Origin of the sequence: Rhizobium sp. GN54 (assembly GCF_021026345.1) — a bacterium.
GTDB lineage: Bacteria > Pseudomonadota > Alphaproteobacteria > Rhizobiales > Rhizobiaceae > Mycoplana.
This window is the reverse complement of record NZ_JAJNCZ010000005.1, coordinates 225169-282839: the sequence shown is the minus strand read 5'-3', so window position 1 is coordinate 282839 and position 57671 is coordinate 225169. Positions and strand designations below refer to the sequence as shown.

At 60.3% G+C, this 57671-nt stretch carries 50 protein-coding genes, 1 tRNA gene and 1 riboswitch (2 of these 52 only partly in view); of the genes, 28 read left to right on the top strand and 23 right to left on the bottom strand.

What is annotated here, in order from left to right:
• Positions 1-547: the 3' portion of a proline racemase family protein gene (locus tag LQK81_RS16215; RefSeq protein WP_230807398.1), read on the top strand. The gene continues 488 nt to the left of window position 1, outside the view; only the last 547 of its 1035 coding nucleotides appear in the window; its start codon lies off the left edge, out of view; it ends in the stop codon at positions 545-547.
• Between the two features lie 56 nt (positions 548-603).
• Here LQK81_RS16215 and LQK81_RS16210 read toward each other — a convergent pair whose 3' ends face one another.
• Together LQK81_RS16210 and LQK81_RS16205 are read right to left on the bottom strand one after the other, a co-directional pair.
• Positions 604-1200: a sel1 repeat family protein gene (locus LQK81_RS16210; RefSeq protein WP_230807397.1), complete on the bottom strand. Its 597-nt coding sequence runs from the start codon at positions 1198-1200 to the stop codon at positions 604-606.
• A 217-nt stretch (positions 1201-1417) separates the two neighbouring features.
• Complete coding sequence (locus tag LQK81_RS16205; protein ID WP_230807396.1) at positions 1418-2125, bottom strand: Crp/Fnr family transcriptional regulator; 708 nt, start codon at positions 2123-2125, stop codon at positions 1418-1420.
• 255 nt (positions 2126-2380) lie between these two features.
• Between LQK81_RS16205 and LQK81_RS16200 the strand changes: the two genes are divergently transcribed.
• The 3 genes from LQK81_RS16200 to LQK81_RS16190 all read left to right on the top strand — a co-directional run bounded on the left by LQK81_RS16200 (position 2381) and on the right by LQK81_RS16190 (position 4670).
• Positions 2381-2821, top strand: a complete 441-nt coding sequence (locus LQK81_RS16200) for a DoxX family protein (RefSeq protein ID WP_230807395.1) — start codon at positions 2381-2383, stop codon at positions 2819-2821.
• Positions 2822-2962: 141 nt separating this feature from the next.
• The gene (locus LQK81_RS16195; protein ID WP_230807394.1) at positions 2963-3661 is read left to right on the top strand and encodes an orotate phosphoribosyltransferase; all 699 of its coding nucleotides are present in this window, start codon (positions 2963-2965) and stop codon (positions 3659-3661) included.
• 82 nt (positions 3662-3743) lie between these two features.
• Positions 3744-4670 (top strand): carbohydrate kinase family protein, encoded by a 927-nt coding sequence (locus tag LQK81_RS16190; RefSeq protein WP_230807393.1) that lies wholly within the window; start codon positions 3744-3746, stop codon positions 4668-4670.
• Positions 4671-4836: 166 nt separating this feature from the next.
• Here the strand turns inward: LQK81_RS16190 and pgi are convergent, their stop codons facing one another.
• Together pgi and LQK81_RS16180 are read right to left on the bottom strand one after the other, a co-directional pair.
• On the bottom strand, positions 4837-6462 hold the full coding sequence (pgi, locus tag LQK81_RS16185) for a glucose-6-phosphate isomerase (protein WP_230807392.1): 1626 nt from the start codon (positions 6460-6462) through the stop codon (positions 4837-4839).
• A gap of 143 nt (positions 6463-6605) precedes the next feature.
• The gene (locus LQK81_RS16180; RefSeq protein ID WP_230807391.1) at positions 6606-8306 is read right to left on the bottom strand and encodes a long-chain-fatty-acid--CoA ligase; all 1701 of its coding nucleotides are present in this window, start codon (positions 8304-8306) and stop codon (positions 6606-6608) included.
• Between the two features lie 240 nt (positions 8307-8546).
• Between LQK81_RS16180 and LQK81_RS16175 the strand changes: the two genes are divergently transcribed.
• The 5 genes from LQK81_RS16175 to LQK81_RS16155 all read left to right on the top strand — a co-directional run bounded on the left by LQK81_RS16175 (position 8547) and on the right by LQK81_RS16155 (position 13429).
• A complete protein-coding gene (locus LQK81_RS16175; protein ID WP_230807390.1) occupies positions 8547-8972 on the top strand; it encodes a BA14K family protein in 426 nt (141 codons plus the stop codon).
• 224 nt (positions 8973-9196) lie between these two features.
• A complete protein-coding gene (locus LQK81_RS16170) occupies positions 9197-10366 on the top strand; it encodes an AI-2E family transporter (protein ID WP_442967146.1) in 1170 nt (389 codons plus the stop codon).
• Positions 10367-10748: 382 nt separating this feature from the next.
• Positions 10749-11447 carry a hypothetical protein gene (locus tag LQK81_RS16165; RefSeq protein ID WP_230807389.1) on the top strand — a complete coding sequence of 233 codons (699 nt, stop codon included), beginning with the start codon at positions 10749-10751 and terminating at the stop codon, positions 11445-11447.
• A gap of 89 nt (positions 11448-11536) precedes the next feature.
• Positions 11537-11953, top strand: coding sequence for a hypothetical protein (locus LQK81_RS16160; RefSeq protein WP_230807388.1), 417 nt, complete (start codon positions 11537-11539; stop codon positions 11951-11953).
• Positions 11954-12796: 843 nt separating this feature from the next.
• Positions 12797-13429, top strand: a complete 633-nt coding sequence (locus LQK81_RS16155) for a recombinase family protein (protein WP_230807387.1) — start codon at positions 12797-12799, stop codon at positions 13427-13429.
• Between the two features lie 191 nt (positions 13430-13620).
• On the opposite strand, the gene LQK81_RS16150 is transcribed toward LQK81_RS16155, so the two are convergent.
• The 4 genes from LQK81_RS16150 to LQK81_RS16135 form a co-directional block, all read right to left on the bottom strand.
• Positions 13621-14520 carry a hypothetical protein gene (locus LQK81_RS16150; protein ID WP_230807386.1) on the bottom strand — a complete coding sequence of 300 codons (900 nt, stop codon included), beginning with the start codon at positions 14518-14520 and terminating at the stop codon, positions 13621-13623.
• 58 nt (positions 14521-14578) lie between these two features.
• Complete coding sequence (locus LQK81_RS16145; RefSeq protein ID WP_230807385.1) at positions 14579-16201, bottom strand: tyrosine-type recombinase/integrase; 1623 nt, start codon at positions 16199-16201, stop codon at positions 14579-14581.
• Positions 16202-16266: 65 nt separating this feature from the next.
• Positions 16267-16342, bottom strand: a tRNA-Thr gene (locus LQK81_RS16140).
• A 124-nt stretch (positions 16343-16466) separates the two neighbouring features.
• Positions 16467-17429: an NAD(P)H-dependent flavin oxidoreductase gene (locus tag LQK81_RS16135; protein WP_230807384.1), complete on the bottom strand. Its 963-nt coding sequence runs from the start codon at positions 17427-17429 to the stop codon at positions 16467-16469.
• A 286-nt stretch (positions 17430-17715) separates the two neighbouring features.
• On the opposite strand from LQK81_RS16135, the gene LQK81_RS16130 reads away from it, so the two are divergent.
• Positions 17716-18882, top strand: coding sequence for a biotin transporter BioY (locus LQK81_RS16130; protein ID WP_230807383.1), 1167 nt, complete (start codon positions 17716-17718; stop codon positions 18880-18882).
• Positions 18883-18900: 18 nt separating this feature from the next.
• Here the strand turns inward: LQK81_RS16130 and ppk2 are convergent, their stop codons facing one another.
• The gene (gene ppk2, locus LQK81_RS16125; RefSeq protein WP_230807382.1) at positions 18901-19782 is read right to left on the bottom strand and encodes a polyphosphate kinase 2; all 882 of its coding nucleotides are present in this window, start codon (positions 19780-19782) and stop codon (positions 18901-18903) included.
• A gap of 131 nt (positions 19783-19913) precedes the next feature.
• Between ppk2 and phoR the strand changes: the two genes are divergently transcribed.
• The 7 genes from phoR to phoB all read left to right on the top strand — a co-directional run bounded on the left by phoR (position 19914) and on the right by phoB (position 27701).
• Positions 19914-21200, top strand: a complete 1287-nt coding sequence (gene phoR / locus LQK81_RS16120) for a phosphate regulon sensor histidine kinase PhoR (RefSeq protein ID WP_230807381.1) — start codon at positions 19914-19916, stop codon at positions 21198-21200.
• 191 nt (positions 21201-21391) lie between these two features.
• Positions 21392-22426, top strand: a complete 1035-nt coding sequence (locus tag LQK81_RS16115; RefSeq protein ID WP_230807380.1) for a substrate-binding domain-containing protein — start codon at positions 21392-21394, stop codon at positions 22424-22426.
• A gap of 82 nt (positions 22427-22508) precedes the next feature.
• Positions 22509-23990 carry a phosphate ABC transporter permease subunit PstC gene (gene pstC / locus LQK81_RS16110; protein WP_230807379.1) on the top strand — a complete coding sequence of 494 codons (1482 nt, stop codon included), beginning with the start codon at positions 22509-22511 and terminating at the stop codon, positions 23988-23990.
• Entirely contained in the window at positions 23987-25309 is a 1323-nt protein-coding gene (gene pstA / locus LQK81_RS16105; protein ID WP_230807378.1) for a phosphate ABC transporter permease PstA, read from the top strand. Before pstC ends, pstA begins: the two co-directional genes overlap by 4 nt.
• Before the next feature lie 13 nt (positions 25310-25322).
• Entirely contained in the window at positions 25323-26138 is an 816-nt protein-coding gene (gene pstB / locus LQK81_RS16100; RefSeq protein ID WP_230807377.1) for a phosphate ABC transporter ATP-binding protein PstB, read from the top strand.
• Positions 26139-26195: 57 nt separating this feature from the next.
• Positions 26196-26909, top strand: coding sequence for a phosphate signaling complex protein PhoU (gene phoU / locus LQK81_RS16095; RefSeq protein ID WP_230807376.1), 714 nt, complete (start codon positions 26196-26198; stop codon positions 26907-26909).
• A gap of 108 nt (positions 26910-27017) precedes the next feature.
• The gene (gene phoB, locus LQK81_RS16090) at positions 27018-27701 is read left to right on the top strand and encodes a phosphate regulon transcriptional regulator PhoB (protein WP_230807375.1); all 684 of its coding nucleotides are present in this window, start codon (positions 27018-27020) and stop codon (positions 27699-27701) included.
• 100 nt (positions 27702-27801) lie between these two features.
• Here phoB and LQK81_RS16085 read toward each other — a convergent pair whose 3' ends face one another.
• The gene (locus LQK81_RS16085; RefSeq protein ID WP_230807374.1) at positions 27802-28320 is read right to left on the bottom strand and encodes a GcrA family cell cycle regulator; all 519 of its coding nucleotides are present in this window, start codon (positions 28318-28320) and stop codon (positions 27802-27804) included.
• Positions 28321-28743: 423 nt separating this feature from the next.
• On the opposite strand from LQK81_RS16085, the gene LQK81_RS16080 reads away from it, so the two are divergent.
• From LQK81_RS16080 to LQK81_RS16070, 3 genes are all read left to right on the top strand, one after another.
• Positions 28744-29937, top strand: coding sequence for an aspartate aminotransferase family protein (locus LQK81_RS16080; protein ID WP_230807373.1), 1194 nt, complete (start codon positions 28744-28746; stop codon positions 29935-29937).
• Positions 29938-30000: 63 nt separating this feature from the next.
• Positions 30001-30918: an ornithine carbamoyltransferase gene (gene argF / locus LQK81_RS16075; protein ID WP_230807372.1), complete on the top strand. Its 918-nt coding sequence runs from the start codon at positions 30001-30003 to the stop codon at positions 30916-30918.
• 246 nt (positions 30919-31164) lie between these two features.
• A complete protein-coding gene (locus tag LQK81_RS16070) occupies positions 31165-32154 on the top strand; it encodes an Hsp33 family molecular chaperone (RefSeq protein WP_230807371.1) in 990 nt (329 codons plus the stop codon).
• A 58-nt stretch (positions 32155-32212) separates the two neighbouring features.
• Here the strand turns inward: LQK81_RS16070 and apaG are convergent, their stop codons facing one another.
• Positions 32213-32605: a Co2+/Mg2+ efflux protein ApaG gene (apaG, locus tag LQK81_RS16065; protein WP_230807370.1), complete on the bottom strand. Its 393-nt coding sequence runs from the start codon at positions 32603-32605 to the stop codon at positions 32213-32215.
• A gap of 217 nt (positions 32606-32822) precedes the next feature.
• On the bottom strand, positions 32823-34007 hold the full coding sequence (locus LQK81_RS16060; RefSeq protein WP_230807369.1) for an O-succinylhomoserine sulfhydrylase: 1185 nt from the start codon (positions 34005-34007) through the stop codon (positions 32823-32825).
• Between the two features lie 42 nt (positions 34008-34049).
• Positions 34050-34128, bottom strand: a riboswitch (SAM riboswitch).
• A 73-nt stretch (positions 34129-34201) separates the two neighbouring features.
• Here LQK81_RS16060 and LQK81_RS16055 point away from each other — a divergent pair.
• The gene (locus LQK81_RS16055; RefSeq protein WP_230807368.1) at positions 34202-35299 is read left to right on the top strand and encodes a 2'-deoxycytidine 5'-triphosphate deaminase; all 1098 of its coding nucleotides are present in this window, start codon (positions 34202-34204) and stop codon (positions 35297-35299) included.
• Between the two features lie 78 nt (positions 35300-35377).
• Here the strand turns inward: LQK81_RS16055 and LQK81_RS16050 are convergent, their stop codons facing one another.
• From LQK81_RS16050 to LQK81_RS26360, 6 genes are all read right to left on the bottom strand, one after another.
• On the bottom strand, positions 35378-36259 hold the full coding sequence (locus LQK81_RS16050; protein WP_230807367.1) for a hypothetical protein: 882 nt from the start codon (positions 36257-36259) through the stop codon (positions 35378-35380).
• Between the two features lie 11 nt (positions 36260-36270).
• The gene (locus tag LQK81_RS16045) at positions 36271-37407 is read right to left on the bottom strand and encodes a Gfo/Idh/MocA family protein (RefSeq protein WP_269065000.1); all 1137 of its coding nucleotides are present in this window, start codon (positions 37405-37407) and stop codon (positions 36271-36273) included.
• 5 nt (positions 37408-37412) lie between these two features.
• Entirely contained in the window at positions 37413-37868 is a 456-nt protein-coding gene (locus tag LQK81_RS16040; RefSeq protein ID WP_230807472.1) for a glycosyltransferase, read from the bottom strand.
• A 50-nt stretch (positions 37869-37918) separates the two neighbouring features.
• Positions 37919-38371 (bottom strand): UDP-N-acetylglucosamine--LPS N-acetylglucosamine transferase, encoded by a 453-nt coding sequence (locus tag LQK81_RS16035; RefSeq protein WP_230807365.1) that lies wholly within the window; start codon positions 38369-38371, stop codon positions 37919-37921.
• 435 nt (positions 38372-38806) lie between these two features.
• Entirely contained in the window at positions 38807-39340 is a 534-nt protein-coding gene (locus tag LQK81_RS16030; RefSeq protein ID WP_230807364.1) for an FkbM family methyltransferase, read from the bottom strand.
• A gap of 234 nt (positions 39341-39574) precedes the next feature.
• Positions 39575-40168, bottom strand: a complete 594-nt coding sequence (locus tag LQK81_RS26360) for a CatB-related O-acetyltransferase (RefSeq protein ID WP_330166555.1) — start codon at positions 40166-40168, stop codon at positions 39575-39577.
• A gap of 325 nt (positions 40169-40493) precedes the next feature.
• On the opposite strand from LQK81_RS26360, the gene LQK81_RS16020 reads away from it, so the two are divergent.
• The gene (locus tag LQK81_RS16020; RefSeq protein ID WP_230807363.1) at positions 40494-41336 is read left to right on the top strand and encodes a class I SAM-dependent methyltransferase; all 843 of its coding nucleotides are present in this window, start codon (positions 40494-40496) and stop codon (positions 41334-41336) included.
• Positions 41337-41531: 195 nt separating this feature from the next.
• Positions 41532-42578, top strand: coding sequence for a glycosyltransferase family 10 domain-containing protein (locus LQK81_RS16015; protein WP_230807362.1), 1047 nt, complete (start codon positions 41532-41534; stop codon positions 42576-42578).
• 52 nt (positions 42579-42630) lie between these two features.
• On the opposite strand, the gene LQK81_RS16005 is transcribed toward LQK81_RS16015, so the two are convergent.
• From LQK81_RS16005 to LQK81_RS15990, 4 genes are read right to left on the bottom strand one after another with little or no spacing between them, the layout of a single operon-like run.
• Entirely contained in the window at positions 42631-46416 is a 3786-nt protein-coding gene (locus tag LQK81_RS16005) for a glycosyltransferase (protein WP_330166554.1), read from the bottom strand.
• A 55-nt stretch (positions 46417-46471) separates the two neighbouring features.
• Positions 46472-47419, bottom strand: coding sequence for a sulfotransferase (locus LQK81_RS16000; RefSeq protein WP_230807361.1), 948 nt, complete (start codon positions 47417-47419; stop codon positions 46472-46474).
• Complete coding sequence (locus LQK81_RS15995) at positions 47416-48453, bottom strand: FkbM family methyltransferase (protein WP_230807360.1); 1038 nt, start codon at positions 48451-48453, stop codon at positions 47416-47418. Before LQK81_RS15995 ends, LQK81_RS16000 begins: the two co-directional genes overlap by 4 nt.
• The gene (locus LQK81_RS15990; protein WP_230807359.1) at positions 48446-49465 is read right to left on the bottom strand and encodes a hypothetical protein; all 1020 of its coding nucleotides are present in this window, start codon (positions 49463-49465) and stop codon (positions 48446-48448) included. The genes LQK81_RS15995 and LQK81_RS15990 overlap by 8 nt, the downstream gene beginning before the upstream one ends.
• Before the next feature lie 460 nt (positions 49466-49925).
• On the opposite strand from LQK81_RS15990, the gene gmd reads away from it, so the two are divergent.
• The 5 genes from gmd (at position 49926) to LQK81_RS15965 (ending at position 56745) form a co-directional block, all read left to right on the top strand.
• Complete coding sequence (gene gmd, locus LQK81_RS15985; protein WP_230807358.1) at positions 49926-51050, top strand: GDP-mannose 4,6-dehydratase; 1125 nt, start codon at positions 49926-49928, stop codon at positions 51048-51050.
• A gap of 1 nt (position 51051) precedes the next feature.
• A complete protein-coding gene (fcl, locus tag LQK81_RS15980; protein ID WP_230807357.1) occupies positions 51052-52008 on the top strand; it encodes a GDP-L-fucose synthase in 957 nt (318 codons plus the stop codon).
• A gap of 602 nt (positions 52009-52610) precedes the next feature.
• Positions 52611-53345: a hypothetical protein gene (locus tag LQK81_RS15975; protein WP_230807356.1), complete on the top strand. Its 735-nt coding sequence runs from the start codon at positions 52611-52613 to the stop codon at positions 53343-53345.
• Positions 53345-55855, top strand: a complete 2511-nt coding sequence (locus LQK81_RS15970; protein ID WP_230807355.1) for a glycosyltransferase family A protein — start codon at positions 53345-53347, stop codon at positions 55853-55855. The genes LQK81_RS15975 and LQK81_RS15970 overlap by 1 nt, the downstream gene beginning before the upstream one ends.
• The gene (locus LQK81_RS15965; protein ID WP_230807354.1) at positions 55852-56745 is read left to right on the top strand and encodes a hypothetical protein; all 894 of its coding nucleotides are present in this window, start codon (positions 55852-55854) and stop codon (positions 56743-56745) included. Before LQK81_RS15970 ends, LQK81_RS15965 begins: the two co-directional genes overlap by 4 nt.
• A gap of 141 nt (positions 56746-56886) precedes the next feature.
• Here LQK81_RS15965 and LQK81_RS15960 read toward each other — a convergent pair whose 3' ends face one another.
• On the bottom strand, positions 56887-57671 hold the 3' end of the coding sequence (locus LQK81_RS15960; protein ID WP_230807353.1) for a calcium-binding protein. Its footprint extends 1285 nt past the window's final position; the window shows 785 of its 2070 coding nt (coding positions 1286-2070); its start codon lies beyond the right edge, outside the window; its stop codon occupies positions 56887-56889.

The following is a 57671-nucleotide window of genomic DNA, read 5'->3' as shown; positions in this document are numbered from 1 at the left end:
GATCCGCTTCGACATCAGCTATGGCGGCATCTTCTATGCGCTGGTCGACGTCGAGCAGATCGGCACGACGATCGAGAAGGCCAATGCGCGCAAGCTGGTCGATGCCGGCATGGCGCTGAAGGACCTGATCAACAAGGCCATGCCGGTCGTCCATCCTGAGATCCCGGAGATCAGCGGCATCGCCTATGTGATGTTCCGCGAGCGCGAGGCGGATGGGACGATCCGCACGGCGACCACGATGTGGCCCGGCCGAATCGACCGTTCCCCCTGCGGCACCGGCAATTCCGCCAATCTCGCAACGCTGCACGCGCGCGGGAAGGTCAAGGTGGGCGACACCTTCCGCTCCCGCTCCATCATCGGCTCGCAGTTCGAGGTGGGCCTGGAGGCGGAGACAGAGGTGGCCGGCCGCAAGGCCATCATCCCGACGATCACCGGCCGCGGCTGGACGTTCGGGCTGCATCAGGTGGCGCTGGACCCCACAGACCCGCTGGCGAACGGTTTCGCCATGACCGACACCTGGGGCCCGCAGGCCGGCGAGATCGGCTGACGCCGGGCGAGGGCCGCCGCCGCATGGGGGTCAACGTCCCCGTGTCACTGGCCCTTTCAATGTGCGCCGTCGGCCGGCGCGTCCGCTTGCGGGAAATCGGCGACGAGGGCGGCGATCTCGTAGCCGCCGGCGGCGGCCGCGTCGAGCCACTGGGCAGCCTTGCCCGCATCCACAGCCGTGCCGATCCCGTCGCGATAGGACATCCCCAGCGCATAGGCACCGAGCCGGTCGCCGGCCTCCGCCGATCGCCGGTAGAGTGCATGGGCTGCGGCAAGTTCGCCCTTCTTCTGCAGAAGCTGCCCGTAGCGCACCATGGCGACCGTGTGGCCGCCTTCGGCCGCTTCGCGGTAGAGGTTCTCCGCCGCAAGCCCCTGGCCGCCCTGCTCCAGTGCGCGGGCGAGCTGGAAGGCGATGCGGGTGCCGCCGCCGGCATTGTAGGCTTCGCGGCAGGCCGAGAGCGCCACGCCGATTGCGATCTGGCCGTCCTCGACCGTCGGGAAGGCCGGATTGCGGCTGCTGTCGTGCCGGCTCGCGGCGGCGGCATCGCATTGGTCTTCGATCGAGAGCCCGGATGCACCGGCAGGTACCGTCGCGATCAACGTTGTCGCGATGAAGAAAACAATCCCGGCCGTTCTCGTTCTGGTGCTACGCAAGATCCGTCTCCCTTACCTGTGCGCAGGATAAACGTCGCTTAAGCGCGAGTTTGTTCCCGAGGGGACAGGCCCATATCCTTGTCACAGGGCGAAGAGGTTCATCATGCAGGAAGTCAGGTCGGCCGGGTCGCAGTTGCTGCCGAAGATGAAATCGAGCGCTACCGCGGCCGCGCGAGCAGGGCGTCGCCGACAGATCGCGGGCCCAGGGGCGCCGCCGCTACTCGTCTTCCGGCTCGGCCACCGAAAGCAGCCTGCCGGTATGGCAGAAGATGATGCCGTCCGTGTTGCGGCGGATGGCGCCGACGTCCTCCAGCGTGAGGATCGAGCGGTTGATCTTGGGCCTGCTCGCGCCGACGATGCTGGCGATATCCGTCTGGCTGAGCGCGAGCTGGAGATTGGCGCTTTCCGGCAGCTCGTTGCCGTGGATGTTGCGCAGCATGGCGAGGAAGAAGCGCGCCACGCGCGAATCCAGGTCGTAGAGCGCGATCGTTTCCAGTTGCTCGGTCGTCTCGCGCAGCTTGGTGCAGAGATAGTGGATGATCGACTGGTAGGATTGCGCGTTGCGGGTCAGCACTTCGAGGAAATCGCGCTTGCTGATCACGTATCCCTCGGTCGCGATCATGGCCGTGGCGTCCGCCGAACGCGGCTGCCCATCGAGGATCGCCAGTTCGCCGAAGATCGAGCCGGCCTCCAGATGCCTGAGCGTCAGTTCCTTGCCCTGCGGCGTCAGAAGCGAGATCTTGATGCGGCCGGAGATGACCACGATCAGGTAGGTTCCCTCGTCGCCGCGCTGGAACAGCACGGTCCCCGCCTTCCACTTGCGATAGTTCGCAATCGTGGCGAGGTCGGCGATCGTTTCCTTGTTGAAACCTTCGAAGATCGGAAACGAACGCCAGAATGCAGTGCTTCTCGTGACCTCGTTCATGTGCGACGTCCCCGGTTGCCGGGCGAAATCCCGGTGGTCCCCCTACATTGGCGCGCAATTCTTCCCGCACTCGGCTGCTGCTTGCAACAGAAAACTCCGCAAGACAAGTCGGGTGCGGCGATCTATGGTTTCTCGCGAGCCGCGCGCCGAGTCGTTCTGAAATGTTGAACGATGTGTCCACGTTGTGGCGGTCTAGTGTAAACGCAATGATCTGGTAAGAATTCCTGCAACGAAACCCAACTGCCGGAGCCTGCCATGCCTCAGAACGTCGTCGTCCTCGTCGGACGCATTCTCCTTTCCGCCATGTTCATCCTCGCCGGTTATCCCAAGCTGCTCGACCCGTCGGGCACCGCCGGGATGATCGCCGGTGCCGGCCTGCCCGCCGCGACGGCGCTCGCCTACCTCACCGGCCTGTTCGAACTCGTTGCCGGCCTGTTCATCCTCGTCGGCTTCCAGACGAAGATCGCCGCCTATCTCCTCGCCCTCTTCTGCGTGTTCACCGCACTGGTCTTCCATAGCGGCCCGATCAATGTTCCTGATTTCCCGGAAGGCGCAAATGGCCTGCTGACCATGTTCAACGGCCTGATGATGATGAAGAACCTGACGATTGCCGGCGGTTTCCTCGTCCTCGCAGCCTTCGGCCCCGGCTCGATCTCGGTCGACGCCCGCCGCGGTGCGGCCCCCCTCGTCGCCTGAGCATCCCGGCTTTCCTGAACGAGCCTCCCCGGTCCCGCCGGGGAGGCTTTTTTGCGCCCTTCGGCGCGGTCGCCTGCCGGTTCGTCTGGCATCGCGGGCCACTAGCTGCTATGCGCTCAAAAACGCCGAAGGAGAGGTTCCATGTTTTCCAACTCGTTTCCGGATCGCGACACCATGGCGGAACTGCTGGCCCGCATGCTGTGGGAAATCAAGGCAGTCCATTTCCGGCCCGAAGAGCCCTACAAGCTGGCATCCGGCATGGCGAGCCCGGTCTATATCGATTGCCGCAAGCTCTTGTCCTACCCCCGGATCCGCTCGGCCGTGATGGACTTCGCCGCTGCAACGCTCCTGCGTGACGCCGGCTTCGAGCAGTTCGACATGATCGCCGGCGGCGAGACGGCCGGGATCCCGTTCGCAGCCCTTCTGGCCGACCGGCTCGGGCTGCCGATGATCTATGTCCGCAAGAAGCCGAAGGGCCACGGCCGCAATGCGCAGATCGAGGGCGTGATGCCCGAGGGCGCGCGCGTGCTCGTCATCGAGGACCTGACCACCGCCGGCGGTTCGATGTTCACCTTCATCGACGCCGTCCGCGAGGCCGGCGGCGTCGTCGATCACGGCATGGCGCTGTTCTACTACGGCATCTTCACCGAGGCGGAGGCGCGTTTCGCCAACGGCAAGGTCAGGCTTCACCACGTCTCGACCTGGCGCAGCGTGCTCGCCGTCGCCCGCGCGCAGAAACTCTTCGACGAGGCGACGCTCGCCTCCGTCGAGGCCTTCCTCAATGCGCCGCTCCTGTGGTCGGCCGACCACGGCGGGGTGAGCGCGCTGCCGACGTCCTGAGCCGGGCCTTCAGGACAAAAGCTGCTGGCGTTTTTCGGCGCCGTCCATTAAATCGATTGAAAAATCGTTGGAGGATGAGTTCATGATCCTGTGTTGTGGCGAAGCGCTGATCGACATGCTGCCGCGCACCTCGACGCTCGGCGAGGATGCCTACGCGCCCTATGCGGGCGGGGCGATCTTCAACACGGCGATCGCGCTCGGCCGTCTCGGCGTGCCGTCCGCCTTCTTCACCGGCCTGTCGGATGACATGCTCGGCGACGTGCTGCGCCAGGCGCTTGCCGCAAGCCATGTCGACGACAGCCCCTGTGCCATTCTCTCCCGCCCGACCACGGTCGCCTTCGTCAAGCTGGTCGATGGTCAGGCGACCTATGCCTTCTACGACGAGAACACGGCGGGGCGCATGATCGGCACGGAAAACCTGCCGGTTCTCGGCGACGATTGCGAGGCGCTGCACTTCGGCGCGATCAGCCTGATCCCCGAGCCCTGCGGCTCGACCTACGAGGCGCTGCTCATGCGCGAGCACGAAAAGCGCGTCATCTCGCTCGATCCCAACATCCGCCCCGGCTTCATCAAGGACGGGCCGGCCCACCGGGCGCGCATCGAGCGCATGGCCGCCCGCTCCGACATCATCAAGTTCTCCGACGAGGACCTGGAATGGTTCGGCATGCACGGCAGCCATGACGAACTCGCCGCGCAATGGCTGGAGCGCGGCCCCAAGGTCGTGGTCATCACCAAGGGCGCCGACGGCGCCGACGGCTATACGAAGGACTTCAAGGTTTCCGTTACAGGCGAAAGGGTCGCCGTCGTGGATACGATCGGCGCCGGCGACACCTTCGACGCCGGCGTGCTGGCGTCGCTGAAGCGCAACGATCTCCTGACGAAGGAGAAGGTCGCCTCGCTCGGTGAGGCTGGCCTGCGCGACGCCCTGACCCTGGCCGCAAAGGCGGCCGCCGTCACCGTCTCCCGCGCCGGCGCCAACCCGCCCTGGGCCCGCGAAATCGGCCTGTAATCACCAGGTTTGCGCTCGTTTCCTGCCATGCAAATGGCCCCTCACCCTCACCCTCTCCCCGCAAGCGGGGCGACGGGACTGAGACGCTGCGGCAACCACCTTCTCCCCGCTTGCGGGGAGAAGGTGCCGGCAGGCGGATGAGGGGCAGCTCTTACGCAAGCGCGGCTTACTTCGCCGCCTTCAGTAGCGCTGCGACCAGCCCGGCGGTGGACGAATCGTGACCGGCCGCACTCTCCTTGCCTTCCACTACCGGCAGCAGCCCCGTCGCCAGTTCCTTGCCGAGCTCCACGCCCCACTGGTCGAACGAGTTGATGTTGAACAGCGCCCCCTCGACGAAGACGCGGTGTTCGTAGAGGGCGATCAGGCGGCCGAGCGAAAACGGGGTGAGTTCGTCATAGACCATCGTGATCGACGGCCGGTTGCCCGAGAAGACACGGTGCGGTGCAATCCTGTCGGCCTTTACCGCGTCCATGCCCTTGGAGGTCAGCTGCGCCTTGGCTTCGTCGAGCGTGCGTCCCTTCATCAGCGCCTCCGACTGCGCCAGGCAGTTGGCGATCAGCAGTTCGTGCTGGTGGCGCAGGTTCTTCTCGTGGCCGTTGGCGGCGATCATGAACTCGGCCGGGATGACGTCCGTGCCCTGGTGGATCAGCTGGTAGAAGGCGTGCTGGCCATTGGTGCCGGGTTCGCCCCAGACCACCGGCCCGGTCTTGCCTTCGACCGGCGCGCTGTCCATCGTCACCGACTTGCCGTTCGATTCCATGTCGAGCTGCTGCAGGTAGGCCGGGAAGCGCGACAGCCGCTGGTCGTAGGGCAGGATCGCCCGCGAGGGATAGCCGAGGACGTTGCGGTTGTAGTAGCCGATCAGGCCGAGCAGCATCGGGATGTTCTGGCGGAACGGCGCCGCGCGGAAGTGGTTGTCGATCGCATGTCCGCCGGCGAGGAACTCGCCGAACTTCTCCTTGCCGATGGCGATCATCAGCGGCAGGCCGATGGCCGACCAGAGCGAATAGCGCCCGCCGACCCAGTCCCAGAAGCCGAACACCCGTTCCGCGGCGATGCCGAAGGCGGCCACCTTGTCGAGCGCGGTGGAGACGGCACAGAAGTGGTGGCCGACGGCGGCCTCGCCGAGCTTGCCGGCGATGAAGGCGCGCGCGGTTGCGGCATTGGTCATGGTCTCGATCGTGGTGAAGGTCTTCGAGGCGACGATGAAGAGCGTCGTCTCCGCCTCCAGCAGCTTCAGCGTATCGGCGATATGCGCGCCGTCGATGTTGGAGACGAAATGCAGGCGCGGCCCGTCGTGGTAGGGGGCAAGCGCCAGCGTCGCCATCACCGGTCCGAGATCGGAGCCGCCGATGCCGATATTGACGACGTCGGTGATCTTCTTGCCGGTAGCACCCGCAAGCCTGCCCGAGCGGATGCCGTCGGAAAAGGCGCCCATGGCGTCGAGCACGCCGTTCACGTCCGCCATCACGTCGCGTCCATCCACCAGCACCGGCGTGTTCGAGCGGTTGCGAAGGGCGGTGTGCAGCACCGCGCGCTCTTCCGTGATGTTGATCTTTTCGCCGGCGAACATGGCGTCGCGCTTCTTCTCCACGCCCGCTTCGTTCGCCAGCGCCTCGAGCCCGTCGAGCACGCGGGCGTTGACCGCGCATTTGGAAAAGTCGAACAGGAAGTCGTCCAGCGTCACGCTGAAACGGGCGAAGCGTTGCGGATCTGCGGCGAAGGCGGCACGGATGTCCGTGGCGTTGGTGTCCTTCGCGGTGGCTTTCAGCGTTTCGACGAGCGCGTTCATGACAGTCTCCCTGCATCGCAACATGGCTGGTGCGATACCTAGGCGGTTTGCATGACCCGAATCAAGGGCGCCAAGTCGCTTTCAGGCGAAAGCGACCGCATTTCAGGCTGGTTTTTAAATCGATTTATGTGCCGTCATCTCTGTCAGCTGCGCAGCTCGCGCCGCAGGATCTTGCCGACATTGGATTTCGGCAGTTCGTTGCGGAATTCGATGAAACGCGGGCGCTTGTAGTTGGTCAGGTTGCCGGCACAGTATGCCTTCACCGCCGCCTCGGTGAGGTCGGGGTCCCTGCGCACGACGAAGAGCTTGACCGCCTCGCCGGAATGTTCGTCCGGGATGCCGATCGCGGCGCATTCGAGGACGCCGGGCATGGTCATCGCCACCTCCTCCACCTCGTTGGGGAAGACGTTGAAGCCGGAGACGAGGATCATGTCCTTCTTGCGGTCGACGATCTTGATCAGCCCCCGCTCGTCCATGAAGCCGATGTCGCCCGTGCGGAAGAAGCCATCGGCGGTCATCACGCGGGCGGTCTCGTCGGGGCGCTGCCAGTAGCCGGCCATCACCTGCGGGCCGCGGATGCAGATCTCGCCGACGTCGCCGACCGGCAGCGAACGATCGTCGTCGTCGCGGATATCCACGTCGGTGGAGGGGATCGGCATGCCGATCGTGCCGGTGAATTCGCTCGCGTCCAGCCGGTTCGCCGTCGCCACCGGCGAGGTCTCCGAGAGGCCGTATCCTTCCGCGATCGGGCAGCCGGTCATCTTGTGCCAGCGCTCCGCCACGGGGCGCTGCACGGACATGCCGCCGCCGAAGGTCAGCGCCAGGTTCGAAAAGTCGATCTTCTGGAATTCCGGATTGTTCATCAACGCGTTGAACAGCGTGTTGAGGCCGGGAAAGACGTTGACGCGATAGGTCGCCATGTCCTTGACGAGAGCGGGGATGTCGCGCGGATTTGCGATCAGGATGTTGGTGGCGCCGGTGAGAAGCCCTGCGAGCGAATTCACCGTCAGGGCGAAGATGTGGTAGAGCGGCAGGGCGCAGAGGAAGACCAGCCGCTCCGGTCTCTGCTTGCCGAGGAAGGCGGTCTCCAGCCAGAGGCCCATCTGCTCCATGTTGGAAAGCAGGTTCGCATGCGTCAGCATCGCACCCTTGGAAACGCCCGTGGTGCCGCCGGTATATTGCAGGAAGGCGATGTCGGTGCGTGCGACCTTCGCCGCGCCGAGGGGCAGGCCGGCCGCCTTGGCCATCACCGACGAGAACGGGTGGTGACCCGGCAGCGACCAGGCCGGCACGAGCTTCTTCACCTTGCGCACGATCAGGTTGACCACGAGGCCCTTGAGGCCGAGCATGTCGCCCATGCTGCAGACGACGACGTCCTTCACCCCGGTCCTGCCGATCGCCTGCTGGACGGTGTGGGCGAAATTCTCCAGCACGAACAGCACCTTCGCGCCGGAATCGTTGAGCTGGTGCTCCAGTTCGCGCGGCGTATAGAGCGGATTGACGTTCACGACGGTGAACCCGGCGCGCAGGATGCCGTAGACCGTGACCGGATTCTGCAGGATGTTGGGCATCATCACCGCAACGCGGCCGCCCTTGGCCAGGCCGCGCGACTGCAGCCAGGCGCCGATCCGCGCCGATTGTGCCTCCAGTTCCCGGAAGCTCAGGGCCTTGCCCATGCTGATGAAGGCCGGGCGATCGGCATATAGGCGGCAATAGTGGACGAGTGCGTCGCCGATCGATTCATAAGCCAGCGGCGGGATCTCGGCAGGAGTACCGGGCGGATAGGAGGCGAGCCAGATCCTGTCCGAAGAGGGTCCGGTCCGATCCTGAACGGTTGCTGCCATGTATGCCGATCCTCCCTCGTATATCCGGTCGCGTTGCTGCCGTATAAGCGCAACCGGCAGGTCCTCCAACCTCTCGGTGCGGCAGCATGATGCCTTTGTTCCACGGCTTCAAGCACAATCGCTATATAACCTTGACGTAAACGTCAATAAGCAAACGGCCCGTCTCCGCCGCCTGCTGGCAAGCCGGTCGGTTCCGTGGGAGAATGCCGGAAAAGCCGGATGCCGGAAGGAGGCGACAGGATGGCCAGACATACCGGCCGGATGGTTTCGACGCTTCTGCTGGCCTTCCTGGCTGCCGCGCCCGCGCCTGCCATCGATGCCCTGCGCCCTCGCCACGGCCCGGTCGTGGTTGGCCAGGACCCGGTGGATGCGCTCGGGCTTCGCCGTGATCCCGTCGATCGTTTGCGCGGCGCTCCGACCTACCGTGGCCTTCGCGGCGCCTCGACCTACCGCGACGGCTACTATCGCCATCGCAACGGCTACTGGTATCCGCGATGGGCCTTCGGCACCGGCGAGATGCTCGGCGACGTCACCGTCGGGCCCGGCGCGCCGGTCTATGGGATGACCCCGCAGCAATGGTGCGCCAACCGCTACCGGAGCTACCGGGGTTCGGACAACAGCTACCAGCCCCTGAGCGGGCCGCGCCGACCCTGCCTGCCGCGCTAGATCGCGTCGCGATCTTTCAGATTTTAGTCCTTTGATTTTACGCATGTCGTCGTCGCAAAACCGCTGCACACTTTGCCCGACATGCTTTGGATCGCGGCGGGGGCAAAAAAATGTCGCACCGTCAAGGTTTTCTTTGCCGTGACATCAGACACTGGTATCACCATATGAGGCAAAGCGCCCCGAATTGCGTCACGTGCGGAGCCGCATCGAACAGGAGGAATACGGTGCACCAGCCCGAACTGCGCAACACCCGCCATGAACCGCGCCTGCTGGGAGCCGCGCGGACGAGTGGCGTCGCCCTGATCTCCTCGATCTCCGCCGCGCGGTGGCTGCTGTTCCTCGTCATCGTCGCCGGCGTCTATTTCTTCCACGGTTTCGTCGTGCCGGTCCTTGCCGCGCTGGTGATCGCCACGGCAAGCTGGCCGCTGTTCTGTCGGCTGCGGCGGGCGCTCAACGGCCAGCGCACGCTCGCGGCCGCGATCGCGATCCTGCTGATCCTCGCCTTCATCATCGTGCCGATCATGTTCGCCGTCACCTACGCTTTCCAGGAGGTGCGCGAGTGGATCGGCTGGGCCGTGGCGACCAATAAGACCGGCGCCCCGGTGCCGGAATGGATCCGCGCGCTGCCGATCGTCGGCGAATGGATGGCCAATCGCTGGACCCAGCTTCTCGACCATCCCGGCGCGATCGGCGAAGTGACGCAGATCATCAGCGGCGCCAATATCGCCAACATCTATCGCGTCGCTCTGGCTGCCGGCGGCGCCGCCTTCCATCTGCTCCTGACGATGCTGTTCATGCTGATCGCGCTCTTCTTCATCTATCGCGACGGCGAGACCTTCCTGTCGCAGGTGGACAGCATCGGCGAGCGCATCCTGCCGATGCGCTGGGAGCGGATCTCGCGCATCGTCCCCGCCACGATCAGCTCCACCGTCACCGGCATGACGCTGATCGCGATCGGCGAGGGCATCGTGCTGGGCATCGCCTACTGGGTCGCCGGTGTTCCCTCCGCCGTCACCCTCGGCGTGCTGACGGGACTGATGGCGCTCTTTCCGGGCGGTGCGCCGCTCGCCTTCACGCTGGTGTCGATATACCTCGTCGCCAGCGGATCGGCCGTCGCCGGCATCGCCCTCTTCCTCTGGGGCTCGATCGAGCTCTTCATCGTCGACAAGACGCTGCGCCCGAAGCTGGTCGGCGGGCCGATCAAGCTGCCGTTCCTGCCCACCTTCTTCGGCCTCATCGGCGGGGTGAAGACCATGGGCTTCCTCGGCCTGTTCATCGGTCCGGTGCTGATGGCGCTCCTCGTCGCCATCTGGCGCGAATGGGTCCGCGAGGTCGAGATGACCGAGGAGCCGCCGGTCATCGAGGAGGCGGCCGAGAAGACCGCGGCGGAGTAACCTGCCGGGCAGGGGGCACCTCGTGGCCGGGGCGGGCCGGAACCGTCTCATCGCGCTCCGCGCCGATGGCGCGTGCAAGAATTCTGGAATTGGGAAAAATGGTGCCGCTTACGTGAGCGCTGACCACTCATCTAAGGATTTGATTTCGCTTGCGCCGAGGTATGGGGGAGGGACGTTATGTCCCCCTTGTCTGTACTAAGTCTCATAGAGCGCTGGTCAGTACAATAGGGAATTGCCGTATAGGTATGGTGAGAGCAGGGCCAGCGGCCTGCGCTTGTGGGAACGAATAAAGAACGGGATATCGTGGGATTGGCGATTGTATGCCGCTAAACCAATTACTATTTTGGTTGCATAGTCTGCCAACCCTACAAGGAAAGAAATTGTGCCCGATTTCGAGAACTTGCCAGACGACGATGAAATAGCGTTGCTTCAGTACATCGAGGAATTCACCGAGCAGTATCAGGATGAGCTGAAAAGCTACGGGGACAACGAGGATACGCGGCAAGTCGGTATCGAGTTCATGAACAATGTTCTCTCTGCCGCCAGTGCGCTTGGAATTGTAGAGTTCAGCAATTGGAGCATCCCTGAATGGAATGACGCCTACAAAGAGATCAGCGATTTTAAGCTCTTCACTAAGGCCTACGTAATACGAGCTCAAGTCAAGCGAGCACGCACGGCCAAGGTTTACACCGTACTACTGGATGCACCAACGAAAGAACGCATCCACGGCCTCATCACCGCCATCCGTCGGGTGATTCAACAGGCCGACATTGAAGAGCGCAAGCGCAATTCGCTCTATGCCAAGCTCAATGTGTTTGAGGCTGATGTAGACCGTAGCCGCACCCGCTTTGACAATGCGATGGCTTTCATCATCGACGCAGCGGACGCCGCAAAAAAGGTAGGGGAAAGCCTCAATCCTCTCAGCGAACTCGTCAAGCGGATCAATGAGTTGCTCGGCCACGCAAAAGACCTTGAAGGCGACATCAAATTGCCCCCTCCAATCGAGCGCAAGCGCATTGAGGGCCCGAAGAAGGTTGAGCCAACATTCAGCCGCGACTTGGATGAAGACATCCCGTTTTGAGGTGAGTTGTGAGCGTTGAATTTGAAGTTGTCGCCAGTCGCTTGGCGCGGGTCGCGCTAAAGGTCCTATCCGGTTCTATAGGCGTAACCGTGGGCGTCGATCTGTACGACGCCATCGTAAAGAAAGAAGTCGGTGACGTAGATAAGCGCCTTGCAAAGATAGAGGCTGCACGGGAGAACCTGCTCGAAGCCTTGTCTGCAATTGATGACATCAAGGCGACTGCTCACGAGCATAAGCGGGAGCTGGCAAGCATACAGAAATCGGTCGTTGAGATCGGCAGGGAGCGAGACCGGCTATCGGCCGACAGAGCTCTTCTTGCGCAAATGACCGCAACGGAAAAAGACCGGCTAAGGGATATGCTCGGCATGCCGACACGTCTTCAGTCCGTCCTTATATGGATCGGCACGTTCATCTTCGGCGGCATCACTTCCTGGGTCCTCAGCTACGCATATGATGCGAAGATGAAGGGGCTGATGCAAGGGTGGATGACCTCTATCGGTGGGTGAGTACACTGACGCTGAGAGTACTCGATTCTTAAACTCACTAAATTTTTCGTAGAGCTATTTAATGATGATGAAGCCTGCAATTCCCCCCTGCCGGTCATTGACATTGATGTATGCAGATTGGGTATGGCACTTGGGAGAGAGCTCAAGGCTTGGGCTTTCGGGTAGAGCGCAAGGCTAGCTCCGGTAGGCTGCCGAGCATCGTTGTACCAATCAGTACGCTTGCTAGGTGCCTCGCCGCTATACGGAAATAAAAGCCAATCCGATGCTTTGGGTATCGGTTCCATCTATCGAAGATAGAAATCACATATATATGCCGCATAGTGTGTATAGCTGGTAGATAATAATAGTATAATATATAGTATAATACACATATTTATCACTATGTTATAGTATGGCATATATACAACTAGCCTATACAACTGATGATGCATAATATATAAAGATGCAATATATAGATATATATTAAGTCATTATATGCGCTATATATAAGCAAATATGAAAATGGTATAATACATAGAGTGTTAATTTATTGTATACATAAAATAGTACATGTAGTCTGTAATAATATACAATGAAAATGATGCATTGAGGGGCGGGGATATCATGATCTCATGCAAAGTAGTCTAAAAACCTACATCCATATATGGAATGGCTTTAATTGGGCTATTTAATGAGCCGCTACGGAAAGCGACAGCATGCTGCTGTCGTTCAATTGCAGCGTCCGATAGGGTATACCTTAGAGGATAAGGCGGCGTAGTCCATTCAGTGTGTACGTAAGGGTTGACATTAATCAACGTACAGATAGATTAGTGTACATGACCCTAACGGACATGGTATTGAATGATGGCTACGATCCTCTACGCACGTGTATCAACCCTTGATCAGACAATTGAGCATCAGGAGCAGCAGGCTCGTAAGGCCGGCTTCAGCATTGATCAGGTTATTGCGGATCATGGACAAACTGGCATTGGAGGCGCACTGAGAGAAAGGCCGGAGGGGAGGCGTCTGTATGATCTGCTTCGGCAAGGCGATACGTTGGTTGTCCGCTGGGTAGATCGATTGGGTAGAGACTACCGGGACGTTTGCGATGCCATCAGGGAGTTTATGCGGCGTGGGGTAGTTGTGCGCACCGTTATAAACGCCATGACATTTGATGGCTCTACGCGAGACCCCATCCAAGAGGCGGTACGTGACGCACTGATTGCATTCATGGCGGCGACTGCTCAGGCTCAAGCTGAGGCGACTAAGGAAGCTCAGCGGGCGGGCATTGATCATGCCATGGCGGATCGGGGGAAATACAAGGGTAGAAAGCCGACCTATGATCGCAGCCAGTATTCGTTAGTCGTCAGATTGCTGTCTGAGGGGGTTGGTGCATCAGCCATTGCCAGGATGACAAACCTCACACGGCAAACGATTTTGCGGATAAGGAACGCCCCGGAGGATGCCGAAAGAGCGTTGGCCGTCTGGAGGATGTGATGTGCTCCCGCCGATGGCGTGCAAAATCGACGCAGAAGCCTGCTGGCGACGATTGCGGATCCGTCCGGCCAAAGGGTCAGGCAAGGTGGCGAACGCTCGCCAGTGACTCTCTGTGGCCGAAACTGAAAAAGCAGCGTTCGGCGGCGGCGGTCGGGAGGCTGCGCGTCGGCCTCCCTTCGGCGCTCTGAAGCCTACTGTTTGAAGGGCGCGAAGTCGGGCGAGCTCGATGTCGGAGATTCGAACGCCAATGAAAATTCTTCGTCCAGTTGTCGCGCAGTTTTCTTGTTGGTGGCGAGGCAAAGGGTGTCCATATTGTGCTTTAAGATCATGTCTCGTAGCTTGTTTCCATTGGAGACGCCTTCTGAGGCCATCGAGATAAGTTCATCTGCCTGAGTTCTCACTTGCTCAAATGTTGGCTCTGCTCCGGCTTCTTCCTTCAGCACCTCATGGACGTATCTTTCGATCCCCGTGCGCGTTCTCGTTTTCGTGACCTCCTCTTTCAGTAGCGCTTGAGCCGAGGAAACAACGATTGCAGCATCATGTTGGGATCGAGGGCGCTTCTCTCGGTGTTCGAGGTAGTTGCCCAAGGATACAAGCAAGGACTGCTGTTCTTGGGCGCCAAGTCTCCCGGTGACGAGGCTCCTTACAGTCTGCGGCATACTGTTGTGTGGAGAATATGTTAGTTCACTCGCCACATAGTAAGAAATAAATCCCGTCACCCATTCTGGTTTTTCATCTATTCCGTTTACGACTTCATTGTGCGAGAGGCTGCCCGGAGTTGCTAAGCCAGCCAAAGTTCTAAGCCACGGGGATATTTGGGGAGTCATGCCCAGTCCATATGATTTTGCAATCATCGGTCCTTGCTTGCCGTCGAATTGCTCCGCTATTCTGGCTTTGGCTTCTAGAATTAGCGAAGTGGGCGCATTCAAGACATCGAGACGTGCAGCATTGTTGGCAGTTTCAGCATGCTCGCCCGCCTCTATGCGGCCAAGGAAGACATGCGCTCGTACTGTCTCGGCTCCCCGTTTCGTGTTGAACTTGAAGAACGTGTAGAGTCCCCATCCGATAAGTGCCAATACAATTAATGTCATGCTCCCCCCTGTGAGGCGTCGTCAGTGGCGGCTTGGGTGTGGTCCTGTCATGCTTGCATCAATGAAAGTCCAGCTTCTGTAGAGCGGAATCCAGTTGCTGCACCGTGTAGCCCTGCTTGAAATAGTTCTGCTGTGTCACGCCTTGCTGTTGGTGGCCGACGATTGCTTTCACAATTGGCTCCGGCACGTTCGCCTGCATCAGTCTTGTTACCACTGTGTGGCGTAGGCTGTGAAAGACGAGTTCTTTGCTCTTGATGTTCAGCTCGGGCAACAGCTTCTCATTGAACCATCGGCCTAGGTTGCGTCCTCGACCGTGCTCGATGGAGTTCGGAAAGTCGGGAAATAGCTTGTGCTTCCCCTGTTTGCGGAGTTCCGCTACATGCTCCAGAAGCCCTAGTTCTATCAGCCTGTGGTGAATAGGTACCAGACGCCGCGCGGCTGCTGTCTTCAACTGCTTGCCCTCGCCATCATCGTTCAGGTCAAACAACCAGACTCCATCCTGTTGGCGTATGTCGGTCAAATCGATCTGCGCAATCTCATTTAGGCGTGCACCGGTATACAAGCCGATAAGCGGTCCCCACTTTTGGTACTCTTTGCGGATTAGGCCAGCACTATTTTCGACAACCGTGTTCAAAATCGTACGGACTTGCTCATTCGTGAAAGCGGTGCGTTCAATTTGGGAACGCTTCCTGTTCTGGCGTATCGCCAAGCCTGAAAAGAGATTGGCATTTACATGGCTGTTTCGTCTGGCCCATTCGAACATGTCGTTGTAAGTCTGAAGATACTTGTTGATTGTGGGCGGCTGAATTCTTTCTACATCCTGCATTTTCAGAACGGCTTCCAGAGGCTTGCCTCTAGTCTCTCGGTTCTTCGAGCGGTTCTTTGGGTATGCCTTTAGAGTATCCTTAACCTGCTTGGTTTCTTTTGCCGTAATCGATCGTATATCTGTCTGCTCGCCAAGAATCTCTTGCAGTAGCTTTATGTGGTCGGCCTTCTCCATTTTGGTGCGGGCGACCCAATTCTCACCAAGCTCCTTTTCTTTGACGTAGCTGCTCGCAAGCTCCGCTATGGTCATCCCCTTCTCTTTTAAGCCCTGTGACGGCAGTGGACTACTGATGCCGGTACGGGGTTCCAAATTAAATCGGGCCAAGGAGTCGTCATACGCGAGGACGGCATCCAGATAGCTCAAGTACGCGCTTTTAATGTCTCTTTGCAGCCATGCGTACTGTTTGCTTCCTTCGGGGACATCGGCTGCATACTTTTCAATGAATGCCGAAAGCAACTTGTTGTCATTGCGTTCCCAGAACTGAAGGGGTTTGTCTTCCTGAAGCGCCAATTCAGCGGTGGATTTGCTTCCTGCAATCACGTCGCGGCGGAATGCGGACAGCCTGCCCTCTGCTTGTATCTCGGCCTTCTGCTGTTCGAGCAGGTTGCGAAAATGCTCTGTAAGCAAGGCTCTCAGCGCTTCATACCGCATGCAGCCAACTATTCCGTCCTGATTCAGTCTCTCGCCTATCTGAATTAGCGGACGGGATAAGCGCAATGCATTTTTCGGGTTGCGGGTCCGCAGTGACAGCTTGAGCGTGGTTGCCTTGCTAAGCGGATGAAGCTGCTTCGGTATCGGCCAGCGGAGGTAGAAAATGCCGTTCTTGGACTTGGCAAGGTAGGCAGGATTGAGCATGGAATGTCCTTGTCGGATGTCCCATCTTCGGAAACCGCTACTCAAGTCCTTGATTTGAAAGAGAATGGTGCCGCTTACGTGACTCGAACACGTGACCCCATCATTACGAATGATGTGCTCTACCGACTGAGCTAAAGCGGCCCGCTTCCGGCCTCGAAGCATCGTGGGCCGGAATGTGTGGGGCTGATAGCCGCATTGCGGCAAGATTTCAAGTCATCTGTTTCCGCACCGGCAATTTTCTCCTTGGCATCCGGAGAGAAGGGCTTCAGAGGGTGGCGAGGCGCTGGCGGGCGGTCAGGTATTCCGCCTCCAGTCGCGCCACGAAGGTCTCTGTGCTCGTGATGTCCTTGATGGCGCCGATACCCTGGCCGCAGCCCCAGATGTCCTTCCAGGCCTTGGCGCCGGTCTCGGCCTTCTCGAAATCCATCTTGGTCGGATCGGCTTCCGGCAGGTTGTCGGGGTCGAGGCCCGCAGCGCGGATCGACGAGCGCAGGTAGTTGCCGTGGATGCCGGTGAAGGCGTTGGAGTAGACGATGTCGGCCGCCTTCGCCTCGACGATGGCCGCCTTGTAGGCATCGCTGGCGCGCGCCTCGGTCGTGGCGATGAAGGGGGAGCCGATATAGGCCATGTCCGCGCCCATCGCCTGGGCGGCGAGGATGGCGCCGCCGGTGGCGATCGCGCCGGAGAGGATGAGCGGCCCCTCGAACCAGGCCCGGATCTCCTGGACGAGAGCGAAGGGAGAGAGCGTGCCGGCATGTCCGCCGGCCCCGGCCGCCACCGCGATCAGCCCGTCGGCGCCCTTTCGGATCGCCGAATTGGCGTGGCGGTTGTTGATGACGTCATGCAGGACGATGCCGCCATAGGAATGGATGGCGTCGTTGACTTCGGGAACGGCGCCGAGGGACGAGATGACGATCGGCACCTTGTATTTGACGCACAGCATGAGGTCGTGCTCGAGCCGCCGGTTCGACTTGTGGACGATCTGGTTGACGGCGAAGGGTGCGGCCGGGCGATCCGGATGCCGCGCGTCGTGGTCGCGCAGCGCCTCGGTGATCTCCGCCAGCCATTCGTCGAGCTGCGCCTCCGGCCGGGCGTTCAGCGCCGGAAAGGCGCCGACGACGCCCGCCTTGCACTGCGCCAGCGTCAGTTCGGGATGCGATATGATGAAGAGGGGAGAGGCGATGACGGGCAAACGGAGTTTGTCGCGGAGGATGGCAGGCAGGGTCATGTCGCGGTCCGGGCTATAATTACGTTTACGAAAACGTCAACGACCCTAGCAGTGTTCACCGTCGTTGCAAAGGTGGCGCAGGCTGCCACGCGATCCCGCCTTGGGGTCCGGGAGACGGGAGACCGCAGCCTTTCCGTTATCCCCGGCGGCGACTTGCCCTGCATCATCCGAGACTTGCGGAAAGTGGCTTCAACGTTTACCGAATTCTTAACAGACGACAACGAAGACGCCTTGGGCTCGTTTGCCTACGCGGCACGGGCCGTGCGCGGGCCCCCAGGGAGGCAATGTGAGCGGACTGGAACAGGCCATCAGAAGCGCTTTGGCGCGTGCCGAAAGCGGCAATCCCGAAACCCGCGCGCGGATCTATCAGTCGGCCCGCAATGCGCTTGAGGCGGGCCTGCGCAAGCAGGAGATCAACGATCCCGAAGCGATCGCCGCCCAGCGCCATCGCCTGGAGATGACGATCCGCCAGATCGAGGCCGAACAGCGCGCAGCGCTGAAGGCCGCGCGCCAGGAGCCGGTCCCCGGTGGATCGGTCGCCGGCAGCCCGGAATCCGCCCCGCGTCCGCAGCCGACAGGCGGCGTGGGTTCCCCCGCTCCGGAAATCCCCCGCAAGGCGAACGAGGCGCCGGCTGGCCCGGCGGCAGACCGCGAGCCCACGCTCGACGAAATCCGGCCGGAGCGCGGAGATGGCTTCGGGCCGGCTGCGGCAGGCCCCAGACCGGCCACACGGCAACCGGCGCCCGAAGCCGAATCCATCGTCGCCGCCTCGCCGCGCGTCGCCAAGGCGCCACGGCGCCGGGGGCGGCTCTTCTCCTTCCTGCTCGTCGTTGCGACCCTTGTCGCCGTGCTGGGGACGGCCGTCTGGTGGGTGCGGAGCAGCGGCCTGCTTCTGCCGCCGTCCGCGCGCGACGGAAGCGTCGCCAATCCGCCGCAGAGCGTGAGCGGGGAGGATTTCCCGGCAGGCCCGACGGGCGGCGAGGCGCTCGATACGCACAACAGCTTCTCTGCCGACTGGCGCGAGGTCTTCGATCCCGCCGACACCGGCGCCCTGTCGGCGGCGGCCGGTGGCCGGTTCGAGCAGGTCAGCACGGACGAGGGACCCGCGGTCCGGCTCGTCTCGACATCGGCCGACCGCGAGGGCGCCGTTGCCGTCGCCGTCGCGCCCGAGGTGCTGCAGGCCATGGCCGGAAAGACCTCGACGATCGCACTCACCGTGGAGCCGGACAGCGGCAAGCCGGTTCAGGTCTCCGTCGAATGCGATTTCGGCACGCTCGGCAATTGCGGCCGCCATCGGTTCGCCGTGGCCGACCGCACCGATCTCTTGTTCCAGGTCACCTTCGAGGGGTCGCTTTCGCCGAGTGCGGCGGGCCGCCTCCTGATCAACAGCGACGTCACCGGCGCCGGAGCGGGCGTCAACCTCTTCGCCGTCCGCATCCTGCCGGGCGAGTGACCGGGCGAGGGCGGTTCCCTATTTCAGGAATTTCGGTCCCGAGCCGATGATCTTGTCGTCGATCTCGCCGATCGCCTTCTTGTCCTTGCCGTCGTAGTCGAGGCGGTCGAGGATGCAGCGGATGGCGTTGATCCGGGCGCGGCGCTTGTCGTTGGCGCGCACGACCGTCCACGGCGCCCAGGGCTTGTGGGTCTCCTCGAGCATGCGGTCGCGCTTCTCGGTGTAGTCGTCCCACTTGGCCAGCGCCGCGATGTCCATCGGCGACAGCTTCCAGGTCTTCAGCGGGTCGTGGCGGCGGTCGTGGAAACGCTTGATCTGCATCTCGCGGCCGATGTTGAGCCAGAACTTGAAGAACACGATCCGGTCGGTGATCACCATCCGTTCGAAATCCGGCGTCTCGACTAGGAATTTCTCGTATTGCTCCGGCGTGCAGAAGGCCATGACGGGCTCGACGCCCGCCCGGTTGTACCAGGAGCGGTCGAACAGCACGAATTCGCCGGCGGTCGGAAACTGGGAGACATAGCGCTGGTAGTACCATTGGCCCTGCTCGGTCTCGGTGGGCTTGGCGAGCGCCACCACCCGTGCCGAGCGCGGGTTGAGAAAGGCGCGGGTGACGAAGATCAGTCCGCCCTTTCCGGCGGCGTCTCGCCCCTCGTAGACTGCGATCACCCGTTTGCCGGTCGCCTGCAGCCAGTACTGCGCCTTGACGAGCTCGATCTGCAGCCGCTCCAGCGTTTCCGCGTACTCGTCCTTGTCGAGTTTCTTCTCATAGGGATAGCCGCCGGAGGAGAATGCCTTGTCGTCGACCCAGGCCGGAAGTTTCGGGTCGTCGATGTCGAAGCTGCGCTTCTTGCCGCCGATCTCGAGTTCCACCGGCTTGATGTCGGGAAAAATGGCCATACTCCGGGCTCCTTCGCGCAACGGTGCGGCGAGGAGGCCACATCCGGATTGCGATTTCAAGCGCACCGTGAAAAACATGTCATGAAATCAGGGTAGGGCTGCCTGTTGACGAAGAATCACGGAGCAGGCCGATGCGGGTGAGGAAGGGAATTCTGGTGGAAGAGCGCGGGTCGACAGTCCGGTGGCTCTTGGCCCAGCTCTGGGACGAGCGCGTTCTCCTGGCTGCCGTCGTCTTCACGGGTTTTCTGATGTGGATGGGCGGTATCCCGGCCGGCTGGATCGCCTTCGTCGTCACGCTGCTGGCGCTCGCGGGCTTTGCACGCGGCGAACGCCTGGAGCGGCTGTCGCCGCCGGCGACCGCTCCGGCCCTGCGCACGGAGACGGCGACGAGCGACGGGCTCGATGCGATCGCGGCCCTGATCGACGCCCTCGACATGCCCGTTCTGATCGTCACCGCCGACGAGACGGTCCGGCTGCAGAACCGCGCCGCCACAGCGCTGTTCGGGCCCATCCCGCGCAATGCCGACCTCGCCGGGCGCATCCGCGCGCCGGGAATTCTCGACATGGCGCGCGACGTGATCGCCACGGGCCAGGCGAAGGAGATCGAACACTCCGAACGGCTGCCCTCAGAGACGGTCTACATCGTCCGCGCGGCGCCGATGCCGGCGCTCGATCATCGTCTCGGCGCCGGGCGCTATATCCTGATCACCTTCCGCGACGTCTCGCAGGCGCGCCGGATCGACCGGATGCGGTCGGACTTCGTCGCCAATGCCAGCCATGAACTGCGCACGCCGCTGGCCTCGCTCCGGGGCTTCATCGAAACCCTGCAGGGGCCGGCCAGGGACGACCGCAAGGCGCACGAGCGCTTTCTCGGCATCATGCACGACCAGACGACGCGGATGAGCCGGCTGGTCGACGATCTCCTGTCGCTTTCGCGGCTGGAGCTCAAGGCCAACATCGCGCCGGATCAGATCGTCGAACTCGGCGCCCTGCTCGGGCACGTGCGCGACAGCCTGCAGCCGTTCGCCGCCGACCTCGGGGTCGAGATTTCCCTGGATCTTCCGCCCCACCCGGTACAGGTCACAGGCGACCGCGACGAACTGATCGAGGTCTTCGAGAACCTCGTCGAGAATGCCTGCAAATACGGGCAGGAAGGCAAGCGGGTCGAGGTCCGCCTGTCCTCGTCCGAGGGCGGCAACACCGAGGTGTCCGTCACCGATTTCGGCCCGGGCATCGCACCGGAGCACGTACCGCGCATCACCGAGCGTTTCTATCGCGTCAATGTCGAGGCCAGCCGTTCGAAAAAGGGCACCGGTCTCGGCCTTGCCATCGCCAAGCATATCCTCACCCGCCACCGCGCGCGCCTCGTGGTGAGGTCCGAGATCGGCAAGGGCACGGTCTTTGTCGTCAAGTTCTGACACAAAGGACGGCCTTCCACAGTCATTCTGGGAAATAAGTAAGCGTTTCCAGCGGCTTGGCATGTCATAAATGTTTCGCGAAACTGACATAAAAGCAATGGCGATCGGGCGCTAGACAGAGGCCGCTGATCGACGGCAGGCATGAGCCGACCGCCGGCCTACCCACACAAGCCCATAACGGGAGAATTCATATGAAATCTGTTAGCCTCACCGTAGCCGCGCTGGCTGCCTCGGTTGCATTTGCTGGTGTTGCCGCTGCGCGCGACCAGGTCCAGATCGCCGGCTCCTCCACGGTTCTGCCCTATGCCAAGATCGTTGCCGAGACCTTCGGCGAGACCTTCGGCGACTTCAAGACGCCGGTCGTCGAATCCGGCGGCTCGGGCGCCGGCCTGAAGGAATTCTGCAAGGGCGTCGGCGAGGACACGATCGACATCGCCAACGCCTCGCGCGCCATCAAGGAATCCGAACTGGAGGCCTGCAAGGCCGCCGGCGTGACGGACGTCCAGGAAGTCAAGATCGGCTATGACGGCATCGTGTTCGCGACCGACGCCGGCCTGCCGGACATCGCCTTCGTCCCGGCCGACATCTACAAGGCGCTCGCCGCCGAAGTCGTCGTCGACGGCAAGCTCGTCGCCAACCCCTACAAGAAGTGGTCGGAAGTCAATTCGGCGCTTCCGGACGTCGATATCGCTGCCTACATCCCGGGCGAGAAGCACGGCACCCGCGAAGTCTTCGAAGAGAAAGTCCTCGCTGAAGGCTGCGAAGCTTCCGGCGCCACCGAAGTGATCAAGGCTGCCGTCTCCGACAAGGACGAACAGCACGCCAAGTGCGTCGCAGTCCGCAAGGACGGCGTTGCGGTCGATATCGACGGCGACTACTCCGAGACGCTCGCCCGCATCGCCGCCAACAAGACCGGCGTCGGCGTGTTCGGCCTGTCCTTCTACGAAAATAACGCCGACAAGCTGAAGGTCGCCACCGTCAGCGGCGTCACGCCTTCGGTCGAGACGATCTCGTCCGGCGAATACCCGGTCTCGCGCCCGCTGTTCTTCTACGTCAAGAAGGCACACATCGGCGTCGTTCCGGGCCTGAAGGAATATGTCGAGTTCTTCGTATCCGACCAGATGATCGGCCCCGACAGCCCGCTGGCTGAATACGGCCTCGTCTCGGCTCCCGACGCAGAGCGCGAAGAGATCCGCTCGGCTGTCGAAGGTGGCAAGACCATGTAATGAAAACGGAACCGGCGCAGACAATCCTGCGCCGGTTCCGCCTTTCCGCACTGATACCGCATGAGGCGGCTGGGACATCCGCATGAGCACGACGCTTCTATTTGCCATCCTTCTGGTCATCGCCGTGGTGGCCTTTATTCTGGGACGCATGCGGGCGGGGGCCCTTTCGCAAGGGCGGTCCTCGGCGCTTCACTCGCGACCGAACTACTACGGCGCCTTCGCGGCGCTGGTGGCTTTCCTGCCGCCGCTGATCCTCGTCGCCATCTGGCTGGCGGTCAGCCCCTTCGTCATCAATTCGGCCGTCCGCGACACCTTTCCTCAAGAAGTGAAGGGACAGTCCCAGGCCCAGCAGAGCCTCGCCTTCGGCATGGTCTCGACCATCGCGCGCGGCCTTCCATGGCTGTCGGAAGACGAGGTGCGCGCCGTCAAGCAGGACCCCTCGAGCCTGCAATCGGTCTTTGCGGGCAAGGGTGTCGCGGTCGCCGCCGAAGCGCAGCCCTACATGCTGGATTCCGCCGCCACGCTGAATGCGATGGCGCAGACGAGCCGCACGCTGCTGTCGGCGCTGGCGATTGCGCTGTCGGTCGTCGGCGCGTTCTTCGCCCTGCGCGTGGTCGCGCCCCGGTTCCGCGCCCGCAACCAGGTCGAGCGCGTCATGCTGTGGGCGCTTCTGCTCGCCTCCTCCATCGCCATCCTGACGACCGTCGGCATCGTCGCCTCCATGCTGACCGAGGCTCTGCGCTTCTTCAATGCGGTGCCGGCGCACGAGTTCTTCTTCGGCACCGTCTGGGATCCGCGCTTCGCCGGCGCCGGCGCAAGCTCCAACGGCCAGTTCGGCCTCATCCCGCTGCTCGCAGGCACCCTCTACATCGGCTTCGTCGCCATGCTCGTGGCGGTTCCGGTCGGCCTGTTCGCGGCGATCTACATGGCGGAGTATGCCAGCCCGCGCATGCGTTCCCTGGCAAAGCCGCTGCTGGAGGTGCTGGCCGGCATCCCGACGATCGTCTACGGTTTCTTCGCGCTCGTCACCGTCGGCCCGTTCCTGCGGGACATCTCCGCCCAGTTGAGCGGTCTCGTCACCGGAAACTATGCGAGCTTCATCCAGGCCCAGAGCGTGATCACCGCCGGTATCGTCATGGGCATCATGCTGATCCCCTACGTCTCGTCCCTGTCCGACGACATCATCACGGCGGTGCCGCGCGCGCTGCGTGACGGCTCGCTCGGTCTCGGCGCCACCCGGTCGGAAACGATCAAGCGCGTCATCCTGCCGGCAGCCCTGCCGGGCATCGTCGGCGCGCTGCTGATGACGGCCTCGCGCGCGATCGGCGAGACGATGATCGTCGTGCTCGCCGCCGGCGTCGCCGCCCGCATGCAGATCAACCCGTTTGAGCCGATGACGACCGTGACGGTGAAGATCGTCAACCAGCTCACCGGCGACCTCGAATTCACCTCCCCGCAGACGCTCGTGGCCTTTGCGCTCGGCATCACGCTGTTCTGCATCACGCTGGCGCTCAACATCTACGCGCTCTACATCGTCCGCAAGTATCGGGAGCAGTACGAATGACCGAGATCGTCTCACAGGCTTCCGGCCAGATCATCTCCACGGCGCCCGTGCGCCGCGACATCGGCATCCGCCGCCGCTACGCCGCCGAACGCCGCTTCCGCTTCTACGGACTGGCAGCGATCGCCTTCGGCCTGGTCTTCCTGTTCCTGCTTCTGTGGTCGGTCGTCGGCAAGGGCTATACCGCCTTCTGGCAGACCGAGCTCACCCTGCCGATCACCTTCTCGCAGGAGGTCATCGATCCCGACAACAAGCGCGAAACCGACCCCAAGGTGCTGCAGGCCGCCAACTATCCGGTTCTGGTCCGCAACGCTCTCGCCGAAAAACTCGGCGTCGCCGCGAACGACCGGACGGCGCTGCGCCAGGTATCTGGCCTGTTCTCCGACAGCGCGCGCGTGAAACTGCGCGACATGGTGATGTCCGACCCGTCGATCATCGGCAAGACCCTGCCGGTGACGATACTCGCCAGCGCCAATATCGACAGCGCCTTCAAGGGCCAGTTCGACATGACCGTCGATGAGAGCAGCCGCCGCGTCTCCGACCGGCAGGTCGCCTGGATGGACCAGCTCGTCGAGGAAGGCGTGCTCGCCTCGGGCTTCAATACGGGCCTGTTCGTCAACGGCAATTCGAGCCGCCCGGAAGCCGCCGGCCTCGGCGTGGCGCTGGTCGGCTCGCTCTACCTGATGGGCATCGTGCTGGTCCTGTCGCTGCCGATCGGCGTCGCAGCCTCCATCTATCTGGAGGAATTTGCGCCGAAGAACCGGTTGACCGACCTGATCGAGGTGAACATCAACAATCTCGCGGCCGTCCCCTCGATCGTCTACGGTCTGCTCGGTCTCGCCGTCTTCATCAACTTTGCCGGCCTGCCGCGTTCCGCGCCGCTCGTCGGCGGCCTGGTGCTGACGCTGATGACGCTGCCGACGATCATCATCGCCACCCGCGCGGCCCTTCGCGCCGTGCCGCCCTCGATCCGCGCCGCCGCCCTCGGGCTCGGCGCCTCGAAGATGCAGACGACGTTCCACCATGTCCTGCCGCTCGCCATGCCCGGCATCCTGACCGGCACGATCATCGGCCTGGCGCACGCGCTCGGCGAGACCGCGCCGCTGCTTCTGATCGGCATGGTCGCCTTCGTCGCCAACATCCCCGCCACGCCGCTCGATCCGTCGACGGCGCTGCCGGTGCAGATCTACATGTGGGCGAACGAGGCCGAGCGCGCCTTCGTGGAGCGCACCTCCGGCGCGATCATCGTGCTGCTCGTTTTCCTGATCATCATGAACCTGGGCGCCATCCTGTTAAGGCGTCGTTTCGAACGCCGCTGGTAGTGAGGTAGAGAAGATGAACATCATGACCGAAGCTGCGACCGAAGAACTTTTGGAAAAGAAGATGAACGCTGTTCCCCTGAAGATGGTCGGCAAAGACGTCTCCGTCTTTTACGGCGACAAGCGCGCCCTGTACGACGTGAACCTCAATGTCCGCGAGAACACGGTGACTGCGCTGATCGGCCCCTCGGGTTGCGGCAAGTCGACGTTCCTGCGCACGCTGAACCGCATGAACGACACGATCGACGGCTGCCGCGTCACCGGCATGATCACGCTGGACGGCGAAGACGTCTACGATCCGTCGATCGACGTGGTCGAACTGCGCGCTCGCGTCGGCATGGTGTTCCAGAAGCCGAACCCGTTCCCGAAGTCGATCTACGAGAACGTGGCCTATGGCCCGCGGATCCACGGACTGGCGAAGTCCAAGGCCGAACTCGACCAGGTGGTCGAGCAGAGCCTGCAGAAGGCGGGCCTCTGGAACGAGGTCAAGGATCGCCTGCAGGAGGGCGGCACGGGCCTGTCCGGCGGCCAGCAGCAGCGTCTGTGCATCGCCCGCGCCGTCGCCGTCAGCCCGGAAGTGATCCTGATGGACGAGCCCTGCTCGGCGCTCGACCCGATCGCCACCGCCAAAGTGGAGGAACTGATCCACGAACTGCGGACGAACTTCACGATCGTCATCGTCACCCACTCGATGCAGCAGGCCGCGCGCGTCTCGCAGCGCACCGCCATGTTCCACCTCGGCAACCTCGTCGAGGAGAACGACACCGACAAGATGTTCACCAATCCGGACGACCAGCGTACGCAGGACTACATCATGGGTCGCTTCGGCTGACGCCTGACGTCGCCGGCAAAAGACCATGGCGCCTGCGCCAGTTGAGGAACAAGAGACATGACACCGACCCATATCGTTTCGATCTACGATGAAGAGCTGAAATATCTCACCCGCCGCATCTCCGAGATGGGGGGCACGGCCGAGCAGATGGTGGGCGACAGCGTACGCGCGCTGGTCAACACCAACGTGGCGCTGGCGCAGAAGGTGATTTCAGAGGACGTCATCCTCGACACCGCCGAGCGGCAGATCAACGAGAAGGCGATCGTCACGATCGCCAAGCGCCAGCCGATGGCGGCCGATCTGCGCGAGATCATGGGGGCGATCCGCATCGCCGCCGAACTCGAGCGCGTCGGCGATCTCGGCAAGAACACGGCCAAGCGCGTCGTCTCGGTGCAGGGTTCCGGCATTCCGCGCAACCTCGCCCGCGGCCTCGAGCACCTGGCCGAGCTGGCGCTGATGCAGCTCAAGGAAGTCCTCGACGTCTATGCCTCGCGCAACATCGAGAAGGCCAAGGAGATCCGCGAGCGCGACGACGAGATCGATGCGATCTACACCTCGCTGTTCCGCGAACTTTTGACCTACATGATGGAAGATCCGCGCAACATCACGCCCTGCACGCATCTGCTCTTCTGCGCCAAGAACATCGAGCGCATCGGCGACCATGCGACCAACATCGCCGAGACGATCTTCTACATGGCGACCGGCTCGCAGCCGGAAGGCGAGCGTCCCAAGGACGACCACACCACGTCTGTGGGTGCCATCGAGGAATGACGGTCGTCGAATGCCCGCCGATCGGCGCGGCGGGCGCATGGCGGTCCGGGGTGGTCGCAGGTGGGCCCCTCGGACCAGGAATGAGCAAGGCCCAGGAGTGAGCAAGGCATGGTTCCAAAGATTACCGTGGTCGAAGACGAGGAGGCGCTGAGCGTCCTCCTGCGCTACAACCTCGAGGCCGAAGGCTTCGAGGTCGATACGATCCTGCGCGGCGACGAGGCGGAGATCCGCCTGCAGGAGCGCCAGCCCGATCTTCTGATCCTCGACTGGATGCTGCCCGGCGTCTCCGGCATCGAACTCTGCCGGCGTCTGCGCCAGCGCTCGGAGACCGAGCGGCTGCCGATCATCATGCTGACGGCGCGCGGCGAGGAGAGCGAGCGCGTCCGCGGGCTCGCCACCGGCGCGGACGACTATGTGGTCAAGCCCTTCTCGACGCCCGAACTGATGGCGCGGGTCAAGGCGATGCTGCGGCGCGCCCGGCCGGAGGTCGTCTCGACGCTCCTCAAGTGCGGCGATATCGAGCTCGACCGCGAGACCCATCGCGTCCACCGCCGCTCGCGCGAGGTGCGGCTGGGGCCGACGGAGTTCCGCCTGCTGGAGTTCCTGATGTCTTCCCCCGCCCGCGTCTTCTCCCGCTCGCAGCTTCTGGACGGTGTCTGGGGTCACGACATCTATGTCGACGAACGAACCGTCGACGTCCATGTCGGCCGCCTGCGCAAGGCGCTGAACTTCTCCAACATGAACGACGTCATCCGCACGGTGCGTGGCGCAGGCTATTCGCTGGAAGCCTGAAATCGGGCGGACGGTCATTGCGACAACGAAAAACGGGCCCGTCGAAGGCCCGTTTTTCGTTGTTCCGTATCATGGGGCAGACAAGGGCCGAAGCCCCCGCTCAGCGTGCCCGCCGGCGCTCTGCCGAGGGCTGGTAGGCGAGCCGCTGGTGGTAGGTGCAGTAGGGGGAATTGTCCGGGGACTCGTTGCCGCAGAAATGGAAGTCGTCCTTCAGCGGGTCGCCGTTCGGCCACTTGCAGGTGCGCTCGGTCAGTTGCGTCAGTTCGAGGCGGCGCGACATCGGCACGACGACGTTGGCGACGACCCGGGTGACCGGCTCTTCGTCATACTCGAAGGCGACCTCTTCCTTGGTGACGACGGCACCCGTCGGACGGGCGATCGTGCGGGTGGCGACGCGCGGAGCGAAGTTCGCAGGACGCGGCGCCGAAGCCGGGCGCTTGGCGCGGGCCGCCGTCGGCGCGCCGCCGGACTTGGCCCGGCCGGGCAGGGCGAGACGGTGGACCTTGCCGATGACCGCATTGCGGCTGACGCCGCCGAGCTGTGCCGCGATCTGGCTGGCGCTCAGTCCTTCGGACCAGAGCTTCTTCAGCTTCTCGACCCTCTCGTCCGTCCAGTTCATCTCCGTCATCTCCTCGTTTCAGCGTTCGTTGCCGAGAATCCCTCGGCGCTGCCCGGATTTCTCCGCAGCACGAAATGCTCTGATACTGTTGGTGACTAGTTCCGCCGCATGCAGTCTAGCAATTGAGTTTTAACCTACCGACAGGGGGACTCTGTGACAAGAGTCGCCGGAATCCGCCCGAATCGATTTTCCGGTTTTCCCCAACTTGCTCGCCGGGTGTGACTCACTTGCGACACTTCTCCGCGCGATCCGAAACCTCACGCAAGGGCATATCGAGGCGGATTTCGTCGCCTCGCCGTTTGTTGACAATAAGCCCTGAAATGCTGATAGTGCGCCCGCCGCCGTGAGGCGGCATTTTCGATTTTTCCGCACTGGAAAGATCCGGGATCCGTTTCCGCATCCGCTGCGAGGGAGATACGCGCCATGGCTGATGCCACGCCGCTCTACGAGACCTATCTGCGTGCGCCGCTGCGCTTCGAGCGCGGCGAGGGCGTCTGGCTGATCGCGGAAGACGGCTCGCGCTATCTCGATTTCGCAGCCGGCGTCGCGGTCAATTCGCTCGGCCATGCCCATCCGCACCTGGTCGAGAGCCTCAAGGCGCAGGCCGACAAGGTCTGGCACCTGTCCAATCTCTACGAGGTCCCCGGGCAGGAGACGCTCGGCAAGCGCCTGACTGCGGCCACCTTCGCCGACAAGGTGTTCTTCACCAATTCCGGCGCCGAGGCGCTGGAATGCGCGATCAAGACGGCGCGGCGCTACCAGTATGCCAAGGGCTATCCCGGCAAGTTCCACGTCATCACCTTCGAGGGCGCCTTCCACGGCCGCACGCTGGCCACGATCGCGGCCGGCGGCCAGGAGAAGTACCTGGAGGGCTTCGGTCCGAAGGCGCCGGGCTTCTACCAGGTTCCCTTCGGCGACATCGCCGCCGTCAAGGAGGCGATCACCGAGGAGACGGCAGCGATCCTGATCGAACCCGTGCAGGGCGAGGGCGGCATCCGCGTCGTCTCTAACGAGTTCCTGCGCGAACTGCGTTCGCTCTGTGACGAATACGGCCTCCTGCTCATCTTCGATGAAGTCCAGACCGGCGTCGGCCGGACGGGTAAGCTCTTTGCCTACGAATGGTCCGGCGTCGCCCCGGATATCATGGCGGTCGCCAAGGGCATCGGCGGCGGCTTTCCGCTGGGCGCCTGCCTTGCGACCGAGGAGGCGGCCTCCGGCATGGTCCCGGGCACGCACGGCTCCACCTATGGCGGCAACCCGCTCGCCATGGCCGTCGGCAACGCCGTGCTCGACGTCGTCCTGCAGGAAGGCTTCCTGGAGCACGTGCGCGACGTCGCCCTCGTGCTGCGCCAGGGCCTGGCCTCGCTGAAGGACCGTTTCCCCGATATCATCGAGGACGTCCGCGGCGAGGGCCTCATGCTCGGCATCAAGGCGAAGGGGCCGTCGGCGGATCTGCTGAAGGCCGTTCGCGCCGAGCATCTGTTGCTGGTCCCGGCGGGCGAGAACGTGCTGCGGCTGCTGCCGCCGCTGGTCACCACCGCGGAGGAGGCCCGCGAGGGCCTGGCGCGGATCGAGCGCGCCGCGGAGAAGCTGAGTGCAGAGAAGAAGACGGCCTGAGGCGCGAGCCGAGTGAAGGCGGCCTAGGGCGCGAGCCGGGCGATTGAGCAGGATTGAAAGAGCATGGCAGGCACCAGACATTTCCTCGACCTCTCCGCCATGACGGCCGGAGACCTCCGCACGATCATGGACGACGCGCTGGCGCGCAAGGCCGCCACCAAGGCGGGAACGGCCGACAAGCCGCTCGCCGGCAAGATGCTGGCGATGATCTTCGAGAAGCCGTCGACGCGCACCCGCGTCTCCTTCGACGTCGGCATGCGCCAGCTCGGCGGCGAGACGCTGTTCCTGTCGGGTACCGAAATGCAGCTCGGCCGCGCCGAGACGATCGGCGACACCGCAAAGGTGCTGTCGCGCTATGTCGATGCGATCATGATCCGCACCACCGACCATGCCCGTCTGCTGGAGATGGCCGAACACGCGACGGTGCCGGTGATCAACGCGCTGACGGACCTGACGCATCCCTGCCAGATCATGGCCGACATCATGACCTTCGAGGAACATCGCGGCCCGGTGAAGGGGCGCACCATCGCCTGGACCGGCGACGGCAACAACGTGCTGCATTCCTTCGTCGAGGGATCCGCCCGCTTCGGTTACCGGATGAACATGGCCGTTCCGCTCGGCTCAGAGCCGGAGGACAAGGTTCTCAACTGGGCGCGCAACAACGGCGGCGATATCATGCTCTGCCATGACGCCGACCGGGCCGTCGCCTGCGCCGACGTCGTCGTCACCGACTGCTGGGTGTCGATGAACCAGGAGCACCGGGCCCGCGGCCACAACATCTTCCAGCCGTTCCAGGTCAACGAGGCGCTGATGCAGAAGGCCGGCAAGGAAGCCCTCTTCATGCACTGCCTGCCCGCCCATCGCGGCGAGGAGGTCACCGACGAGGTCATCGACGGACCGCAGTCCGTCGTCTTCGACGAAGCCGAGAACCGCCTGCACGCGCAGAAGTCGATCCTGGCCTGGTGCCTGAACGCCATCTGAACGACCCACCCGGCAGCGGTGCCCGCGGGACCCTGCTGACGTCCGCAGCGCCTATTGAAATTGCCGGGATCGGCCACGATCTAAGGCCCAACCCGCTGTCGTCGCGGTGCCTTTGCTGGCATCGCACCGCCGGATATGGAATCATTCCGGCGGTCACGAGGCAGAATCACTGAAGAACGCAGCCCGTCGCAGGCGGATGTGACCAACGTCCGGCCGCGTCGACCTGTTGCGTCGAAGGAGCGAATGATGGCTCAGCCAACCCCGAAGCTCGGCGAACTCGATTTTGCCGGTGACGACCACGTCGTGCCCTTTCAGGTCGAAGGCCTCGATGTCCGCGGCCGCGCGGTCCAGCTCGGCCCGATGCTCGACGCGATCCTCGAGCGGCACGACTATCCGCAGCCGGTCGCACGCCTGCTGGCCGAGGCGATCGTCCTGACCGTCCTGCTCGGCACCTCGCTGAAGTTCGAAGGCAAGCTGATCCTGCAGACCAAGAGCGACGGTCCAGTCGACCTGCTGGTCGCCGATTTCTCCAGCCCGGAGAATGTGCGTGCCTATGCCCGCTACGACGCCGATGCGCTGCAGGTCGCCATCGCCGAGGGCCGCACCGCGCCGCACGAACTGCTCGGCAAGGGCATCCTCGCCTTCACGATCGACCAGGGCGCCCATACGCAGCGCTACCAGGGGATCGTCGCCCTCGACGGCCATACGCTGGAAGAGGTCGCCGGCGTCTATTTCCGTCAGTCGGAACAGATCCCGACGCGCGTCCGCCTCGGCGTGGCCGAACTCTACGTCCGCGGGGATGACGGCAAGACACGCCACCGCTGGCGGGCCGGCGGCATGGTCGCGCAGTTCCTGCCCGAGGCGCCCGATCGCATGCGCCAGGCCGACCTTCCGGGCGGCGATGGCGAGGAGGCCGGCCACATGGTGGAGGAAGACGACAAGTGGGCCGAAGCCCGCACGCTCGTCGAGACCATCGATACCGACGAACTCACCGATCCGAACGTCGGCACGGAGCGGCTGCTGTACAGGCTGTTCCACGAAAGCGGTGTCAGGGTCTATCCCTCGCAGCGGGTGCTCGACCAGTGCTCCTGCTCGCGCGACAAGCTGAAGACGGTGCTTTCCGGCCTGTCGGCGGAAGAGGTCGAGCACACGGCGACCGACGGCCATATCGAGGCGACGTGCGAGTTCTGCTCGACGACCTATCGTTTCGAGGTTTCCGAGGTCGCGCCCGCCTGAGCGCGTTTCCCGCAAGAGGCCGGCCGCAGCACTCCCGCACCACAGGGCCGCGGCGGCCTCAGTTCAAGGTGCGGGATTGCCCGGGCGTGTCGAGCGAGAAGGCGGGAATGGCGACGTCGAACGCTTCGCCGGACGGTGTCTGCATCTGGTAGTGACCGAACATCATGCCGGACGGCGTGTCGAGCGGGCAGCCGGAGGAGTATTCGTAGGTGTCGCCCGGCTCCAGGGTCGGCTGCTCGCCGACGACGCCGGGCCCGCTTACCTCGTCGACCAGGCCGTTCTGATCGGTGATGTGCCAGTAGCGGGCCATCAGCGTGACGGTGATCTCGGAATGGTTGGAGATGACGATCCGGTAGCCCCAGACATAGCGGCTGTCGTCCGGGTCGGATTGCTCCTCCAGGTAGTAGGGCTCGACCGTCACCTCGATATCGCGGGTCAGCGCTCTGTACATTCTGATGCCTTGGCTCGAACCTGTTGCTGCCGTTGCCCCCGCAGGATGCCGGGCAGGCAGGTGCGAGCGGACAGATGTGCTTTTTGAATATTCACGTCCGCTTATTGGTTGCCACGTCTGCCGCGGCCGGATCAAGTTAATTGTGCCGGTGGGGACGGCCACCTTTTGGCGGAGAGGGACACGCTGCGGACCTGCGCTGCGTGCCCCGGCCGGGCGATCAGCCCCTGACTTTTTCCAGGGCCTGGGCGAAGTCGGCCAGCAGATCCTCGCCGTCCTCGATGCCCGCCGACAGCCTGAGGGTGCCGGGCGAGATGCCGAGTTCGGTGCGGGCCTCGTCGGTCAGGTTCTTGTGCGTCGTGGTGCCCGGATGGGTGATCAGGCTCTTGGCGTCGCCGAGATTGTTGGAGATCTCGACGATCTCCAGCGCGTTCTGCAGCGCGAATGCCGCCTCCTTGCCACCCTTCAGGTGAAGGCAGACGAGCGTCGAGCCGCCCGACATCTGCTTGGCGACGATATCGGCCTGCGGATGGTCCTTGCGGCCGGGATAGATCACCTGATCGACCTTGGGGTGGCCGGCGAGGAAATCGGCGATCTTCGAGGCGTTCTCCGTCTGCTGCCTGACGCGCAGCGGCAGCGTCTCGATGCCCTTCAGAAGCGTCCAGGCGTTGAACGGCGACATGGCGGGCCCGGTGTGGCGGAAATAGTCCTGCAGGCTTTCCTCGATCCACTCCTTGTCGGAGAGCACGATGCCGCCGAGGCAGCGACCCTGGCCGTCGATGTGCTTGGTCGCCGAATAGACGACGACATGGGCGCCGAGTTCCAGCGGCTTCTGGTAGAGCGGGGTGGCGAAAACGTTGTCGACCACCACCTTGGCGCCGATCTGGTTTGCCAGCCTTGCCACGCCGGCGATGTCGACCACCTCCAGCGTCGGGTTGGTCGGGCTTTCGAGGAAGAACACCTTGGTGTTCTTGCGGATCGCCTTTTCCCAGTTGGCGAGGTTGCGACCGTCGACGAGCGTGCATTCGACGCCGTAGCGCGGCGCCAGCGTCTCGACCACCCAGCGGCAGGAACCGAACAGCGCACGCGCGGCGACGATGTGGTCACCGGCCTTGACCTGGCAGAGGATCGCGGCTGCGACGGCGGCCATGCCGGAAGCCATCGCGCGGCCTTCCTCGGCGCCTTCGAGCAGGCACATGCGGCGCTCGAACATGTCGTTGGTCGGGCTGCCGTATCGGGCATAGATGAAGCCGTCGGTCTCGCCCTTGAAGCGCGCTTCGGCGGCCTCGGAACTCTCATAGACGAAACCCTGCGTCAGGAAGATTGCTTCGGAGGTTTCGGCATGCTGCGAACGCGTGGTGCCACCGTGGACGAGTTGGGTAGCCGGGCGCCAGGACTTGCTCATCGGATCATTGCCTTCCAAACAAAAAAACCGGCCGCAATGCAGGCCGGTTTTCACCCGGCCTTTTTAGCTACTTGTTTAACGTGGCTGCAAGCCGACCGGCCAAATCACCACGGGATATCCGGTCCATACTGCGTGGCGGCGCTTGCGTCAATTGCCTGCATTTGGTTTTGTCGGCCAGCGTGAAGGATAGGCTTATGACGACTGCTACGGGAATACTGGCCGACCGCGCCATCAGCGCGCTGTTTGACGCCGGCAGGCTGAAGAGCGAGGCGGCGCTGGATGCCGACCAGGTGCAGCCTGCGAGCCTGGACCTGCGTCTCGGCTCGAAGGCCTTCCGCGTCCGTGCGAGCTTCCTTCCAGGCCCCGCCCACCTCGTCGCCGACAAACTCGACCGGCTGAAGCTGCATGTCGTCGATCTTTCCGAAGGTGCCGTGCTCGAGACGGGGTGCGTCTATATCGTTCCCCTGATGGAAAGCCTCGACCTGCCGAAGGAACTGTCCGCCTCCACCAACCCGAAAAGCTCCACCGGCCGGCTCGACATCTTCACTCGCGTCATCACCGATCGCGCCCAGGAATTTGACAAGGTCCCGGCCGGCTACTCCGGCCCGCTCTACCTGGAGATTTCGCCGAGGACCTTCCCGATCGTCGTCCGGCGCGGCTCGCGCCTGTCGCAGATCCGTTTCCGCAAGGGCAACGCGCTTCTTTCGGATGCGGAATTGCTCGCCCTGCACAAGACCGATACGTTGGTTGCGAGCGATACGCCAAACGTGTCCGGCGGCGGTATCGCCCTTTCGATCGACCTGAAGGGCACTGGCCCCGAAGGCCTCGTCGGCTATCGCGGCAAGCACCACACTGCTGTGGTCGACGTCGACAAGAAGAACCAGCACGATATCTTCGACTTCTGGGAGCCGCTGTTCAGCCGCGGTCGCAACGAATTGATCCTTGATCCGGACGAGTTCTACATCCTCGTCTCGCGCGAGGCCGTGCACGTGCCGCCCCTCTATGCCGCCGAGATGACCCCGTTCGATCCGCTCGTCGGCGAATTCCGGGTCCATTACGCCGGTTTCTTCGATCCCGGCTTCGGCCACGCGGCTGCCGGCGGCTCCGGCAGCCGCGCCGTCCTCGAAGTCCGCAGCCACGAGGTTCCCTTCATCCTCGAACACGGCCAGATCGTCGGCCGCCTCGTCTACGAGCGCATGCTCGAACTCCCCGAAAGCCTCTACGGCTCGGGACTGGGCTCGAACTACCAGGCCCAGGGGCTCAAGCTGTCGAAGCATTTCCGGCCGAGGTGAGCGGGGAGGTCGCCGGGGCCGGCGCAAGCCGGCCGGCCACGCCATGGCCGGAGGCGGTATCGGTACGTGGCCGCCGGGCTAGGCAGGCACTGCCAGTCTCACGCGGTCGATGTCGTCGATGATCGCCTTGGTCTTGCGGATGTTCTCGATGCTCGAGGCGCCGAAGACGATCGCCTCTATCTTCTCCTGGCCCGCCACGTATTCGAGTGCGTCCCTTGCCGCGATGGCGCCGGAGCCGAAGACGGACATGGCGACGGGACGGAAGCGGCGTTTGCCGACGATCCGCTCATAGGCCTCCAGGCCGCCGCACATGCGGAACCCGAGCTTGTTGATGCTGGCGCACACGATGGGGTTGTCGACACCCACCTCGTCCAGGGCATCCAGCAGGCGGGGCAGGTTCATCGTGATGAACCCCGGCTCGGCCTTGTATTTCGTCCGCACATGATCGGCGAACACCGAAAACGCCTCGTGCATGCCAAGGCCGAGGATGAGATCGGTCACCACGTTCTGGAGAAAGATGACCGGGGTCTCCAGGCCGCGAAACATCTTCATCTCGCCGTCGATCAAAAGCTCGGCCATGCCCTTCATGTCCTTTCTCGCCAGAGAAAGGCCGCCCTTCATCAGCGTTCCGACGATATTGCCGGACGGCATGAACTTGCGCATGGCATTGACGAGCCCGTGCTCGGTCACGGCGTTCGCATATTTGTGCGCATAGGGCATGCACGGATAGAACTGAAGGCCCGCATAGCGCGCGGGGTTCGACCGCACGTGATCGCAGATCTCCTCGACACGATCCTGCGTCGTGCACATGAAGACCCGTATCCCGCTGTCATAGGCACCGTCGAGAACGTCCAGGATTGCCTTCATGTCGCTGAAGCGCACGGACTGCGCGCGGGCCTTTTCCTCCGACATGTGATTGACGCCGAAGAACTGGTTGTCACCAAACAAGATGCGTTCCATCGTCACCGCTCCTATTGCCGCGACCAGTGCAGGAGCCCTGCCGAGGGTCTTTCGCCCAGTGATCTGTTGCCGAGAGGTTTGTTGCCCAGTGCTTTGCTGCCGAGCGATACGTTGCCTTTCGGCAGCGACGCGTTCTGCGTACCGTCGGCTACCATCATGCCGAGAACCCGATCGGTTTCGGCGGCACTTTCGAAAGAAGAGATATTCCGGCTGTCCCGATCCCTGACCCTTTGCACGAAGTAGTCGAGCTGCGCCGAATACTCCTCTCCGCGGAGGTAGTACCAGACATCCTCCGTCAGTTCGGTCGTGTTTCTCAAGGTCCACCCCTTCTTGAGGCCCGTGTGCGCGGGAGGGGGCGTCCGGATGAACGTCTGGATCTCCTGCCGGTCCGCCGTGACGCGGCCGTTGGTGCCCCAGACCGACACGCGCATGAACATCTTCCGATAGCTCTCGTCGCTCCAGTTGGCTTCGATCTGGCCGGTCATCCCGTTGCCGAACATCAAGGTGGAGAAGACCGCGTCCTCCACGTCGGCCGAGAAGATGCGGTTCAATGCGGTCCCTGCGACCTTTTCGGGTGCCCCGACGAGATAGTTGACGAGATCCACGGCATGGCTCGCATAGTCATAGAGGCATCCTCCGCCCTCGGCCCGCGTGCCCCGCCATGTTCCCCGTGCGGGACGCAGGACCACCCCGCCATAGGCTTCGGCCTTGATGTGATGCAACGCCCCGAGCGCGCCGGAATCGATGATCCGCTTGGCCTCCCGGAAGGTGGCGATGAAACGCGCGTGATACCCCACCTGGTTGGCGAGGCCTCGGGCTGCGGCGACCTCCGCAAGCCGCTCGCTTTCGGCGGCCTCCAGGCAGAACGGCTTCTCGCAGAAGACGCTGACGTCGCGGTCGAGCGCCAGTTGCACGATGTCGCGGTGCGAACGCGACGGGGTCGCGACGATGATGGCGTCGAGATTTTCGTCCTGAAGCATCACACGGTAGTCGCCGTAGGTTCTGAATTTCGTGAACTTGCGAATGCCGTCGATGACATAGGTGCTCGGATCGCATACCGCCGTCACCTCGGCGTCAGGGTGGGAGTTCGCGATTGCAAGATGCGAGATACCCATCTTGCCAAGTCCTACCAGGCCAAGCCTCACCATATGCATCAACTCCGGTTCGTTTGGGGTGCGGATGCACCGTTGAGCAGGACGGCGCGTATGCGCGCAACGAAAGCGTCAGGGGCTGTACGGGGCAGCAGTTGATGGGTCGCTCCGACGCTCGCCATGGCCGCGTCGATCGCTTCTGCGAGTTCGTCGTCGTTCATGGCGATGTGTATCCCGGGGCGGTTCATGAAGCGTTTGGCCGTATGCACCTGGTGATCGGTCGTATGCTCCTTCAGCGATGCAAAGCGCGGAAGGAGGACGATCGTCTTTCCGGCTTCGGCCGCACTGATGATGCTGCCCATGCCGGCATGCGCGACGATGATGGTCGATCTGGCGACCAGATCGGCAAACTCGGCCGGCGTCACGCTCCGCGCCCAGCGCATGTGACGGGGTTCGTCGCCACCGCCGATCTGGGCGAACATCTCGACATCCGGCCTGGCCGCCGCCCACCGGTCCATCGTATCTATGAGGCGGTTGAAGGGCATCATCGACCCTACGGTCACGAAGATCATAGGACGGCACCCCAGTAGTAGGGACCCTTCTGGCCTTGCAACTGCGGCCATTGGGTCAGCCAGACATCGGCGACGCGCCGCGCCTGCAGGCCCGAGGACGACAGTTGCTCGCAATTTGCGATGCTGTCGATCCATACCGTTTCGGCGCGGATCAGGTACTTGGCCAGGGCCAGGCAGACCAGACCGGGAGCGGACCCGGTGGAAATGACCGTATTCGGACGCTCGCGCAGGAGGATCCAGGCCAGCTGCCCGATGAGCACAGCAAAGCTCACCTTGTCGAAGCGATGGGCGTCGCGAACCGGGTAGAAGCGGTGCCCTGGAACGTCTGCCGCATAGTCGGGCGAAACGGAGACGAAAGCGACATCCATCCCTTCGAAAGCCGGCAGCAGCCGGCGCATCTGGATCCAGTGTCCACCACCCGAAGCGATCGCGAGTACTCTTCCCTTCATCGGCAATTGCCCCCTTCACGCGGATGGACAAGTCCGCGGTCTCGCAGCGTGATCATTTCGTGGCCGGTTCGTGCGGACGGCGCTGTGCCACCGGACACTCTCCTCGTCGGGATGACGAAGCCAGTCTTTCAAATTTCGCTTCCGCTGGGCAGTTGGCCTTTGAGCGCATCAACCGCCCCCGAATGGGGTATCTGCGGCGTGGCTATCGCCAAGAGCAAGGTCTACTCATGCGTGCGCGGCATGCGGCTTTGCAGATGACTTAAGGGGTCGATTTTGCTGGAGCGGTCGATCGAACGCACGACGAGGGCACTCAGGAACGGCCTGGAGTTTGCGAAGGGTAATTTGATAGGAGCGGAATTGGGCCCAGCCGGCTCTACGGCGGGAAATAGTTCCCACCGCTCATTGTGAAAGACAGAAAATTAAGATTTGGTGCAGTCAATCGTTTCTTACGTAAAAGCAGTCCCGCGTAAACTTCCGCTCAAGAAGAACGTCCTGCTGCTTGTATCCCTTGTGTTCCAGGAACGAGCGAACGGAATCGTCATAGGCATCCTCGGCCACTAAATACGTCGGTGCGTGAATGGAGAAATCGATACCGGAGAGAACTTCAATCTCGGCTCCTTCAACATCAAGAAGCAGAAGATCCACGCTCTTGATGTGATGCTTCTCCAAGACCTGGCTCAACGTTGCAGTCGGGACTTCAATGGCTTGCTTTTTCCGGCCGGTGAACCCTTCGCCACCTGCCAACCGCTGAAGGCGTTCATTGCCGGCGAGTGTGCTCTGCTCCGTCACGGACATCAAACCTACGTCGGTGATCTGCGTATAGGCATCCGCGAACGATGCGGAGACGCACACCGCATTCTCAACGATGGCGCAAGGGCGGCGGCACTTGGCATAGCTTCCGGGATTTGCCTCGATCAGGATGCCGCTCCAGCCCGCGGCTTCCAGCAGAACGGAGTTGCTCTGCGTCACGCCATCTAGCCGCCGATTTCCACGAATGTGCCGGTTAAGCCGCTCGGCAGACGCCGAATGATCAGCTTGTCAAGGCCGTAGCTTTCCCGATCATAGGAACATGCGATCGTCGTGGTGTCGTAATGGTCCCAAGATGATGAAGCCGTTCTTCTCGAAGCTCTTGATCGCGGCCCATATGGCGAGAGATCTGGCCATGCCATCCACGACCACGATGTCGAACGGCCAGCTTCGAACCTACGTCGGAAGTGCGTGATGCGGCTCGAGGATTTGATAGTCTCCCGAGGAAATCCGCGTCTGAAGATCCGCGATGCATGCGTCGATGTCGGCGTGATTTAGTCCCACCAGTATCGCTTCCTCGTATTGCCACCATCCAATGTCACACAGCGCTTCGATCTGTTGTGGGCTGAAGCGGTGCCGTTGGATCCTCGCTGGTGCGCCGACCACGATCGCATACGGCTCGACATCTTTCGTCACAACGGCGCTTGCGCCGACGATCGCACCATCGCCGATAGTAACGCCGGGCATGATGACGGCTCCGTCACCGATCCAGACATCGTTGCCGATGTCCACCTGAAAACGCTGCGCATAATAGGGTGTTGCATGCGGGTTCTGTGCCCGGGCAAACAAGAAAGGATGTGTCGACAGATGCGTCACGGGGTGATTACCCGCATTGATCGAAATTCGTCGCCCGATGGAGCAATAGCGGCCTATTGCGGTGTTTGGTCGAACGAGCGCGTCATTTATGTATGAGCGATATCCAATCTTGACGTTATTGATGACTCTGATGGAGTGGGGAACTTTAACGTGTTGTTCGAAAAGAGCCGACATTTCATGCCTCACGAAGATGAGCGTTCTCGTGCCATGCCAGCGTAAAGACGTCAACTCGACGTTTTCGCTAGTCGGCGATCTCTGAGGTTGTCCTGCGAGCAAAAAACTGGATGGTATTTCTGCAGTGCGGCCCCCACGGACCTTCGACGATGTCCGCTGGAATGTGCCGACCACAGCGAGACGGCGGAATTCATATTTCCGACGCAGCTATTTTTGCGGCACCGTGTCGACCTCGATTCCAGAAACCATAACTGAGCGCGGGGTGTTGTGCACTTTACATGCGGGTACGAGTAAGTCTAAATGCACCCGGCAAAAAGGGGGCCCTATGACCAGTCTGATAATTGAGCCAAATATTGCTGAAGCCGAAGTCTTTTTGCCGATGAAGCCGACTTGGTGCAAATCAGATCAGACGCTGACAGACGCTGCCACTTTGATGGCTTTCGCCCAGTATGCAAAGCCGAAGACAATGCTGGAGATTGGTAGCTCTGCAGGCGAAGGGGCCGCCGCACTTCTTTATGCGACCAGGGAACTCCATAGCCATCTGCACGGTCTCGACCTCTCACCCACCGTCTACTACGACAAGAGCAAGCCTATCGGTTCTGTTGTATTCGAGGCGTTCCCGGGTTTTGCCGAACGCTATACAGTTAAGACGGGGGTTCGTTGTGATGCTGTTCCGACGATCGATGCCAAGTTTGACCTTGTCCACATCGATGCCAACCATTCGCATCCATGGGGCGTCTATGATTTCCTTTGGGCGCTTCCTAGCCTCAACCAAGGGGCGTTGGTGGCGTTTCACGACGCAAACTACCTTGCAGCTATAAGTCAGGCTGCGTTCTATTTTGCGCGATTGATTCCGAATGGTGCGTTCGTCGGAAATCATTTCGCGTTCGTCTATGAAGGTCCCACCCAGACATTGTTCGACGCAATCATGGAGTGCCTCGAAATCAACTGGCAGTCCTCGATCCCCGCCTCCAGCTGTGCTGGCTTGCAGGTAGCGCTTTCCACCGTGTTCAGCGATGCCCAAGCCATGCAGATTGCATCGCGGGTTCTCGCTCAGAACGCGAACTACCACAAGTTCTCGAAACTTTATGAGGAAGTGCACAAGGCTTTATGGCAGAGGGAATTGCAGCGAAGAGCCTTGTTGGCCGAGCAGAAGCCTACTAACTAACTAGCAGTGAGCTTTCAGAGGGCGTTAAGTCTTTCAGTAAGCCACCTAATTTTGATCCACCTATTACCATAGTGCAGCCTCCTGGAGGCCTGTAGGGCCTTTAGCTACCTGTGTGCGCCGGTCGCTCGCGTTACTGTGCCTAGCCTTTTGGTTCCTGAGCTAGTACAGCGGAGTTGAGGTTCACGAAAAATCGAAATGCTGCTGATTCGAAAGGTAAATCGGCCTCAGATGCTAAAAGTCCACCTATTCGGCGCATATCATCACCGGCAACCGCTTGCCTATGAGCCGATTCGGAGCGCTTGCGCCTCGGAAATTCAGATCACCGAGCATTTCGAAGCGGCCGATGTCGTCATTGTGGCTCATCATAAGGACCTTGAAGCCAGTGGGGAAGTTATTCGACGTCGCCTTGCCGAAGGTCAGCGACTGGTGCATTTGTCTGAGGAGCCTTTCTGGGACACTGTCTGGGCGCCTGATTTATTGAGCAGGAACCGTATCGCGGATACGCCTGCCGGGGATTTGCCTTACACTTTTCTCAATCACGCTACGTCTTCGATATTTGATTTTGACCGAATCCCGTATTTCCTACTGACTGATACGAAATACATAGATCGCTACAAGGAATGCTTTTCTCGTAATAGAGCGATGAGCCCTTCCAGTTGGAGGAAGCAGTTTTCCGATGCGCCTATCGATATCGTTTTTCTTGCCGAACGTCGTCGCAATGAGAAATTCGATGTTGCAATTCCCGGAACGGACATACTGGGCCTATCGGCGTTGCGGACGCGTATAGCAGACGCTTGTTCGATGCAGAGTAAGGTTACAAACGCGACGGGAGTTCACAAGAATGTAAAAAGGCAGGAGTTGGAAGACTGGCATGCGGATAAATTCGATCGTTATGATGGGAGGGCGAGATTTTTCTCTGCCATCGAGAATACGCACCAAGGAAACTATGTTTCCGAAAAGTTGTTTGATGCATTCGCATTGCGCTCCGTTCCAATTTATATTGCCGGTCCCGGCCATATGGTTACGCGGCTCGCGAGCGCAGCGTCGTGGCTAAACCTCTGGAGAATGACACCTGAAGCAGCCAATCAGGCCATCCAGTCCTTTCCCTTGGACGATGAATTTCTTGATTCCTATGCAGAAGCACAGCAGGCAATGCATGATCTTTTCAGTATTCCGGAGATTTTGGAGCAGGAAAAACGACGGCTGAGCACGGAGATTATTAAAGAGCTCACTGCTCTTTGACTCTTAAATACCTAGTTTCGGTGAGATGCGCTGTTTTATTGCATGCGCAGCTCTATTTTTTACCGTGGACCTCAATGGACCTCTTAAAGAGGTCATGTGCAGAAAGTCCTTGCCCATAAACCCGCGCGGGGCGACCGTCCTGATTCTGCCGTTTAGCCGCGGCCAGTTCCTGGAAAAGGGCCTCGTAGCGCCGAGCTTGCCGCATCAGGCTCAACTCGGCAACGGCGTATTCGCGGCACGACTTTGATAGGTCAGGCCCCGACAGGACCTTCAATATGCCGCGCGCAAGGGCATCGACATTGCCGACCGCGCAGGTGACGCCAGATCGTCCTTCAACAGCCATCTCCGGAATGGCTCCCGTCTTGAAGCCGACGACCGGCACGCCGCACGAAATCGCCTCTGCCGTGGTGTTGGAGAAGGTTTCTTCGAGCGAGGGTACGACAACCACATCGGCCGCAGCATAGGCCACTGCAAGCTCATGATTATCGGCAATGTAACCCAGACGCTTCTTCTTGAAGCATATATCGTCATCCGACGCCGGACCGTTGCCAACAAGCAGCACGATGGGCTCGAAGCGCGGTTTCATTTGCTTGATTTTCCGAAACGCAGCCACGATTTCCCTATATCCTTTAACGTCGCTGCTGAACGAGGGAACGTAGGCGATGACCTTCTTGTCTTGTGGCAAGCCCAGGCGCTTTCGTGCCATGCGTTTATCGTGGGGTACAAAGACATCGGTCTCGATCGAATTGGGGATTGTCTCGATCCTGCAATCACGAAAATGAGGGCTCTTCCGGACGATTTTCCTCGTGTGCTCACTCAGCGTCACAATTGTGATGTTCGAAAAGTCATATGACATGCGTTTTGCTGCAAGGACTTTCGCTGGTATATCGTCAAATGCCGATGGAATCTGAGCGCAATTCTCGCATGTTCCCATCCATTTTTCGCAACCATGAAAGAAGTGGCATCCGCCCGTCAATGGATGCATGTCTCTTATTGTCAGCACCAGTGGTTTGTCGAGGTGAGAAAGAGTTGCCACATTCTCGACGGACAGAAATCGAGCATGCCAGTGCAGGTTGACGATATCAAATTTGTCAACCGTGTTTAGGAGTTGCTTCTCGTCGATGTTGTGCTGATCGATCGAAAAGATCGTGTTCCCGTCCTTAGGGGGGGACTGGAGGAATCTCCAATTGCCATTTCGACCGGAGGGGTGGTTGATGACAACCACGCCCTTTTCGGATTCGTGGTTTCTTACGGTCGTATAGAGCGTCGATTCGATGGAGGTTCTGGTTAGGCCTTTGTGGAGGCGATATGCGGCGTATCCTGCGCCTTGAATCGTGCTGGTGCTAAACAGCGCAACGTTCAAGCTGGGCAATGTCACCTGTTCGATAACGCGCTTGAGGGCATCTATCTGCTTTACAGGTGCGAACTTATCCAGGCGCAATCCAGCATACTCAGCATTGTCGCTAAATGCGGAACCGTCGCGATAGATATCCATCATGGCCCTACCGATGGCCTCGCCGTCGCCGTGTTTGACGATGCGAGAATGTCGGCCATTGGCGCCGACAACTTCCGGAAGGCCACCGGCATCGGTTGATATAACCGGAAGGCCGGCGGCGATTGCTTCCAGAACCGCAACTCCGAATGTCTCGGACTTGCGATATCGATCGTCGGAGTATGTCGATGCGTGAACGTAAAGGTCAAACTTGGCGAAGAAGTCGCTGTGCTTCTCAAAATCAACGAACGTCAGAACCGTCACGTGATCTGTCAAGCCCAGTTCGGCGATCTTCTCGTGAATTCTATCGGAGAATTCGCCCCCGGAACCGGATACGATCGTGAGGTGAAACGCATCCGTCGCCTCGCGCCTGAACAGATCGATGCCGTCCAGCAGATGAATATGGCCCTTCCAGTCGATAAGACGGCCGATGCTCAGAATTTCAAGCCGCCGCATTCCATCGAAGTAGTTGCTATTCTTGCGATTTTTGAAGAAGCGCGGATGAACCGTATTATGGACGAGAGTGATCTTGTCGCTATTCACGCCGGCCTCCAGAAGCTTATCCCGCAGATAGGTCGATACCGTCGTGAGGTGCGTGTCCGGTCTTTCGCAAAATTCCTCCAGAACATACTTTGAATAGCTATCGCCATCCTGAAGCCGGAATACGTCCAGGCCATGCGTCATCGCTATCGTCGGGACACGGATTCCGAGATGCTTGATGCGTTCCGCGAGCTTCCATTCGTTGAGCGCAAAATGCCCGATCACGACATGTGGATTGAGCTTTGTGAAAATGTGGCGGTAGATCGCAGCAGCCACTGGGGGCTTAAAGTCCGCCCATGGCATGTGAATTGCCTTGTCGTATGGACGTTCGGTGCGTAACTTTGAGTGCTCGAACAGGACGATGTTGTTGTATTCTCCATCCGCTTCCAGGCGCGTGAGGAGATCGTAGATGAAGGTCTCCGATGCAGCTGAGAAGACGGAAAGAAAATGAACGATGGACCTTTTCCCTGCGTCAGAAGAATCGATGATCGAATCGATATCTTTCAGTATTTCATCTAGAGCCCCCCTTTTTGTTTCTAGGTTGATGTGTTCTATATCCGCTCCTATCTCGTAAAATAGGTCGAACACACTTTGAATATAGGTCGAATCATCGTTAATCACAATCCTGAAGTTGTCTCTGCTGGAAAAGCAATATTCGACGTAATGTTTGAGCGCTTCGATAAAACGTTTGTCGCCACGGTGCCGTATTGCTATGTCTGTGAGTTCTCCCACTCGGCGTTTATTGAACCGAAAGAGATAGACAGCTTCGGCGTCCGCACCGCTTAGGCCGGAAAAATTCAATCTGTAGCTTTCCGTGGCCTCCTTTATAAACAGATTTCGTCTGGCTTCACTATTTCCTGATGAGAGTCCCCCATCGCTTAATGTAAACATCTGCTCTGGAAGAAGCGTAAATTTCTCTCCATACAGAAACGCTTTGCGAATCCATATGGCGTCTGAAACTATCTTGTAGCTCTCGTCGAACGGTCCAACGCGATTGTATGCCTCTCTTGAGGCGAGGAATGTATTGTGGCATATGTTCAGATGTCCAAGCAGAACTCCGATGTTGATTTTTTGGGCGTCGAGATGTTTTGTGTCTGCGTTATAGTTGCAGTAAACGATATCAGAGTTATTTAGTATTGAAGATTTGACTGATTTTTCGACAAAATCATTTCTGTAAAAATCGTCTGAGTTAAGCAGGCATATGTAATCCCCATGAGAAAGTTCGATGCCTTTGTTCATGGCGGAATATATTCCGGAATCCGGCTCTGATACATAGTAGTCTATAAACTCAGAGTTTTCTCTAATTATCTCCACTGTTCCATCGTCGCTGCCGCCGTCGATAACGACATATTCAATGTTTTTGTACGTCTGGTTGCGAACTGAGTCGATGCAGCGCTGGAACGTGGTGGTGTTTCTAAAGACAGAGGTGACAATTGTGACGAGCGGCTCATCGGGACGAGACGATTTGTGAATGCCGCCAAAGCGGAGGCCGCCTTCGGCGGCGCGCTTGCCTGTCTTGTCCGGATATCGATCATAGATCCCGCAAAAATACGGCTTCCGTAGGCTGGTGACTGACCTGAGCGACTTGCGCAGAAACGGCGCTCCGGCCTCAAGCTCGACGGCGCGACGATAGGCCGTGTGGGCGCCCTCCAAGTCTTCTCGCGACAGCAGCACGTCGCCCAGAAGTTTGTGATACACATAGAAATCCGGCAGCTTGCGGATAGCGTCTCTGATCAACTCGAGTGCCTGTGCCGTTTCGCCACTTGCAACAAGTCTGTTGATTTCGGGAAGAAATGGACGGGTCATCAGGGGCGTTCCGTTTATGCGTTGGCCGGTGCATGCAAAATGCTCCGTCCAAAAATCATTGAGTGATCAACTGATAGTTCAGCCTCTCGAGAAGAGAGGCAAACGATTTGGAGGTCATGGCTTCGTCCAGGAGGTCTTGACCATTCGCTTGTCGCGGGCGTGCGGAGATTGTGTTTCCGCTGCGACCGCTGTCGCCAGACAGTTTGATCGCAGAAAACACGTCTAAGAAGTCCGGATTGTAGGGGATCTGCAATACTTCACACATCTGAGCCGTTCGATCTTTCGGCTCAGCGACGAAATCCTCGTATCGGAAAAGTTCGACGTCCGAGTAGCAATCCAAGAACGCGTGATATCGGACGGCATATTCCTCCAGCGTAAACGGCGAAAAGTGCTTCCACCCATTCTTTCTTAGGCTGAGGAATGAATCCAGCGGATGACGGACCGTAACGATCGATCGCACGGGATACTGTTTCCTCACCATGTCGCGCAATGTCTGCCGGGTGGGAATGTCCGGTCCGACATTGAAATGGCTGTGCGTATGGTCTCGCAGAACGAGATACCTGCCTCTTAAGCGGCTGTCGGCGTAGAGAGCGCCCAATCCGGCCATGAAAATCTCGATCAGTACGTCAGTCGAAGGTGGCCGAGATCCAAGTTTTGCAAGCCCGATCATATCGGTTGGTACGAATGGCCGGCTGTAGGGAAGCGTGGTCAGTGGATCGACCTCGCTCAGAAGCTGCACGTTTGGTTGGCATGCCAGGCAGCGGCTGACCAGCGTGCCGCCAGTGCAGGCGAGGTGGTGGAGCATGCGAACCGGCGGCCGGCTTTGACTATCCGCTTTCGCTACCGCCTCGCGACAGCGCTCAATAAGGCTTGGCAAGGCCGACGCAACGTGTTGGGCGTCCGACGGGTGGTTGCCGACGAACGCGCCCTTGTGATCTTGAAGCAGTTCAAGTGCCTCAGATAGCGACCGGTGAAAATCGAGTTCAAGCGAACTGCTGGTCATGGTCGTTTCGACGACTTAGCGCTTGAGCGCCCGCGATTCCTGTCCGCGGCCACTTTGTCGTCGTCGGCTCCTACGAAAAACACATTTCGTCCACTCTGATCATCCGGCCAATTCACATAATCCAAAAACTGGGCGGCGTGAGTGAGGCGATGGGTAACGGCGCGCAGAAGTGCTTCCTGTTGCTCCTTCTCCTGGAGAAGGGAGGCGTACCTTCCTTGCAGTTCCTTCAGGTCAGCCTCCCGGATGGCCTGTATGCGCAATGCGAGAGAGATATCCGTTTGCTTTCCCTCTAGTTCGCCGATCTGCGCCTCTCTCTCGGCAATGGATTTTCGGAGCTGGGTGGTGAGCTCGATCTGTTGCTGAAGCTCAGCTTTGAGGCGCTGATTTTCCAGAGATAACGGCTCGATAGCGAGCATCATTTGAGGGAAATCGGGGTCGCCAAAGTCTTGCCACACGATACGATAGTCAGCCGCGGCAAGGTGGTCGATGATCTTGTCAACAGCCGCTCCGCCTTCGTACATCGGGCGCCGCGCGGCGCGCAGCGCAACGTGTTTGAAGCGGCCAATGAGCTTCTTTGTCAGCAGTTCATTGATTACGGCTGCTTCTTCGCCCGGCGCGTCGACGATCAGGACGTCGTTCATATCGGTCGTCTTGGGCAGTCGCTCTAGTATTTCCTCCATGCTGGCGGCTTCGACGTCGTAAGTCGTCACGCGATCCAGTCCCGGGAAGATTGATGTGAGGTCCGTCGCAGTTCGCGTGCTGGAATGGGACGCTAGGTTATAAAGGGTATAGTGCGTGGAGCGCACTCCCTCGTGCACGGCCAAAGGTAACACATCGATACGCTGGTCTCTGCCTGCGAGATCCAGGAGCTTCGGTATCAGGTCTCGGTTTGGTTCAACCAGGACGATGCGTTTGGCGCGGCTGTCGAGCAGTTCAGCGATGTCGTTTCCGTCGCCCGCGCCGATGTACAGAATTGTATCTATCGAACTTTGCTGGCCGCTTCTGGCTATCTCTGCCGTCCAAGTGTTAGGCATTCGACCGGCCCAGTTGCAAGAACACGTTGCGGATCTTTCTAAATGGAGCGGTCAGCCTGTAGGTTCGAGATGCGCGTATCCGTTTCAGCGAATCTTTGGCGGACGACAGCTTGGCGTCTGCGGTGGCTTTCTGGGCCTTGCTCTTTGTGAGATCGCGATTGAGCGACTGGTTCTTCTTTATCTCCTGTCCCAGGCGCTTGTTGGCGTCTTTGAGTTCGGCGCCAAGTTTCCGAACCTGGTTGTCTTTTTCCGCATTGTCCGCGTTGAGCTGTCCAGTGCTGGCTTGGAGTGATACAAGCTGATTGTTCAATGACTGGTTGTCGATCGCAAGTCGCTCCAGCATCTCCTCGCCGTATCGAACTCTGGATTGCAACGCTTCGTTCGCGTCCAGCCGTTCCTTGGCCATCGTTTCCGCCGACGCCAATGCCGTTCTTAGGTCCCGATACGTGGCATAGGCAAGTTCAACGTCGGCGAGGTTGCTGCGCCTGGACGCAGCGGAGGGAAGGGCGCTGGCCTCCAGTTCTCGTGCGACGGACAGTGCATTTGGGTCACCGCAAACCAAGGCGGTGGCGAGCACGCCCCAAAAAGGCTCGCTCACCTCGTCTGCTGGGTCTGCAGTCTGTGTCTGCGAATTCGGCGTGAGGCCCAGGCGAGCCATCAATGGCCGCCAATCCCGCGTCACGGCGCTCACATCGGCGAGAATGATGGCGCTTCTGTTGAGCCGGTAAATCGACAGCAGATGTGCTGTTGATGTGACCCAGTCGCGCAGCGCGTCCTTAAATGTTGACCCGGTTGAGATTTTCGAATGGATCGCTGAGGCAGGCGAGGCAAAAAGGATCAACAAGGTTGCAGCGCCAGATCCTTTCAGTTGGCTCTCGATCCCTTGAAGTGAGTTGATCTTGGCAACGCACTTCGGGCCAAGGAAATGCGTGAGGTTGCTCAAAAGCTCGTTCGGTTCATAGCTCGGATCGTGCCATACTAAAAGTTTGTTCGTCGAGCCGCGGTCACTCATCGCTTTCCCCTATCGCCTCCGCTGACGCATCCGCGACGGAACTTATGCATACACTTGCCGAATTAGATACTCGTTCAAGACGTTGCCGAAATCAGATGCGTACGGAACCCTTTATCCTGATGGAGGTTGGATTAGCCAGTTTCCTAAGGAATGTCATCTGAAATCTTGTGCTCGCAGACGCCGTGATCTTCAGCCATCCGATCCCGCAAAGGCCTCCAATATGGCGGGAAAGTGCGGAGTTGTAGAGTTGAAGCCGACCATGTACTCCCGGCAAATCATCTGCTGGAACGCGCATTGTGAACTGCCAATCAGGTTGCATCTTCCTGTTCGCGTCTCTTCGGCCGCACCGAAACATTGGAGGAAGTTTGCCCTGGCAATTGCGTGATCCATGCGTGCTTGCTAGTGAGGGCGCATTCACGCTCGCGAACCTGACTGTGCACAAAAGAGGATAGGCTCGGCAATGTCAAGAAAAGCTCTTATCACTGGGATTACAGGGCAAGATGGATCCTACTTGGCCGAATTCTTGCTGGAAAAGGGCTATGAGGTCCATGGCATAAAGCGCCGCGCCTCTTCCTTCAACACGCAGCGGGTCGATCATATCTATCAAGATCCGCACGCTTCAAATAGCCGTTTCAGGCTGCACTATGGGGATCTCACTGACAGCTCGAATCTGACGCGCGTGATTTCCGAAGTTGAGCCGGATGAGGTCTACAATCTTGGGGCGCAAAGTCACGTTGCCGTGAGCTTCGAGGCGCCCGAATACACGGCCGACGTCGACGGAATGGGGACGCTACGCCTGCTGGAGGCGATCCGCTTCTTGGGGCTGCAAAAGAAGACGCGCTTTTATCAGGCGTCGACCTCCGAGCTTTATGGACTGGTCCAGGAAATTCCTCAGCGCGAGACCACACCCTTCCATCCGCGGTCACCCTATGCGGTGGCGAAGCTCTATTCGTATTGGATTACAGTCAATTATCGCGAGGCATACGGGATGTATGCTTGTAATGGCATTCTGTTCAATCACGAATCCCCACGCCGCGGTGAAACGTTCGTGACTCGTAAGATTACGCGCGGCCTGTGCAATATCGCGCAGGGACTGGAGAAGTGCCTCTATATGGGCAATATCGACAGTTTGCGCGATTGGGGGCATGCGAAGGACTACGTTCGGATGCAGTGGATGATGCTCCAGCAAGACGAACCCGAAGATTTCGTCATTGCAACAGGAACTCAGTACTCCGTGCGAGAATTCATCATATGGTCTGCGAGCGAATTGGGGATCACCCTTCGCTTTGAAGGGGAAGGGATCGGCGAAACTGCGACAGTCGAGGCCGTAGCAGGTGACTTGGCTCCTGCGATCAAGCCGGGAGATGTCGTCGTTCGTATCGACCCGCAGTATTTCCGGCCCGCAGAGGTCGAAACCCTTCTTGGCGATCCGACCAAGGCGCGTGAGAAGCTAGGCTGGGAGCCTCAAATTACCGCGCGCGAGATGTGTGCGGAAATGGTTCAGGAGGATCTGAAGGCCGCCAAAAGACATGCGCTCCTGAAGCAGCACGGCCACGATGTCGCAGTGAGTGTGGAGACGCGATAATATGCGGATATATCTAGCCGGTCATCGCGGCATGGTGGGCGGCGCGATTCATCGACGACTGCTGTCCGCCGGGGTGCATGACGTAATTGTGAGGACGCATGCTGAGTTGGACCTGACAGATCAGGTGGCCGTTCGAGAGTTCATGCAGGCGGAACGGCCCGATGTGGTGATTCTTGCCGCTGCTAAGGTGGGGGGTATTCACGCCAATAACACTTATCCGGCTGAGTTTATTCACGCCAACCTGATGATTGAATGCAACACGATACACGAGGCCTTTCGCGCTGGTGTGACCCGACTGCTGCAACTCGGTTCGTCCTGCATCTATCCCAAGCAGGTGCCGCAGCCAATGTCCGAAGATGCGCTGTTGACGGGGGTGCTGGAGGCAACCAACGAGCCCTATGCGATTGCAAAGATCGCTGGCATCAAACTTTGCGAAAGTTACAACCGCCAGTATGGCGTCGATTATCGTTCCGTAATGCCGACGAACCTCTACGGCCCGGGCGACAATTTCCACGCCACGAATTCCCATGTTCTGCCGGCCCTGATTCGTCGCTTCCATGAGGCGAAGGAGCAGGGGGCAGAAGAGGTGGTGATTTGGGGTTCGGGGCGCCCGCGGCGTGAATTTTTGCACGTGGATGACATGGCCGAGGCGAGCCTCTTTGTCTTGGATTTGCCGTTCGACACCTATGCGCGCGAAACGCAGCCGATGCTCTCGCATATCAATGTCGGCACAGGCTCCGACGTCACGATTCAGGAACTGGCTGAAACGGTAGCTGACATCACCGGCTATAGTGGCCGGTTGACCTATGATACGACGAAGCCGGACGGGACGATGCGCAAACTGATGGACGTCTCGCGCCTTGCGAGGCTTGGGTGGACAGCGCGGATTTCCTTAGGCGAAGGCTTGAGGCAGACTTATGCGTGGTATCTAGCCAACCGCGACAACGTGCGACACTGAAGGCCGGAGGGGCATCTCTTTGGCGGCACATATAGGTCGTCGCGGCTTGGCTCGCTTTCGCAACTATGCGAGCCACTAGTCTCGTTTGTCATCTCAGCGATCCCCCGTCGGCTGCTGGAGCCGATCGGATTGGAAGCATAGGAGCAGCGTTGGCATCCGCCGTGGTGTCCAGTCCAAATTCCTATAACGGTCGTGATTTTTGGATGTGTCGGATCGATTATGAATTGCTCCGGATCGTTGTCCTTTGTTTTCAAGCTTGCTAGAAGCAAGTGCGATGCTTTGCTTGCGAAAACGATAGGTGTGGGGCGCTGAAGATTTCGCCCGTCTGATTGGTCGAAGGCAATCTTGCCGATGTGACGTCCCTGCCTCTTGAGTTGATCCTGGCTGAGTGTCGGCACGAATGACCATGCCCCAATTTTCTTCGGCCAAACTGCATGAGCAACGCTCCATCAAATCCGACGACTCGACCCACAGTCTTTTCAAAGGGCCGTTCCAGTGCAACGTCTGAAGGATGTCCCGAGGCCGATGTCGACGGTAGTCCTCCCTCTGATACCGTGCCAGCGAAACTTGATTCTGCGAAGCCGCGGCATCAGAACGCACGCATGAAGGATCTCCTGAGGCAGGTCCACGTTCTTTCGATTGAGCGCGACATGCTGCAAACCAAGCTGGACATGGCGAACTCGACGGGTGAGTTGCTTTCGACTGCGGCTCACGATGACATCGTCGCGCTTCGCGAAAACGCTGCCATACGCTTTAACGAGATTGCGGCCACGACGATTCGTCTAATTCAGGCCAATCAGCAGATCGAGCAGTTGAAGACGCTCAACAGCGCTCTTGTTGCACGGTCCGCAGAATTGGATGCCGCAAACCGGCAGCTTATACAGTTGCGGAGAACCAACAACGCTCTTGTTGGGCGATTGACTGAAGTGGAGGAGCGCTGGCCGAACCGTGTATGGGAGCGTATCGCCAAATTAACCCGAAGAGTTCGCAAGACGCTATGGATCATTGGCAAGCGAACGCTTGGAAGAGCATATGTAATCGCTAGGCGCCGGCGTGATGCGGAGGCGCTGGCGATAGTCCGTCATTCCGTCCTTTTTCATGAGAGTTGGTACCGTCGTCAATATTTGGATGTGAGGCGGACCGGATTGAGTCCAGTCGAGGACTATTTCTATTTCGGCGCGACGGAGGGGCGCAGTCCGGGACCTGATTTCGACTCAAGCGCCTATTATGAGGCCTACCCCTTCGTCGCGCGAACCGGCCTGAACGCCCTCATACATTATGAGACGGTGGGAAAGGCCAAGGGCCGTAGAATCTGGCCGGTGAAGAAGAGCCAATAATGAGTAAGAGACGTTTGAGCGCCCTGAGAAAGTCAGGGCTCTTTAGTTCTGAATGGTATCTTGAGGCCTATCCGGACGTTGCAATGCTGGGAATGGATTCGGCAGAGCACTATCTGCGGTTCGGTGCGGAAATGGGCCGAAACCCCAGCAGGAATTTCGACACCAACTTTTATCTCGAAACCTATCCGGATGTGCGTGAGAGCGGAATGAACCCATTGCTGCATTTTGCGCGCATCGGCCGTCATGAGGGGCGCCTTTACAAGAAGGTAAACCTCGAAGCCGACGCCAGTATTGTCAAGCCGAATCATTCCCGGCAGCGGCTAACAAACCTGGGCTTTTACGATGAGCCGGTTCGAGACCTCTATCACGCGCTGAAAGACAGCAGGAGTGCGCAAATCAGGGCCGCCGCGGCTCGGGAGCTTTCGCTTTGGTCGATGCGTCTGGGGACCCCGTCGGGTTATCGTGAGGCGCTCAAGCATGTTCGCATTGCGCGCTTTGAGGATGTCAGAGGCGGGTTGCGCAAGCAACTGGCGACAATTGAACTAATGTGCCTCTATCATCTTGGGGAGTTTGAGGAGGGTCGAAAGGTCTTTGAATCGGCCGCCGCTGCGGGAGAGTTGAGCGCAGATGGTATCCTTGCTTGGGCCAACTTCCAGCCCGATGCACCGTCACGCCTGGCCCAGATAAATTCCGCCTTAGAGCATTTCGGCATCCCTGTTGTATGCTTGAACTCTGACGAGCGGCTTTTGCCCTATGACCGGCTGACCATTGCCGCGCCTCATGAGCTGGCAACCATTTCCGATGGTCCGAAGGTGACCGTCCTCATGGCCGTCTACAATGCGGCCGACACGATAGCGACGGCAATTCGCTCGCTGTTTGAGCAGACCTGGAAAAATCTTGAGATCATCGTCATAGATGACTGTAGCACGGACGAGACCCGTGCGATCGCAGAAGATTTCGCGCGGGACGAGCCGCGAATACAGGTAATTTCCATGCCCGAAAACGGAGGGGCATACATTGCCCGCAATCGCGGCATTGAGCAGGCGACCGGCGAATATGTCACCCTACACGACGCGGATGACTGGTCGCATCCGTTGAAGATCGAGAGGCAAGTCCGCTTCCTTATGGAGAATCCGGACCGGTTCGGCTGCAACTCCCAGCAGGCGCGCTCGCTTTCCGATCTGCGGTTCCATCGCTGGGTGGGCGTTAGCGGGTTCATAATAACCAACACCTCCTCGTTCATGTTCCGACGGGAACCGATGCGCAACTGCCTCGGCTACTGGGACACCGTGCGCTTTTCGGCGGACAACGAGTTGATCCGGCGAGCGCAGCGCGTGTTCGGGGAGGAGGCCGTTCAGAAGCTCGCCACCGGCCCGCTTTCGTTCCAGCGGGACTCAGAAACCTCCATTATCGCTGATGACGTACTTGGCATGTCGGGAGGCATGTTTGGCGCTCGACGGCAGTATCGCGAGGCACAGTCGTTGTGGCATGAGAAGGCTGATGGGTTAAGATACGACGGCGACAAGAAGCGCTCCCCCTTTCCGACACCGGCGATCATGCGTAGCGGAAAGGCCGGCGCTGAGACGAGACACTATCAGGTGATAACGGTTTCGGATTTCCGTATCCCCGGCGGCAGCACGCGATCCTGCACTGAAGAGATTTGGGCGCAGGCAAACGCGGGGATGCAGACGGCTGTCTTTCCGATGTATCAGTACGAGTATCTCCCAGTCAGTGCCGCCATTCAGCCGGAAATCTGGAACGCGGCCAGATCCGATAAGGTTGACATCCTCTCCTATGGAGAGCGAGCGACATGTGATCTGTTGATTTTGCGATCGCCGGCCATTTTGCAGCATCGCCAGCGCTACTTGCCGACGATCGATGCACAGTTCATCAAGGTTATCATCGACAAATTGCCTATGAATGAGTCGGTAGCCGATGCTGCCAGTTACGATTTCGGCAGATGCTGCGAGCATATCCGCCAGCAGTTCCGTAGCGATGCGGAATGGCATCCGTCCAACCCATTGATTCGTGCTACATTGAACACGCTTCATCGCGACCAGATCGACGGTATTCGGCTCGCCGATGACGACTGGCGCGAGATCATCGATCTCGACGGCAGAGGCGAAGCTCCGGTGTTTCATGCCGATAATCTCGTAACCAGCCGCAATACAGCCGCTGACGCTGCCGACTTGTTGCCGACCGAAGCTCCGAGTATGGCAGATGTCTACGTCGATCTTTCGCGCGAGGCCGAACTCGGCTCCCGAGAGCGCACAGCCATCGAGGCCATGGCGGCGGGCATTCCCGTCATCCTGCCGGAATGCTGGCGGCCGGTCTTCGATGACGCCGCTCTCTACGCAGCCGAGGATACTGTTGCAGATGTCGTTCTCGCTCTCCGAGAAGATCGGGAACGGTATGACGCGCAAGCCGAAATCGCACGGCGCCATTTGAGGGAGAACTTCGGCCACTCCGCACATATCAGCCGCTTGGCCAAGGTCGGTGTCGTCCATTGAAACAGAAGAAGGTGCCAAGCAATAGCGGGAAGATTTCTCTGAACGACCTCAAGGACGTTCGGCAGGTCGAATATCACGGCGATACGCTGCCAGACGATGAAGCAATCGCCCTGAAGGTAAGCGAGGCCGGCTTCACGTTCGATTTCCTGTGGCGGCCGGCTCCTTCGAGGAACGCGCTGTTCGTTTTCTTCTCGGGTGACGCCATCCGCAGCAAGAACGACCCGCCGGTGTTTCAGCGGTGGAGTTGGGCACGGCACTTTCCAGGGAACTGCCTGTTCGTCTCAGACCCCAGCCTGTACTTGGACAAGGGGCTCGGGCTTGCGTGGTATGGAGGAACGAGCCGAATTGATCCGCTTGACATAATTTCACGGGTCATCAGACGTATCTGCGACCAGAAGAGGATCCCGATCGCAAATGTCTTTTCTTACGGCTCCAGCGGCGGTGGCTTTGCAGCCCTGCGCCTCCTGACCGTCATCGAGGAAATGGGGGCTATCGCGATCAACCCCCAGACGGTGGTCACGAACTACCGCAACGGCATGGTCGAGAAGTACCTGAGGGTTTGCTTCGGTGGCCTGAGCCGGCAGGAGGCACTGGATCAGTATCCGGAGCGCCTAAGCCTTCTGCACCATATTGAGGCGCTGAAGAGACGCCGCATCATCTACCTGCAGAACGTCCAGGATGAACACCACTATGACGTGCATTACTTGCCGTTCTGCAAGGCGATGGGTTGCGACCCGGAAGCCAATGAATCCGACGGCAACTTCCGGCGTCTACTGTTTGCCCATGAGGGAGGCCACGCCAAGGCCGAGACACCTGAAGTGTTTGCAAAGGCGATGCAAATCGCCTTCTCCAGTGACCCGGCTCCTTCAAATTGGACCGAATTCGGCTAGAGCGATTCGTAACCGGATGCAGGATATCGCATTTGGCTGAATTGTGGTTCGCTTCGCTCATGGAAGCGGAACCTCCATGGCTAGGCCGCATTTGATCGTATTGCATGCACGTATCGTCGCTCTTGCAGAAGAGTGAAGTACCTACAGCAGGAAATCACCCGCCTTGAGGTTCACGAAGCCGTCGATGTGGATGACGAAATCGGCTTTGCCGTTGCCGTCGACGTCCCCATAGACGTAGGTGTCAGCCTTCTCCTTCGTGTAGCGCAGTTCGCCGGCGCTCTTGGAGAACTTGTCTGCCCCGATGAAGGCAAATGCCTGGTTGCCGGATTTCGTCGATACCGCGTCGATGGCGGTCAGGTCGATCAGGTCCTTCGCTTTCTGCGAGAAGTCGCAGATCGTGTCGGTCTTGGCCTTTGAGGTCGAGAGGTCGGAGAGCGACTTGAACACGAACATGTCCTTGCCGGCGCCGCCGATCAGGGTGTCATGGCCCTTACCACCCTTCAGGATGTCGTTACCCCGGCCACCTGTGATGGTATCCGATCCGGTTCCGCCGTCGAGTGTGTCATGGCTTGCACTACCATAGATCGTGTCGTCGCCGGCCGCACCTTTGAGTACGGCAGGCCCACCGCGCCTAGCGTCAATGACATTCGCAAGGTTGTTTCCCACCAGGGTAGCGTTGTTGCCGATGAACCTCAGGTTTTCCACGTTCTCCGGCAAGAGATAGGACTTGCCTGAGAAGTTCACGCGAACGAGGTCGATCCCCTCGTCACGCCCTTCGATGATTTTATCGCTCCGATTGTCGATCTGATAAAAGTCATCTCCTGCTCCGCCCACGAGACGGTTTTTCCCGGACCCGCCCCCCAGTATGTCGTTGCCCGCCCCGCCCTTGAGTGTGTCGTTTCCGCGGCCTCCGAACAATTTGTCGT

Coding starts and splice junctions, on each gene's coding strand:
- LQK81_RS16115 (WP_230807380.1), top strand. CDS start 21,392: ATGAAATCTGTTAGCCTCACCGTAGCCGCGCTGGCTGCCTCGGTTGCA.
- LQK81_RS16035 (WP_230807365.1), bottom strand. CDS start 38,371: ATGAAGGGAAGAGTACTCGCGATCGCTTCGGGTGGTGGACACTGGATC.
- LQK81_RS16180 (WP_230807391.1), bottom strand. CDS start 8,306: ATGGCAGCAACCGTTCAGGATCGGACCGGACCCTCTTCGGACAGGATC.
- LQK81_RS16040 (WP_230807472.1), bottom strand. CDS start 37,868: ATGGACCGGTGGGCGGCGGCCAGGCCGGATGTCGAGATGTTCGCCCAG.
- LQK81_RS16150 (WP_230807386.1), bottom strand. CDS start 14,520: ATGACATTAATTGTATTGGCACTTATCGGATGGGGACTCTACACGTTC.
- LQK81_RS15995 (WP_230807360.1), bottom strand. CDS start 48,453: ATGCCTAACACTTGGACGGCAGAGATAGCCAGAAGCGGCCAGCAAAGT.
- LQK81_RS16060 (WP_230807369.1), bottom strand. CDS start 34,007: ATGAGCAAGTCCTGGCGCCCGGCTACCCAACTCGTCCACGGTGGCACC.
- LQK81_RS16005 (WP_330166554.1), bottom strand. CDS start 46,416: ATGACCCGTCCATTTCTTCCCGAAATCAACAGACTTGTTGCAAGTGGC.
- LQK81_RS16190 (WP_230807393.1), top strand. CDS start 3,744: ATGATCCTGTGTTGTGGCGAAGCGCTGATCGACATGCTGCCGCGCACC.
- LQK81_RS16000 (WP_230807361.1), bottom strand. CDS start 47,419: ATGACCAGCAGTTCGCTTGAACTCGATTTTCACCGGTCGCTATCTGAG.
- phoR (WP_230807381.1), top strand. CDS start 19,914: ATGCGGGTGAGGAAGGGAATTCTGGTGGAAGAGCGCGGGTCGACAGTC.
- ppk2 (WP_230807382.1), bottom strand. CDS start 19,782: ATGGCCATTTTTCCCGACATCAAGCCGGTGGAACTCGAGATCGGCGGC.
- pstA (WP_230807378.1), top strand. CDS start 23,987: ATGACCGAGATCGTCTCACAGGCTTCCGGCCAGATCATCTCCACGGCG.
- LQK81_RS26360 (WP_330166555.1), bottom strand. CDS start 40,168: ATGTCGGCTCTTTTCGAACAACACGTTAAAGTTCCCCACTCCATCAGA.
- LQK81_RS16205 (WP_230807396.1), bottom strand. CDS start 2,125: ATGAACGAGGTCACGAGAAGCACTGCATTCTGGCGTTCGTTTCCGATC.
- pgi (WP_230807392.1), bottom strand. CDS start 6,462: ATGAACGCGCTCGTCGAAACGCTGAAAGCCACCGCGAAGGACACCAAC.
- LQK81_RS16175 (WP_230807390.1), top strand. CDS start 8,547: ATGGCCAGACATACCGGCCGGATGGTTTCGACGCTTCTGCTGGCCTTC.
- LQK81_RS16015 (WP_230807362.1), top strand. CDS start 41,532: ATGCTGCTGATTCGAAAGGTAAATCGGCCTCAGATGCTAAAAGTCCAC.
- apaG (WP_230807370.1), bottom strand. CDS start 32,605: ATGTACAGAGCGCTGACCCGCGATATCGAGGTGACGGTCGAGCCCTAC.
- LQK81_RS16135 (WP_230807384.1), bottom strand. CDS start 17,429: ATGACCCTGCCTGCCATCCTCCGCGACAAACTCCGTTTGCCCGTCATC.
- LQK81_RS16045 (WP_269065000.1), bottom strand. CDS start 37,407: ATGGTGAGGCTTGGCCTGGTAGGACTTGGCAAGATGGGTATCTCGCAT.
- pstC (WP_230807379.1), top strand. CDS start 22,509: ATGAGCACGACGCTTCTATTTGCCATCCTTCTGGTCATCGCCGTGGTG.
- fcl (WP_230807357.1), top strand. CDS start 51,052: ATGCGGATATATCTAGCCGGTCATCGCGGCATGGTGGGCGGCGCGATT.
- phoB (WP_230807375.1), top strand. CDS start 27,018: ATGGTTCCAAAGATTACCGTGGTCGAAGACGAGGAGGCGCTGAGCGTC.
- LQK81_RS16020 (WP_230807363.1), top strand. CDS start 40,494: ATGACCAGTCTGATAATTGAGCCAAATATTGCTGAAGCCGAAGTCTTT.
- LQK81_RS16195 (WP_230807394.1), top strand. CDS start 2,963: ATGTTTTCCAACTCGTTTCCGGATCGCGACACCATGGCGGAACTGCTG.
- LQK81_RS16200 (WP_230807395.1), top strand. CDS start 2,381: ATGCCTCAGAACGTCGTCGTCCTCGTCGGACGCATTCTCCTTTCCGCC.
- LQK81_RS15990 (WP_230807359.1), bottom strand. CDS start 49,465: ATGAGTGACCGCGGCTCGACGAACAAACTTTTAGTATGGCACGATCCG.
- LQK81_RS16145 (WP_230807385.1), bottom strand. CDS start 16,201: ATGCTCAATCCTGCCTACCTTGCCAAGTCCAAGAACGGCATTTTCTAC.
- argF (WP_230807372.1), top strand. CDS start 30,001: ATGGCAGGCACCAGACATTTCCTCGACCTCTCCGCCATGACGGCCGGA.
- pstB (WP_230807377.1), top strand. CDS start 25,323: ATGAACATCATGACCGAAGCTGCGACCGAAGAACTTTTGGAAAAGAAG.
- gmd (WP_230807358.1), top strand. CDS start 49,926: ATGTCAAGAAAAGCTCTTATCACTGGGATTACAGGGCAAGATGGATCC.
- LQK81_RS15975 (WP_230807356.1), top strand. CDS start 52,611: ATGAAGGATCTCCTGAGGCAGGTCCACGTTCTTTCGATTGAGCGCGAC.
- LQK81_RS16070 (WP_230807371.1), top strand. CDS start 31,165: ATGGCTCAGCCAACCCCGAAGCTCGGCGAACTCGATTTTGCCGGTGAC.
- LQK81_RS16080 (WP_230807373.1), top strand. CDS start 28,744: ATGGCTGATGCCACGCCGCTCTACGAGACCTATCTGCGTGCGCCGCTG.
- LQK81_RS16085 (WP_230807374.1), bottom strand. CDS start 28,320: ATGAACTGGACGGACGAGAGGGTCGAGAAGCTGAAGAAGCTCTGGTCC.
- LQK81_RS16055 (WP_230807368.1), top strand. CDS start 34,202: ATGACGACTGCTACGGGAATACTGGCCGACCGCGCCATCAGCGCGCTG.
- LQK81_RS16155 (WP_230807387.1), top strand. CDS start 12,797: ATGGCTACGATCCTCTACGCACGTGTATCAACCCTTGATCAGACAATT.
- LQK81_RS15970 (WP_230807355.1), top strand. CDS start 53,345: ATGAGTAAGAGACGTTTGAGCGCCCTGAGAAAGTCAGGGCTCTTTAGT.
- phoU (WP_230807376.1), top strand. CDS start 26,196: ATGACACCGACCCATATCGTTTCGATCTACGATGAAGAGCTGAAATAT.
- LQK81_RS16050 (WP_230807367.1), bottom strand. CDS start 36,259: ATGGAACGCATCTTGTTTGGTGACAACCAGTTCTTCGGCGTCAATCAC.